Origin of the sequence: Streptomyces sp. NBC_00289, from assembly GCF_041435115.1 — a bacterium.
Taxonomy (GTDB): Bacteria; Actinomycetota; Actinomycetes; order Streptomycetales; family Streptomycetaceae; genus Streptomyces.
The window spans coordinates 57,196-114,068 of sequence record NZ_CP108047.1; the positions used below are offsets into that span (position 1 = coordinate 57,196).

Annotated in this window: 50 protein-coding genes and 8 pseudogenes (2 of these 58 only partly in view); 25 read left to right on the forward strand and 33 right to left on the reverse strand. The window is 67.4% G+C overall.

What is annotated here, in order from left to right; translation table 11 throughout:
• On the reverse strand, positions 1-332 hold the 5' portion of the coding sequence (locus OG985_RS49065) for a hypothetical protein (RefSeq protein WP_371674749.1). Its footprint begins 310 nt before the window's first position; the window shows 332 of its 642 coding nt (coding positions 1-332); the start codon lies at positions 330-332; its stop codon lies off the left edge, out of view.
• Positions 333-573: 241 nt separating this feature from the next.
• On the opposite strand from OG985_RS49065, the gene OG985_RS49070 reads away from it, so the two are divergent.
• Together OG985_RS49070 and OG985_RS49075 are read left to right on the forward strand one after the other, a co-directional pair.
• On the forward strand, positions 574-1,725 hold the full coding sequence (locus tag OG985_RS49070; RefSeq protein ID WP_331719073.1) for a ParA family protein: 1,152 nt from the start codon (positions 574-576) through the stop codon (positions 1,723-1,725).
• Positions 1,725-2,888: a plasmid partitioning protein gene (locus tag OG985_RS49075; protein ID WP_331719074.1), complete on the forward strand. Its 1,164-nt coding sequence runs from the start codon at positions 1,725-1,727 to the stop codon at positions 2,886-2,888. Before OG985_RS49070 ends, OG985_RS49075 begins: the two co-directional genes overlap by 1 nt.
• A 407-nt stretch (positions 2,889-3,295) precedes the next feature.
• Here the strand turns inward: OG985_RS49075 and OG985_RS49080 are convergent, their stop codons facing one another.
• Together OG985_RS49080 and OG985_RS49085 are read right to left on the reverse strand one after the other, a co-directional pair.
• Positions 3,296-3,511: a hypothetical protein gene (locus tag OG985_RS49080; protein ID WP_371674750.1), complete on the reverse strand. Its 216-nt coding sequence runs from the start codon at positions 3,509-3,511 to the stop codon at positions 3,296-3,298.
• Between the two features lie 361 nt (positions 3,512-3,872).
• Positions 3,873-4,196, reverse strand: a pseudogene (locus tag OG985_RS49085) (YebC/PmpR family DNA-binding transcriptional regulator); the annotation flags it as partial.
• A 296-nt stretch (positions 4,197-4,492) separates the two neighbouring features.
• Here OG985_RS49085 and OG985_RS49090 point away from each other — a divergent pair.
• Together OG985_RS49090 and OG985_RS49095 are read left to right on the forward strand one after the other, a co-directional pair.
• Positions 4,493-4,708 carry a hypothetical protein gene (locus OG985_RS49090; protein WP_371674751.1) on the forward strand — a complete coding sequence of 72 codons (216 nt, stop codon included), beginning with the start codon at positions 4,493-4,495 and terminating at the stop codon, positions 4,706-4,708.
• Positions 4,709-4,725: 17 nt separating this feature from the next.
• Entirely contained in the window at positions 4,726-5,844 is a 1,119-nt protein-coding gene (locus tag OG985_RS49095) for a PIN domain-containing protein (RefSeq protein WP_371674752.1), read from the forward strand.
• Between the two features lie 201 nt (positions 5,845-6,045).
• On the opposite strand, the pseudogene OG985_RS49100 reads toward OG985_RS49095, so the two are convergent.
• From OG985_RS49100 to OG985_RS49110, 3 genes and pseudogenes are all read right to left on the reverse strand, one after another.
• Positions 6,046-6,414: pseudogene (locus tag OG985_RS49100) on the reverse strand (IS30 family transposase); the annotation flags it as partial.
• A gap of 126 nt (positions 6,415-6,540) precedes the next feature.
• Positions 6,541-8,283 (reverse strand): IS1634 family transposase, encoded by a 1,743-nt coding sequence (locus OG985_RS49105; protein WP_331719078.1) that lies wholly within the window; start codon positions 8,281-8,283, stop codon positions 6,541-6,543.
• Between the two features lie 149 nt (positions 8,284-8,432).
• Positions 8,433-8,558: pseudogene (locus OG985_RS49110) on the reverse strand (IS30 family transposase); the annotation flags it as partial.
• 66 nt (positions 8,559-8,624) lie between these two features.
• Here OG985_RS49110 and OG985_RS49115 point away from each other — a divergent pair.
• Positions 8,625-9,805, forward strand: a protein-coding gene (locus OG985_RS49115; RefSeq protein WP_331719079.1) for an IS3 family transposase whose coding sequence is annotated in 2 segments (ribosomal slippage) — positions 8,625-8,889 and positions 8,889-9,805 — 1,182 coding nt in all. Because the reading frame shifts where the segments join, the coding sequence is not laid out codon by codon here.
• Positions 9,806-9,814: 9 nt separating this feature from the next.
• Here OG985_RS49115 and OG985_RS49120 read toward each other — a convergent pair.
• The 3 genes from OG985_RS49120 to OG985_RS49130 all read right to left on the reverse strand — a co-directional run bounded on the left by OG985_RS49120 (position 9,815) and on the right by OG985_RS49130 (position 10,922).
• Positions 9,815-10,210, reverse strand: a complete 396-nt coding sequence (locus tag OG985_RS49120) for a hypothetical protein (RefSeq protein WP_331719080.1) — start codon at positions 10,208-10,210, stop codon at positions 9,815-9,817.
• A 68-nt stretch (positions 10,211-10,278) separates the two neighbouring features.
• The gene (locus OG985_RS49125) at positions 10,279-10,485 is read right to left on the reverse strand and encodes a hypothetical protein (RefSeq protein WP_371674753.1); all 207 of its coding nucleotides are present in this window, start codon (positions 10,483-10,485) and stop codon (positions 10,279-10,281) included.
• Between the two features lie 62 nt (positions 10,486-10,547).
• Positions 10,548-10,922 (reverse strand): DUF6233 domain-containing protein, encoded by a 375-nt coding sequence (locus tag OG985_RS49130; RefSeq protein WP_371674754.1) that lies wholly within the window; start codon positions 10,920-10,922, stop codon positions 10,548-10,550.
• 382 nt (positions 10,923-11,304) lie between these two features.
• On the opposite strand from OG985_RS49130, the gene OG985_RS49135 reads away from it, so the two are divergent.
• A complete protein-coding gene (locus OG985_RS49135) occupies positions 11,305-12,603 on the forward strand; it encodes a replication-relaxation family protein (RefSeq protein WP_331719082.1) in 1,299 nt (432 codons plus the stop codon).
• Positions 12,604-12,647: 44 nt separating this feature from the next.
• On the opposite strand, the gene OG985_RS49140 is transcribed toward OG985_RS49135, so the two are convergent.
• The gene (locus OG985_RS49140; RefSeq protein ID WP_371674755.1) at positions 12,648-13,220 is read right to left on the reverse strand and encodes a DUF6233 domain-containing protein; all 573 of its coding nucleotides are present in this window, start codon (positions 13,218-13,220) and stop codon (positions 12,648-12,650) included.
• Positions 13,221-13,493: 273 nt separating this feature from the next.
• Positions 13,494-13,679 carry a hypothetical protein gene (locus OG985_RS49145; RefSeq protein ID WP_371674756.1) on the reverse strand — a complete coding sequence of 62 codons (186 nt, stop codon included), beginning with the start codon at positions 13,677-13,679 and terminating at the stop codon, positions 13,494-13,496.
• 279 nt (positions 13,680-13,958) lie between these two features.
• On the opposite strand from OG985_RS49145, the gene OG985_RS49150 reads away from it, so the two are divergent.
• Entirely contained in the window at positions 13,959-14,648 is a 690-nt protein-coding gene (locus OG985_RS49150; RefSeq protein ID WP_331719084.1) for a GAF and ANTAR domain-containing protein, read from the forward strand.
• An 808-nt stretch (positions 14,649-15,456) separates the two neighbouring features.
• Here the strand turns inward: OG985_RS49150 and OG985_RS49155 are convergent.
• Positions 15,457-16,362 (reverse strand): replication-relaxation family protein, encoded by a 906-nt coding sequence (locus OG985_RS49155; protein ID WP_331719085.1) that lies wholly within the window; start codon positions 16,360-16,362, stop codon positions 15,457-15,459.
• Positions 16,363-17,155: 793 nt separating this feature from the next.
• Here OG985_RS49155 and OG985_RS49160 point away from each other — a divergent pair.
• The 3 genes from OG985_RS49160 (at position 17,156) to OG985_RS49170 (ending at position 20,503) form a co-directional block, all read left to right on the forward strand.
• A complete protein-coding gene (locus tag OG985_RS49160; protein ID WP_371674776.1) occupies positions 17,156-17,491 on the forward strand; it encodes a three-helix bundle dimerization domain-containing protein in 336 nt (111 codons plus the stop codon).
• A complete protein-coding gene (locus OG985_RS49165) occupies positions 17,488-20,208 on the forward strand; it encodes an HAD-IC family P-type ATPase (protein ID WP_331719086.1) in 2,721 nt (906 codons plus the stop codon). Before OG985_RS49160 ends, OG985_RS49165 begins: the two co-directional genes overlap by 4 nt.
• A gap of 82 nt (positions 20,209-20,290) precedes the next feature.
• Complete coding sequence (locus OG985_RS49170) at positions 20,291-20,503, forward strand: histone-like nucleoid-structuring protein Lsr2 (protein ID WP_371674757.1); 213 nt, start codon at positions 20,291-20,293, stop codon at positions 20,501-20,503.
• 461 nt (positions 20,504-20,964) lie between these two features.
• Here OG985_RS49170 and istB read toward each other — a convergent pair whose 3' ends face one another.
• Together istB and istA are read right to left on the reverse strand one after the other, a co-directional pair.
• Positions 20,965-21,756 carry an IS21-like element helper ATPase IstB gene (gene istB, locus OG985_RS49175; protein ID WP_331719089.1) on the reverse strand — a complete coding sequence of 264 codons (792 nt, stop codon included), beginning with the start codon at positions 21,754-21,756 and terminating at the stop codon, positions 20,965-20,967.
• Positions 21,756-23,273 (reverse strand): IS21 family transposase, encoded by a 1,518-nt coding sequence (gene istA, locus OG985_RS49180; protein WP_331719090.1) that lies wholly within the window; start codon positions 23,271-23,273, stop codon positions 21,756-21,758. Before istA ends, istB begins: the two co-directional genes overlap by 1 nt.
• Positions 23,274-23,863: 590 nt before the next feature.
• Between istA and ltrA the strand changes: the two genes are divergently transcribed.
• The gene (gene ltrA, locus OG985_RS49185; RefSeq protein WP_331719091.1) at positions 23,864-25,141 is read left to right on the forward strand and encodes a group II intron reverse transcriptase/maturase; all 1,278 of its coding nucleotides are present in this window, start codon (positions 23,864-23,866) and stop codon (positions 25,139-25,141) included.
• Between the two features lie 479 nt (positions 25,142-25,620).
• On the opposite strand, the gene OG985_RS49190 is transcribed toward ltrA, so the two are convergent.
• From OG985_RS49190 to OG985_RS49200, 3 genes are read right to left on the reverse strand one after another with little or no spacing between them, the layout of a single operon-like run.
• On the reverse strand, positions 25,621-26,871 hold the full coding sequence (locus OG985_RS49190; protein WP_371674758.1) for a tetratricopeptide repeat protein: 1,251 nt from the start codon (positions 26,869-26,871) through the stop codon (positions 25,621-25,623).
• A gap of 9 nt (positions 26,872-26,880) precedes the next feature.
• Positions 26,881-27,423 (reverse strand): hypothetical protein, encoded by a 543-nt coding sequence (locus tag OG985_RS49195; protein ID WP_331719093.1) that lies wholly within the window; start codon positions 27,421-27,423, stop codon positions 26,881-26,883.
• A 9-nt stretch (positions 27,424-27,432) separates the two neighbouring features.
• Positions 27,433-28,365 (reverse strand): hypothetical protein, encoded by a 933-nt coding sequence (locus OG985_RS49200; protein WP_371674759.1) that lies wholly within the window; start codon positions 28,363-28,365, stop codon positions 27,433-27,435.
• 214 nt (positions 28,366-28,579) lie between these two features.
• Here OG985_RS49200 and OG985_RS49205 point away from each other — a divergent pair, with 214 nt between their 5' ends.
• Positions 28,580-29,164: a hypothetical protein gene (locus OG985_RS49205; RefSeq protein WP_331719095.1), complete on the forward strand. Its 585-nt coding sequence runs from the start codon at positions 28,580-28,582 to the stop codon at positions 29,162-29,164.
• Positions 29,165-29,399: 235 nt separating this feature from the next.
• Here the strand turns inward: OG985_RS49205 and OG985_RS49210 are convergent.
• The 3 genes and pseudogenes from OG985_RS49210 to OG985_RS49220 form a co-directional block, all read right to left on the reverse strand.
• Positions 29,400-30,226, reverse strand: a pseudogene (locus OG985_RS49210) (Tn3 family transposase); the annotation flags it as partial.
• 540 nt (positions 30,227-30,766) lie between these two features.
• Entirely contained in the window at positions 30,767-31,033 is a 267-nt protein-coding gene (locus OG985_RS49215) for a hypothetical protein (protein ID WP_371674760.1), read from the reverse strand.
• Between the two features lie 194 nt (positions 31,034-31,227).
• Positions 31,228-31,677, reverse strand: coding sequence for an ATP-binding protein (locus tag OG985_RS49220; RefSeq protein WP_371674761.1), 450 nt, complete (start codon positions 31,675-31,677; stop codon positions 31,228-31,230).
• Between the two features lie 226 nt (positions 31,678-31,903).
• On the opposite strand from OG985_RS49220, the gene OG985_RS49225 reads away from it, so the two are divergent.
• The 4 genes from OG985_RS49225 (at position 31,904) to OG985_RS49240 (ending at position 34,020) form a co-directional block, all read left to right on the forward strand.
• A complete protein-coding gene (locus tag OG985_RS49225; protein WP_331719134.1) occupies positions 31,904-32,140 on the forward strand; it encodes a DUF4235 domain-containing protein in 237 nt (78 codons plus the stop codon).
• Positions 32,141-32,228: 88 nt separating this feature from the next.
• Positions 32,229-32,489, forward strand: coding sequence for a hypothetical protein (locus OG985_RS49230; protein ID WP_331719099.1), 261 nt, complete (start codon positions 32,229-32,231; stop codon positions 32,487-32,489).
• A 379-nt stretch (positions 32,490-32,868) separates the two neighbouring features.
• Positions 32,869-33,132: a hypothetical protein gene (locus OG985_RS49235; RefSeq protein ID WP_371674762.1), complete on the forward strand. Its 264-nt coding sequence runs from the start codon at positions 32,869-32,871 to the stop codon at positions 33,130-33,132.
• A gap of 648 nt (positions 33,133-33,780) precedes the next feature.
• Positions 33,781-34,020, forward strand: coding sequence for a hypothetical protein (locus OG985_RS49240; protein ID WP_331719100.1), 240 nt, complete (start codon positions 33,781-33,783; stop codon positions 34,018-34,020).
• Between the two features lie 228 nt (positions 34,021-34,248).
• Here OG985_RS49240 and OG985_RS49245 read toward each other — a convergent pair.
• A pseudogene (locus OG985_RS49245) lies at positions 34,249-35,442 on the reverse strand (ISAzo13 family transposase); the annotation flags it as partial.
• Between the two features lie 152 nt (positions 35,443-35,594).
• The gene (locus tag OG985_RS49250; RefSeq protein WP_371674763.1) at positions 35,595-37,199 is read right to left on the reverse strand and encodes an IS1182 family transposase; all 1,605 of its coding nucleotides are present in this window, start codon (positions 37,197-37,199) and stop codon (positions 35,595-35,597) included.
• On the opposite strand from OG985_RS49250, the gene OG985_RS49255 reads away from it, so the two are divergent.
• The 4 genes from OG985_RS49255 (at position 37,159) to OG985_RS49270 (ending at position 41,133) form a co-directional block, all read left to right on the forward strand.
• Positions 37,159-37,422, forward strand: coding sequence for a hypothetical protein (locus OG985_RS49255; RefSeq protein ID WP_371674764.1), 264 nt, complete (start codon positions 37,159-37,161; stop codon positions 37,420-37,422). The two genes, OG985_RS49250 and OG985_RS49255, sit on opposite strands and share 41 nt — an antisense overlap.
• 667 nt (positions 37,423-38,089) lie before the next feature.
• On the forward strand, positions 38,090-39,466 hold the full coding sequence (locus OG985_RS49260; RefSeq protein ID WP_331719102.1) for an IS4 family transposase: 1,377 nt from the start codon (positions 38,090-38,092) through the stop codon (positions 39,464-39,466).
• Between the two features lie 81 nt (positions 39,467-39,547).
• Positions 39,548-40,837 carry an IS1380 family transposase gene (locus OG985_RS49265; protein ID WP_331719103.1) on the forward strand — a complete coding sequence of 430 codons (1,290 nt, stop codon included), beginning with the start codon at positions 39,548-39,550 and terminating at the stop codon, positions 40,835-40,837.
• A gap of 164 nt (positions 40,838-41,001) precedes the next feature.
• Positions 41,002-41,133, forward strand: a complete 132-nt coding sequence (locus OG985_RS49270) for a hypothetical protein (protein ID WP_371674765.1) — start codon at positions 41,002-41,004, stop codon at positions 41,131-41,133.
• Between the two features lie 597 nt (positions 41,134-41,730).
• Here OG985_RS49270 and OG985_RS49275 read toward each other — a convergent pair.
• The 4 genes from OG985_RS49275 to OG985_RS49290 all read right to left on the reverse strand — a co-directional run bounded on the left by OG985_RS49275 (position 41,731) and on the right by OG985_RS49290 (position 45,067).
• Entirely contained in the window at positions 41,731-42,666 is a 936-nt protein-coding gene (locus tag OG985_RS49275) for a ParB/RepB/Spo0J family partition protein (RefSeq protein ID WP_331719104.1), read from the reverse strand.
• Positions 42,663-43,850 carry a ParA family protein gene (locus OG985_RS49280; RefSeq protein WP_331719105.1) on the reverse strand — a complete coding sequence of 396 codons (1,188 nt, stop codon included), beginning with the start codon at positions 43,848-43,850 and terminating at the stop codon, positions 42,663-42,665. The genes OG985_RS49275 and OG985_RS49280 overlap by 4 nt, the downstream gene beginning before the upstream one ends.
• Before the next feature lie 298 nt (positions 43,851-44,148).
• Complete coding sequence (locus tag OG985_RS49285) at positions 44,149-44,358, reverse strand: Pycsar system effector family protein (protein WP_331719135.1); 210 nt, start codon at positions 44,356-44,358, stop codon at positions 44,149-44,151.
• Positions 44,359-44,650: 292 nt separating this feature from the next.
• Positions 44,651-45,067, reverse strand: coding sequence for an RRQRL motif-containing zinc-binding protein (locus OG985_RS49290; RefSeq protein WP_331719106.1), 417 nt, complete (start codon positions 45,065-45,067; stop codon positions 44,651-44,653).
• 207 nt (positions 45,068-45,274) lie between these two features.
• Here OG985_RS49290 and OG985_RS49295 point away from each other — a divergent pair, with 207 nt between their 5' ends.
• Positions 45,275-46,489 (forward strand): hypothetical protein, encoded by a 1,215-nt coding sequence (locus OG985_RS49295; RefSeq protein WP_371674767.1) that lies wholly within the window; start codon positions 45,275-45,277, stop codon positions 46,487-46,489.
• A 187-nt stretch (positions 46,490-46,676) separates the two neighbouring features.
• Here OG985_RS49295 and OG985_RS49300 read toward each other — a convergent pair.
• Positions 46,677-47,884: pseudogene (locus tag OG985_RS49300) on the reverse strand (IS110 family transposase).
• A gap of 389 nt (positions 47,885-48,273) precedes the next feature.
• Between OG985_RS49300 and OG985_RS49305 the strand changes: the two are divergent.
• A complete protein-coding gene (locus OG985_RS49305; RefSeq protein ID WP_331719108.1) occupies positions 48,274-49,446 on the forward strand; it encodes an acyltransferase in 1,173 nt (390 codons plus the stop codon).
• A 77-nt stretch (positions 49,447-49,523) separates the two neighbouring features.
• On the opposite strand, the gene OG985_RS49310 is transcribed toward OG985_RS49305, so the two are convergent.
• Positions 49,524-49,868: a DUF6444 domain-containing protein gene (locus tag OG985_RS49310; protein ID WP_331719109.1), complete on the reverse strand. Its 345-nt coding sequence runs from the start codon at positions 49,866-49,868 to the stop codon at positions 49,524-49,526.
• Positions 49,869-50,962: 1,094 nt separating this feature from the next.
• On the reverse strand, positions 50,963-51,712 hold the full coding sequence (locus OG985_RS49315) for a transposase family protein (protein ID WP_331718606.1): 750 nt from the start codon (positions 51,710-51,712) through the stop codon (positions 50,963-50,965).
• A 303-nt stretch (positions 51,713-52,015) separates the two neighbouring features.
• On the opposite strand from OG985_RS49315, the gene OG985_RS49320 reads away from it, so the two are divergent.
• The 3 genes from OG985_RS49320 (at position 52,016) to OG985_RS49330 (ending at position 54,886) form a co-directional block, all read left to right on the forward strand.
• Positions 52,016-52,579, forward strand: coding sequence for a sigma-70 family RNA polymerase sigma factor (locus tag OG985_RS49320; RefSeq protein WP_371674768.1), 564 nt, complete (start codon positions 52,016-52,018; stop codon positions 52,577-52,579).
• Positions 52,576-53,328 carry a zf-HC2 domain-containing protein gene (locus OG985_RS49325; protein WP_331719111.1) on the forward strand — a complete coding sequence of 251 codons (753 nt, stop codon included), beginning with the start codon at positions 52,576-52,578 and terminating at the stop codon, positions 53,326-53,328. The genes OG985_RS49320 and OG985_RS49325 overlap by 4 nt, the downstream gene beginning before the upstream one ends.
• Before the next feature lie 289 nt (positions 53,329-53,617).
• Positions 53,618-54,886, forward strand: coding sequence for an IS256 family transposase (locus OG985_RS49330; protein WP_331718661.1), 1,269 nt, complete (start codon positions 53,618-53,620; stop codon positions 54,884-54,886).
• A gap of 154 nt (positions 54,887-55,040) precedes the next feature.
• On the opposite strand, the pseudogene OG985_RS49335 reads toward OG985_RS49330, so the two are convergent.
• From OG985_RS49335 to OG985_RS49350, 4 genes and pseudogenes are all read right to left on the reverse strand, one after another.
• Positions 55,041-55,760: pseudogene (locus OG985_RS49335) on the reverse strand (IS6 family transposase).
• Positions 55,761-55,826: 66 nt separating this feature from the next.
• Positions 55,827-56,066 (reverse strand): annotated as a pseudogene (locus tag OG985_RS49340) (transposase); the annotation flags it as partial.
• A 21-nt stretch (positions 56,067-56,087) separates the two neighbouring features.
• The gene (locus OG985_RS49345; RefSeq protein WP_331719112.1) at positions 56,088-56,333 is read right to left on the reverse strand and encodes a hypothetical protein; all 246 of its coding nucleotides are present in this window, start codon (positions 56,331-56,333) and stop codon (positions 56,088-56,090) included.
• A 284-nt stretch (positions 56,334-56,617) separates the two neighbouring features.
• Positions 56,618-56,873 carry the 3' end of a recombinase family protein gene (locus OG985_RS49350; RefSeq protein WP_331719113.1) on the reverse strand. The gene runs 350 nt beyond the window's last position, so only the last 256 of its 606 coding nucleotides appear in the window; its start codon lies off the right edge, out of view; the stop codon is at positions 56,618-56,620.

The window sequence follows — 56,873 nt, forward strand, 5'->3', positions numbered from 1 at the left end:
AGCCTGACGTAGTCGGCCGTGGACCAGGAGGCTGGCTCCCACCGGCTCGGCACCCTGCGCAGAGCGTGCACCGAGAAGACTTCCACGAGGCGGAAGAGATGCCCGCGAGGATCGTTCTCGTACCGCATCCAGCCGGCCCGGATGCGAGAGAAGGACCGCTCGGCGATGTCGAAGATGTCTGCCCGCGGGTCCGAGCAGAGAGTGAAGGCGCACCGTAACGCCTCGCCGTAGTGCGCGGTCTCCAGCTCTTCCTGAGCTGCTTCAATCTCGGGCGTCAGATCGTATTCAGGAAGCCTTGGCTTCCATTCCCTCAGGTTCCGCCCCAGCCGCACCCTGTCCTCCTTGTCCGGTCTCCCACCCTCACGGTCGCAGAGTGACGTACATCCGTTGTGCGCCAAGTCCGGTGCGGGCAGGGGGAGGCGGGGTTCGAGGCCTGCATGAAGTTCGTTGTCCGCGGACAACGAACTTCACTATCGGCTCTGGGCGCCCAGCTGTTATCGCGGAAGAGCACATCCACATGAAGCATGGCAAGGGGTGCACAAGGCAATACGTGATGGTGAGTAAGGTAGCCCCATGACTGCTCCGTACGACCCGAACGAACGGGAAAAGGTAGTTGCGAAGCTGCCCGTGCAGCTACGCCGCGAACTCAAGATCCGCGCCGCCGAGGTCGGCGTGGACATCCAGAACGCCGTCACCGCTGGCGTCAAGGCATGGCAGAAAACGGACAAACACCCCACCGTTGACACCGTCGGCGGCTCCAGCTTCTCCACCTACCTGCCCACGGGCCTGTACGGGGAGCTCAAGGTCACCTGCAAAGCCCGAAACCTCACCTACAACCAGGGCATGGCCCAAGCCATCCGCGGATGGCTCGACGCCACCCCGTCGCCGCGGCGCGAGGCCCCCAGCATCAGCGGCACCCGTCGGCTGATCATCGGCAACCAGAAGGGCGGCGTCGGCAAGACCAGCGTGGCGGCCGGCATCGCCACGGCTCTCGCCGAGACCGGCAACAAGGTCGTCCTCATCGACTTCGACCCGCAATGCCACCTGACCCGTCAACTCGGCCACGAACTGCTCGACATTGAGGAGCCGAGCCTGGCCAAGCTGATGCTGGGCGAGACGAAGGAAGACATCCGCACCCTCCTTGTCCCCATAAAGGGCGGAGACTTCGAGGACCGTCTCTGGCTCCTCCCTGGATGCAAGGACGCCTTCCTCCTCGACGCCCGGCTCGCGACCAGCCGCCATGTCCGCATCCGCGAGACCGCCTTGGAGAAAGCCCTCGAACCGCTTGAGGAAGACGTCGACTACGTAGTCGTCGACTGCCCTCCCAGCCTGGGCTACGCGATGGACACCGCTCTGTACTACGGGCGGCTCCGTGCGGGTGAAGAACCTGACTCCTCCGGCATCGTCATCGTCGTCCTGGCGGAAGACTCCTCCGCGGACGCCTACGACATGCTTGACGAGCAGATCCAAGACCTCGCCGACGACCTCGACATCGACATCCCCAGCCTCGGCTTCGTGGTCAACATGTACGACAGCCGCAAGGGATACGTCGCCACGTCGTCCCTCGACAGCTGGCGAGAGATCGGCGAACCGCGTGTCCTCGCCATCATCCCCGAGCTGAAGGACCAGCGCGAAGCCGTGCGCGTCAAGAAACCCCTTCTCGTACACGCCCCCTACGGAGAGCAGGCCGAGGCGATGCGCAACCTGGCCCGGGAGATCAGCTGATGAACAAGGAAGCAGAACTCGGCAAGGGCGCATCCTTCAGCCGCACCAGTCGAGACCGCCGCAGCGACCGCGGGCGGGCCAAGGCACTAGCACAGGGCGACATCCCGCCCTACACACTCGTGCGCCTCCCCCTGGACGAGGTCGCCACGACCCCGCTCAACCCCCGGCGACGGTTCGGCACCGACGAAGACATCGCCCGATTCGGCGAAGAGCTCCGCGTAGCCCAACTCCACGCGTGCGTAGCCGTCACCCGCTCGGCTTACCTGGCCCTGTGGCCCGACCACGCCGAGCACCTCGATGAGGCGGCGCAGCACGTCCTCATCAATGGCGAACGCCGCGTCCGTAGCGCCCGCCACGTCTCCCTCACCCATCTCGACTTCGTCATCCGCGACGACCTCGCCGCCACACGCGAGACGTTCATCAACCATCTCCTGCGGGAGAACCTCTCGCGTGATGATTTCGACGTCATAGAGCGCGCCCACGGCGTCAAGTCACTGGTCGATGCGTGCGCAGAGGAAGCCGGACCGCGCGGAGCTCAGACCCGAGCTGCCGAGCAGCTCGGGCGTGACAAGTCCTGGATCACCAATCAGCTGATCCTCCTTGCCCTCCCCGAGGAACTGCAGGCCCGTCTCAGCGAAGGCACGCTGCCTGAGCGCGATGGCCGTGTGATGGCCCGGCACGCCAAAGAGAACGAAGAACTCGACGTTGAGGGTCTCCTCAACCACCTGGAGCAGACCAAGCAGGCTGAGAAGGACAAGAAGGCGAAAGCTGCTGCCGCTCTCGCCGCCGTAAACGAACCTTCTGAGCAGGCGGCGATCGAAGCCCCCGCGATCCCTTCACCCAGCGCACCGGTGGATATCGTGAATCCGGCGGGAGGTCTTGGAGAGCCTGAGACGAGTGACTGGTTGTCCGCGGACAACAAACCAGCATCCGCAGAAGAGTCGGCCATCCCTGACGACGACCCTCTCGAACAGCTGGAAGACTTCCGACGCAAGGCAGTCAAGTTCGCCAACGACATGACCGGCCTCGAAGAGACCTACCGGCGAGCCTCCAAAGCAAACCCTGAACTCGCCGAGTCGCACCTGAAGCAGATCTTGGAACGACTGGACCGAGTCGGGCGCCATCTCCAGCGCCGTCCTAAGCAAGCGCAAGAAGCCGTATAACCACACCACCCGTGGGTTGGTTCGTTGTCCGCGGACAACGAACCAACCCCATAGCCGGTTCCGACACCGCCGGGCGCCGGGGAAAACCCACTGCGTGCGGCATAGCGCAACTACGGGACTCCATGGATGACCATGCAGCGGCTGAGCCGTTCCCGATCCCGAACGACCGCGCCCACCTCCTTCGTGCCCGCAACGGCTACCTGTCACGTGACGACTGGCGTCAGCGCCTCACTCGGGCGGGGGAGGCGACTGCCCGGCTGCTTGAACTGGTCAATGGAGCGGTAACCGAACATCGGAAGATCAGCGACTCCCTCGTGGTGGTGAATCCCCCGGTCTACCCGACGACTGAGCAGCTGGCCGCCCGATACCTCGCGGATCATGATCCGGTGGCACGGCGTGCAACGCGACTATTGCCGGTTGCGTGCACTGATCTGTGCGCCGCCGAGCGCGGTGACCGTGGTGGTCCCGAGCGCGCCCACGGTAGCCGCGGCATCGGCCCTGTGGATCAGTGACAGCACCACCACCGCGACGATGGAGATCAACCCGGTCAGGACGATCGCCCATGTCAGGGAGGTAGAGCTGGGGTGTGGGAGCGCGCTTGAGGTACCTTCGATGGGCGTCACGCGGTCAGTTCTCCTTACAGCAGGACGGACCACCTCGACGTAACGAGAGGGAGACCTCCGAGCGGCCAGCCGCCAAGCAAGGACCGCGAAGGGGTCTCCCTTCGTCATGCCGAAGGGCTTTCGGTAGTCGACAACCCTACTAAGCGGTGTTGACAACACTGCTGATGTCACCCCCTGTCCAACGCTGCCGACGGCCCGCGGACCATGAGCGGAGGGAACAGATTTCCGACGTTCAGCTAGCGTGGTTGTTGAGCTCTGCCCCCCGTTCCACCCGGCGCCGTCCGTGCAGGTCAAAGCCGCGTCACCTTCGGGCGTTGCCGGTAGCCCCGCCGAAGTAGGCGCGCCATTGCCGTGATCCTTATCACCAACTTGTCGTCGGTTCCATACGCGTCGGCATGAGGCCGAACTTCTCCCCCGTCTCCACCAGGTCGATACCGCGAACCGCCTTCTTTGCAGGTAGGAGCCCTCGATGACCTCCGCGGGTGCTGCCCCCGTCGAGTTCGACCTGCATGCTCGGGACGAAGATGGCGTCGGCGGAGTCGTAGTCGATGCCGGCGGCCCAGAGGGCGGTGCGGACCGCCACCAGGTCGGTGGCCTCAGAGATGACCTCGAAGGTCTCGCCGAGGACCTTCTCGGCGCCCGCGTCGAGGACGGCGCCCTCGGCCAGCTCGCACTTAGGGACGAGCGGCGCGGTTCGGTTCTCGGTGAGGCACTCGATGAACACAGCGATGCAGTTCGGGCCGGATCAGCTTCATGAAGAGGTCACCGGGCTTGGTATCGATCCTGGCTCGTGGCACTTGAAAGGACCATCCGGAGGAAGCGCCCGGCGAGGCGCGGTGCGCGGCTGTGGGGGCTGGTCAAGACGGGGGATTCGGTCGGGCAGAAACGCTTCGCCGCCAACGCGTGGTGATTGGCCCACGGCATGGGGTGGTTCCGGCTACTGGTGGGCTGAGGTGCTCATGTGACGGGGAGGGTTGGCCGGTGGTTCTGGAGATGAATGTTGCGGTGCTGCTGGCGGTCATCATCGTCATGCGGCTGCGGCGGCGTACTGAGGCCCGAAGCCGCAGCGACGAGAAGATGACCGTCGTGATCGTGTTGGCTTTCGGCGTGCTGATCGCCCCAACCGCGTTCGGTCAGACCGTGTTCGACGTCGTTGGTCAACTCGCGCAGGGCGTCACCCAATCGGGCAGCCCTTGAACTCTGCACCCTTCCCGATGCCCGCCTCCATGAAATCGTGCGCAGACAGCTGGGTGAGTGACGACACTTGCTCCATGACGCTGGATCGCGCCGCTGCGGCGCCGCCCTTGTTGGTCCCCTCCGGCGAGGCGATCAACCCGATGCTGCTGCACCGGCCGATGCTGCTGCCCATCCTCGACACCAATGCAGTGATGGTCGAGGCCTGCTCCCTGGCCAAGCACGCCGGCAAGCCCGGCAGGTTCGCCGGTCTCGCAGCGACCGGCCGCGCCACCCCGTACATCGCCGCGCACGTCCTTGGTGAGATCGACAGACACCTGCCGAGGCTGGCCGAAAAGCATGAAGTGTCGGAACGGCTGGCGCGTCGCGCACTCGACCGGCGGGTTCTGCCCGTCCTGCGGGTGGTCGACCTGGAGATCCGTGACCACCTGGCCCCGCAGACACGACACATCCTGAGAGTCGACCCGGAAATGCCGCGCCGGCACCGGGGCGACCCGGACGATGCGCCCACGATGGCCCTCGCGGAGTTCCTCGCCCCCTGCATCATCATCAGCAAGGACAGCGTCTTCTTCCGCTTCGGGCTCGGGGTCGTGGAATGGATCCCTCTCGCGCAGAACCTGCTGCGCCTGGCCGGCCTGGAGGCCACCGCCTCGAACGCGGTGGTATTCATCGAGCTGGCCCTGCGGCTGTTCGGCGCCGGCGCTCACCGCATGGGCGTCCTCGCCGCGCGCAATCCGGTGCTGGCCGCGGCCGCCGCGAGCGGCCTGTTGTGGTGGTGCCACCGCAACGGCTACCTGTCACGTGACGACTGGCGGCAGCGCCTCACCCGGGCAGGGAAGGCGACTGCCCCTCTGCTGGAACTGGTCACTGGAGCGGTGACCGAACACCGGATGATCAGCGAATCCCTCGTGGTGGTGAATCCCCCGGTCTACCCGACGACTGAGCAGCTGGCCGCCCGATACCTCGCGCGCTGCGGCCGGTCCCTGACCCCCGGCGAGCTGCGCGATGCGCTCGCCCGGAATGACCACACGGCTTCCGCCGCACTGCTGAGGCGGACCATGCTCACGCACCGTGCGTTCGTCCGCGCCCCCGGAGACCTGTGGACCATCGGCCGCCGAGCAGGCGATGCGCTTTCTTGATCACCCCGAGTAGCAGTAGGCCGCGCTCGGCACGCGTGGTGTTTGTGTGCTCGTGGGGTCCTCTGAACAGGCAACGTTGATCAATTTGAGATGAGCGAACTGCCTCGTATCATGTGAAGTTGTGTAAGCCCGGGTCGAGTTGACCTGCTCTGGGACCGACGGCCTCAAAAAAAACTCCGTCGAGAGTAAGGCTTGGCGGATTCAACCGGTGGCCGCAAGGAGTTCTGTGAACTTCTCTGATGGTGTCAGATAGCCGAGTGTTTTGCGGGGGCGGCTGTTGAGGCTGTCCTGGATGGCAGTGAGGTCGTCTCGGCTGACGACGCTCAGGTCACGTCCCTTGGGCAGGTACTGCCTGAGCAGTCCGTTGGTGTTCTCGTTGCTGCCGCGTTGCCAGGGTGAGTGGGGATCGCAGAAGTAGACCGGGATCCCGGTGGCCATGGTGAACTCAGCGTGTCTGGACATCTCGGCGCCTTGGTCCCAGGTGATCGTCCGGGCCAGTGACGTCGGCAGTGCGGTGATGGCCTTCCGCATGGCTGCTTCCACCTGTTCGGCGCTCTTGCCGTCCGGAAGCCCGGGTTCATCAGTCGGTGGGCATGTGGGAGTGCTGAATCCGGGGGCTGACCTGGGGTTATGGGCATGACGAGGCCCCGGTGCCGTGTGCCCACGGTGCCGGAGCCTGTTTTCGCTGGTGAGGGGCTATTCGGGGGTGGTGAGGCCGCTCATCTTTGGCGGTCGCGAGACGGCGCAGTCCTTGAAGAGTTTGGTCTGGGTGTCGGTCAGGCGGGTGGTCTGCCGGAGGGTGCCGGCAGGGCCGGTGAGGGTGACCTGGTGGATCCGGCCGAGTTCGGTGTTGATGCGGGGCCAGGTGTGGCCGGTGGCGCGTTCGGCGACGCGGATCAGCAGCAGGGCGAGCCAGCACAGCAGCACATGGGTGTGTATCCGCTCGTCGAGGCGGTGGTAGACCGGCCGCAGGTCGAGCGTGGTCTTCATGGTGCGGAAGGCGCGTTCGGCTTCCAGGAGGTTCTTGTAGCCGAGCGCGACGTCCTCGGCGGACAGGTCGGGATCGGAGGTGGCGAGCAGGTACTTGCCGTCCAGGCGGGCTTCGGCGGCGACCTTGGCGGCGTCGACGGACAGCCGCCCGGTGGCCGGGTGCTGCTTGGCCCAGCGCCCGAGCGTGGGGTGGTCGCGCAGCGCGCACTCGGCCTTGCGATGCACCGCGTCGGAGGGGGCCGTGGGGCGCTTTCCGGTCTTGGCCGTCTTGGCCTTCGCCTTCTTGGCGTCGGCCTCCCGCGCGGTCTTGATGCGGGCCAGCTCCTGGCGAACGGCGGTGAGCTGGTCATCGCGTCGTGCGGCGTCGCGCATCGCCTCCACCGGGTTGTGGCAGATGATCCAGCGGCGGCCGTCGTCGCCGTCGAGGCGGACTTCCTTCACGCGCAGGTTGTCGCGGACCTGCTGGTAGCGGCCCTGCCGGGCGAGGGCCTGGTCCGCGAGGCGGGAGCCGGCGCGCATCTTGGCGCCGGTGATGTAGTGGCCGCCGGCGCGCTTGAGGTAGGTCTGGTTGGCTTCGGAGGAGAACCCGGTGTCGCACACGGTGACCACACGGCCGAGCCGCCAGTCCCGCAGGCCGTCCTTGACCTCGGTGATGACGGTCTGGTCGTTGGTGCCGCCGGGCCAGGTCCAGCAGCGCACCGGGATGCCCTCGCGGGTGACCGCGAGGCCGATGACGATCTGCGGCAGGTCCTTGCGGTGGTCCTTGGAATGCCCGTACTGCCGCAGTCTGGAGCCCTCGCCGTCCGGGTCGTCCGCTTCGTCGCGCTCGAAGTACGTGCTGGTGGTGTCGAAGAAGACCAGGTCGACCTCCAGGTTGAGCAGGTTCGCGGCCGCGAAGAACACCGCCTCCTGGACCTGGGCCCGCATGTCCGCGCCGGCGAGCAAGTCCATCGCGCGCAGGGCCTGGTTGTTGCCGTCCAGCGCCGCGAGCCCGGGAATCACCACGTCGCAGGTGACCCACTCGCCGGCGGCGAGCTTCGAGCCGGGGGCGATGGCCCGGTTCGCGACCAGGGCGAACAGCGCGCGCTCCATGTCGGTACGGAACTCCCGCTCGCCGGCGATCGCGCGGATCGCCGCGGCGATGTCCAGGCGCTTCCACAGCCCGTCCAGCAGCCACGTCGCCCCGATCGGCCGGGAGGACTCCACACTCAGCGGACCCGCGGCCGCATCGGCGGCCAACGGCACGACCACGTCGTCCTCGTCGCCCAGATAGCGGTTGATCGACGCGACCAGGCGGCGCAGTCCCTCGACGTCGAGACGGTCCTCACGACCGAGGTTGGCCACCACCTCCGCCACGGTCGTGCCGCCCTTGCGCCGGTTGTGCGCGAGCTGCAGGTAGCGCACCACCGACCCGTCCTTGTTCCGTCGCTGGATCTTCCGTAAATACATGCCCGCATTCTGCCGTAACAGCCCAGCGGATAGCCAGCCTCAAGCCCCGAAACGTTTGCCCACACAAAATCAGCCCACAGGAACACCTACACCTCACTGACCAGCACTTACGCCCGCCAGACCCCTCCCGTATGCCCGCTGACTGATGAACCCGGGGGAAGGTGCAGCAGCAGGGTCATGCGGGTGGAGCGTTCGACGAGCGTGCCGACGGCACTGCGACTGCCCTCACCGAGGATCAGGTCGCCTTCCCAGTGCCCCGCCACCGCCCGGTCCTCTGAGGGGCCCCGAAGTTTCCGGACAGGGACCCAATAGGGTTGTCCTGAACAGGAAACGAGGAAGAAGTGGCGCCACCCAGTAAGTACTCGCCGGAGTTCCGTGAGGAAGCAGTCCAGATCGCGTTGAGGTCAAGCAAGACGATCTCCGAAGTTGCCCGGGAGCTTGAGCTGAACTCGGAGACGCTACGCGGCTGGGTGAAGAAGCACCAGAAGCAGCAGGAACCGGCTCCCGATGCAGAATTGACGGTGAACGAGCGGGTACGCCTGAAGGAACTCGAACGGCGGAACCGTGAGCTGGAGATGGAAAACTCCTTCCTGAAAAAATGCGCGGCGTACTTCGCGAAGGATCCCCGGTAGCAAGCAAGTACGAGTTCATCGATGAGATGCGGCTCGACACTGCGGAGTGCGCATACAGCGTCGAGTTCATGTGCGGCAGACTCGGCGTCTCCAGATCCGGCTACTACGACTGGCGATCCCGCCCGGAATCCGCGACGGCACAGCGGCGCGAGGAACTGAAACTGCTCATCAAGAAAGCCTTCGACATTTCCGACAGCACCTACGGCCACCGTCGCATCCAAGCCCAGCTGCACCGCTGGGGCATCAGCGTCGGCCTGGAACTGGTCCGCCGCCTGATGCGCGAGCTGGGACTTGAGTCCTGCCAGCCACAGCCGAAGAGGTTCAACCTCACCAAGGCCGCGGCCGGCCAGGTGCCGGACCTCGTCGGCCGCAACTTCACCGCGGACGCACCCGGCGAAAAGCTCGTCGGTGACATTACTTATATCGGGACCGGGGAAGGCTGGCTGTACCTCGCGACGGTAATCGACTGCTGCACGAAGGAAGTCATCGGTTACGCGATGGACGACCACTACCAAACCCCACTGATATCCAGGGCGATCCGTAACGCGGCACGGAACAGGAACCTCTCGGCCGACGCGATATTTCACTCGGATCGCGGAAGTAACTACATGTCAGCCGAGTTCGGGAGGACGCTGGACCGGTTCGGGCTCCGCAGATCTGCCGGCCGCACCGGGATCTGTTTCGACAACGCCATGGCCGAATCATTCTTCGGCGCCCTGAAGAACGAGCGCGTATCAAGGGTGACTTACCTGACCCGCGAGGTCGCCCGGCAGGACATCACTCGCTACATCGAATTCTGGTACAATCGCAAACGCCTCCACTCGGCGGTGGGGTACCGCCCTCCACGCGAAGTCCATGCCGAGTACGAGAAGTTGCGAATCGCCGCGTGAAATAAACGGTCAGAAGCCTGTCCGGAAAACGCGAGGCCCCTCAGGCCAGCCGGTCGTGTCGGTGCCGGACACTCGCAGCAGATCGAAGGCGACGAAGTGGGCCGGCCACTCGCCCGCGGCTCGGTCCGCCTGGGTGCCGCGGCGTTGGAGCCGGTGCTGCAGCTGCTCGAAGGCGAGGCGGCCCGCCGCGTCCCATACGATCAGCTCGCCGTCCAGCGCGGTGGCGTCCGGCAGCTGCAGGACTGCGGCTTCGATCTCCGGGAAGGCCGGCAGCATCTCGGTGCCGCGCCGGGAGCGCAGCGTGATCTGGTCGGCGTCGAAGACCAGGGCCCGGAAGCCGTCCCACTTGGGCTCTGCCGCCCATCCGGGCCGCAGGGTGGGGTTGGGCACGGGGGTGGCGAGCATCGGCTCTGGCGGCGTCCATGGCACAGGCCCATGTCTCACCATGATCGTCCATCCGTAACCCGGGGTGTCTACGGTCGGTTGCTGGTGAAGCGGACGCTGGTGCCCCAGTTCTGTTGGACGGGGGTCAGGCACCACTGGCACAGGGGCAGGCCGCCGGTGCCGTATTTGTGGGTGTGGCGCTGGCAGCCGGAGCACGGGCCGACCAGGCTGGATGAGCAGGTGAAGGTGGAGGGGTCGGGTTCGCTGATCGGCGGTGGCGGGGGAGTGCTGCTCATCGGGTGTCCTGTCGCGGGGGTTGGGCTGGTGGGCCACCGCGAAGGAAGAGGCGGGGTGCCGGTCAGTGCATCGCGGTGGGGGAGGCCGGACCGGCGGGTAAGTCGGGGATCCCCAGCGCGTTGTCGGGCTGGCAGTGGCCGCATGCGCGCACGCCGGAGGTGAGGAGCCGTCGGGCTTCGTCGCGGGGCACGGGGCGTCGGCGTTTGCCGGCCGCGTAGCAACCGCCGACATGGACCTCGATGGGCGGGCGGCCGGCGCCGATGCCGAGCTCCACGATCCAGTCCGGTTCGGCGGGCCGGTTGGTGCGGCCGTATTCCTGTTCGGCCTCCCGCTGCTGGAGGGCGGCGATCTTGGCGTCGATGCGCTGCAGCCACAGGGTGTGCCACACCCGCAGGGTGAGCAGCCTGGGGAGGTCCGGCGGCAGGTCATCGAACATGTTTCCGATTCTAGGTTCATGGGTCACCGCGTGCGCCATCGCCCGGCGCGTGTTGGCGGGTGTGTCTTCGGCTGTGTGACGCCGTGGCGGCGCCCCGCCCGGGCTGGGGTAAGCCGTGGTGGGGGTTATGGTCGGCCCCCTGCGTTCCCCCTACGGTCACCCCTGCGTTCCCCCTGCGGTGGGCAGAGACTGCGCACCACATGTTTGCGCAGCTCACCACGCCCTTTCGGGACCCTCCTCTACCTCGACTGCTCCCTGTCCTGCATGATCAGGCGAAACAGGAGGTCGTCGGTGCGCAGAGGTGCTGCGTTCAGGGGGAGGGGCGGGGCTGGTGGGTGGATCGAAGGTGCGCCGGTATGGGTCGACGGGGCGGACACGCACGATGTGCCTGGCGGCGCTCGGGGTGGTGAAGGTGGCCACACCTGATCAGATACGCCGGCTGATGTGCCCGGGCACCAAGGACGCCGCGACCGTACGCGGCGGGCTGAAGGATCTGGAGAGCGAGCGGCTGGTGATCTCGCCGGGCAGCGCGGTGCACGTCCGCGAGGACGGGGTGCGGGTCACGGAGAAGCTGTGGACGCTGACTCCGGCCGGGCTGGGGGTTGCCGCGGTCGTGCTGGACCGGCCGGCGCGGGAGATGGGCGGCACCGCCAGGGCGGCGGCCGCCTCCGGAGCGAAGCACGCCCGGGCCGTCACCGACGTCCTGGCCGCGTTCCTGCAAACCGCTCCCGAGCCCACCCAGCCCGTCGTCCGCAAGCACCGGCCCGGCGCGTCGGCCCCGGCCACCACCGAGCAGCCGGACCAATCGGAACTCCCGGAGGTGCCAGAGGGCCTGGGGCCGCTCGCGGCCTGGTCGACGGAGGCGGTGCTGCCGACCGGCGGCACGTTCCTCGCCCCGGCCCGCGGCTCCCTCCGCGCCGACATGGTCTTCGCTGCGCCCGGCCACGACCTGGTACCGCTGCTGTTCGTGGAGGTCGACAACGGCACCGAAGGGCCACCGATCGTCGCGGACAAGATCGAGCGCTATGTGCGGTTCTTCGCCCGCCGGGTCACACTCTCCGGCCGGGAGCTCCCGTTGTGGCGCACCGTGTGGCCGGCCTCGCCCGGCGAGGGCTACCCGCCGGTGGCGCTGGTGTTCACCAAAAACGTCGGCGCGGCCGCCCTGCAGGCCAGAATGCGCGAGATCGGCGACCTCGCCCGCGACCACTGGCGCGGCACCTGGGACGCCGACAGCCCCGCCCACGAAGGAGGGAAGCCGGACGGCTACCGCGACTACGACCGCAAGATCCCGCTGCTCGCCACCACCCTGCGCCAGCTGGCCGAGCACGGCCCGCACGGGCCCGTCTGGTGGCGCTACGGACACCAGTCCTGGCAGACCCTCACCGACGCGCTCGACAACCCCGACGACTACCGCGCCTACAGCGTGCGTACTGAGGCCCGCCGGCAGGCGGAGGAAGCCGAACGTGAGCGCGCCCGGCGGGAGCAGGAAGAGCACCGCCGCGGCATGGAGGCCACCAGGTGGTGGTGCCCGACGTGCGGGCACGCTGTCTACCCCGAGGCCGGTGTCGCCTCGGGCAGCGAGTGCCGCCCCTGCCGCAGCGACCGCGAACGCACCGCCGCTCAGGGGCAGAACGGTCAGCCGGCCGGCGGCCGGCTCTTCAGTCGGCGCCCCCGCACCTGACCGCCCAGCGGCGCGGCCGCGCCGCCGACACCGGACAGTCGGGGTCACGGGCTGTCGGTGGCGGGATCGGTGATGTGCTCGAAGCCGCGCAGCACGGGGGTCAGTTCCTGCGCGCATCCGCACCGGGTACACAGTTGGGTCGCAGGATTTTCCGCGGCGTCCAGCGCCTGTTCCAGGTCGAGCAGCGGTGCCCCGGCCGGCGCATCGTCGCAGTCCGGGGCGTGCAGCACACTGCGGGTCGGGCCCCGCCCGTCGCCCAGTTTCTGCAGCACCCATCCCGACGGCCGGCGCTCCCCGAGCACCTCGCGGATCGGGGAGGGCGCGGGCGCCGGCAGGTGTTCGGTGGTGACCTGGTCGTAGTCGACGCCGTCGACCGGCCGCACATGCTCAGGCGCGCGCACCCACACCCGGTACTCCGCCGCCTCCACACCGCCGTCCTCGCGGTCCCGGTAGGAGGGCAGCCCTACAAGGTAGAGCCAGCCCGTGTTGGTCTGGCGTCGCTTCCACAGGCGTGCGACGACTTCCTGCTGCTCGGTGCCGAGCAGGAGATCGGCGGGCAGGACGACCCGGACCGGCACAGGCACGCGTTGGGGTTCGGCGTCGGAAGGGGGTGCCACCGCACCACCGTAGGCAGCGAGAGCGGGTCACGGTCCTGCCTGTCTCTGCGGCCCACGTCTCGCCTCACCGGCCTGGACACTGGGCTGGTCGTGCTGGGCGGTCGGAGACTGTCTGCAGGTACCGCGCCGATCCTTCGTCGCCCCCGCACTTCCCTGCAGGCCGACCGGACTACCCGTCTGATTCCCGAAGCTTCATGTGGGCGGGAGCAGTGCCGTGAGTGTGCGCTGTCCCGATGTGCGGTTCACGGGTGGGCGGAGAGGCGGTCGACTGTTTCATCGTGCCGGGACAGGTCGACATGTCCCGGCAGTGGGGCGCTGGCACACCAGGCACAGCGTGTGGTGGCCGGCGGCGGTGACGACGGTGCCCCACTGATAGCAGTTGCTGCAGTCCTGGGCCAGCGAGAGATCGGCGCGAGGGGCCGCGACGGGCAGGGGGAGGGGTGTGAGTTCGTGCGTCATGCGCTTGCCCCTCAGCCTGGTGAGCGACGGACACGCAGACTGTCACTGTTCGGGTGGTATGTCTGTAGGCGTCTCATGCCAGGGCAGGAGGGCTTCTCACCTGGCGGGATTCGGTGAAATCGGCAGGCGGTCCCGTGGTGGACCGGCGGCGTCCAAGGGCCCGCCCACCGAGTGTCCCGCCCCGGACCACCGCACAGGCAGCCCACGGGGATCTCCGTGTGTGCGGGAGCGGGTGTGGGTTACCCGAACTGCGCGTCGGCTGGGAAACGGATGAGTGGGATGAAGGATCGCTCGCACCTGGTGCATGAACTACAGCGCGCTGTCGCCGACTGCCCGCCCCAGGAGGTGACCCGCAGGTTGTGTGGCGAGCTGGCGCGGGGGCTGCCGGTGGACGCGGTGACGGTGTCCCTGTTCACCGACACCCCCTGGCGACTGTTGTTGTGCGCGTCGAGCCAGATGGCCACGGTCCTTGAGGAAGTGCAGTTCACCGTCGCGGAAGGCCCGAGCATCACGGCGGCGACCACCGGTGAGCCGGTCCACTTCACCGACTGGCAGGCAGGCGCGCGGCGGTGGCCGCTGTTCACCGCTGTCGTGTCCGAGCGCTGCCCGGACATCCAGGCCGTGCACGCGTTTCCCCTCCTGGCCGGCGGAGGCGTTCTCGGATCGGTGGACCTGGCCTCCCTCACACCCGGCGGCATGCCGGCCGACGCCATCGACCAGGCCGCCGAAGCCATCGACGCCGCGGCCCAGGTCCTCCTGCAGCGGCTGCTCGGCGAAGGGGACGATTCCCCGGCATGGGAGCTGACCGACGTCGTGGGCACCCGCGAGGCCAACACACACCTTGCGATCGGGGTGTTCATGGTGCGCAAAGGAGTGACCGCGGACACCGCCTTGGCGCTGATGCGCGCCCACGCCTTCACTACCGGCCGGACCCTCGCCGAGGTCACCGCCGAGATTCTCAGCCCCTGACGGACGGCGACACACCCGCGCACGCCGCCCGAGGCCCCGTACCGGCCGATGGGTCGAGCACGTCGTAGGCCAGAGCAGGGCCGAACAGGACTGGCATGCGCCGGACACCGGCCCGCAGCAGGACCCGGCAGTTGAGCCCGTGTTCAGCGTCAGCGGATGCGCAATCGGTGCGCAACCACGACGCGGTGCTATGACCTGCTGGTTCGAATGGGCCTGCTGACCATGACGCCGTACCGTCACCACCGGTCCGGCGTATCGGGCACCGTTACGGTACGGCCTCGTGGTCACGGGATTGCAGGCGTGTCCGGTATGCGGCCTGCCGGCATCTCGCACTGCAGTACCGGGCGGATCGCCGGCGTCGGATACCGGCCCACAGCACGACCCGGCAGTCCGGTCCGCCGCACCTCTGCCTCGCCGGCAATGGTTCCTCCTGGCCGGTGGTCGTGCGCAGGAACTGGGCTGCCTTGGCATCCACCAGGACGGTCATCATCTGGTGCGCGCGTTCCTGCCATCGGCGCATCCGGTAGGCGCCGGCCCTGCATGTCGGGCCGCAGTAACGGCGCCTGGGCGTTACGTCTTTCGGCAGTTGTCGGCGGCAGCGCTTGTATGCGCACTGTCGGCGCTTCGGTTTGTCGAGCGACATCGCAGGCACCTCCGTGCTCAGCGTCAATGGTTGCGCAATCGGTGCGCAACTCCTGCGCAGCGCTGTGACCTGCTGTGGTGGGGGTAGTGGTGGCCATGGTCGGGCCTGCGCAATGCCCATGGCCGGGCCTGCGCAACGCCCGATTGCGCAGCCCGGGTTGAGTACCTACGGATGTCGTGGGCTGTTCCAGCTGACGCTCTGGTCGGGGTCGTGGACGGGGCGCCACACGGGGGCTGCGGGTCCGTCGCGGAGGAGGTCGACCAGCGGCGCCGCGAGGACGGGGACGGTGTGCCGGAAGCCTGACGGCGGCAGATCCCGGGCGGCGGCGTGCAGGGCCCTGATGCGGGTTGCGATCCCGGTGGGGCCGGTGCCGTCGAGGACGAACAGTACGCGGGGGAAGAGCGGGTAGCGGCGCCGCCATTCCTCCTGCGACTCCTGGTGGAAGGCCGGCCTGCGCCGTCCTGGAGGCGGAGCGGGGGTGTAGTCGTGGAGGCGTGCGTACCCGCCGATCTTGGCGGCCAGCCGTTCCGGGCCCATGGTGGCGCGGTCGACTTCTACGAACGCCCGCAGCATTGACCAGCTGTCGTCGTTCTGGCTGCCGCTGCGGTAGTACAGCAGCGCGTCGGGGATGACGGCCTCGCCGCCACCGATGGGGTGGTAGACCTCGGGTATCCAGTCCAGTGGCCGGCACAACTCGCCGCGGCGGCGCGCGTCCTGGAGGAAGGCGAGTGCGGTCTCGGTCACCGTCAGCTGGTGCCCGGCTCGCAGCCGTACCGCGGTCCGGTCGGAGGCCCCCTTCGGTGGGCGTCGCTCCCGAAGCTCGGGCCACTCGCAGGCGACCTGCACGCCGTACTGGGTGGGGAACCACACCCGGGTCCGCCCGGCCTGCGGCAGGGTGATCCGATCCACCAGCCCCTCACTACGAAGCTTGGCCAGCCGTCGCCGGGTCTGTTCGATCCGCACCCCCGGCGCGATCACCAGGTGCATCTGCTCGGTCGTGGCCATCCGGTACTGGACCAGCACCGCCAGTGCGAGGCGGTCCCCGCCCCCTGCGTCCACATCACTCGTCACGGCCGCTCCCGTCGTACGGTGCGGCGCCGTCCTGCCGGCGCCGCGTGTACGACGAAGCGCAGCAGCCGGCCCCCACCGAAAGTCCCACCAGGAAGGCCCCACCAGGGTCACGAAGCGACAACACCGCCCCCGACCCGTCCCGCAACCCCGCCGACATCCCCTCCGACAGCCGCCCGCCCCCTCCCTGGATTGGTCTGGAAAACGGCAGGTCACCGCGCCTTTCCGCCCGTGGTTGGCAGCCCGACATCCCCTCTACGGCCCCCCGGACCACGCCTCACCCGCAAGGAAGAGAAGCGGGTGGGTCGGGTCCGGGCGGCGGGCGAGGGGATCAGGCAGCCCCGCGTGTCCTTGCGCGCGTCGGCGGGGCCGCGCGCGGGGCCGGGCTGCCTGGCCCAGGTGAGGCGTTCTTCCCGCCGCTCCGGTCGTGGGAGTTACAGGGTCTGGTGGTCGGCGTTGTCGCCGTCGGGGTCGTCGGCGAGGGGGACGGCTACGGTGATGCCGGCGCATACTCCGCGCCTCCGGCTCCGGGGGCGATCTTGCCCGGGCGAGCAGACAATGAGTGCGAGCGATCGTCCCGCGACTGTGGCGGGAGGCGTGGTGGTGCGGTCTGGAGGTCGTGGGGCATGAGAGCAGCGCGGCCATGACGCTCGGGAGGAACACTCCTCAAGCAGGCGCAACCGTAGCCGTGGAGGGTGTGAGCCGCCGGCCCGGGACGGGGGAACGCGCCGGTCCCGAAGAGCGGCCCGTGTCCGGGTCATCTGCCTCGCGTGACGAACTCGGGGCCGTCCGTGCGATGGTGGCACGGCTGGGTGCGGCCTATCCTTCGGTCGCGTCGGTCGTCGTCGAGGCGACGGTCTGGGACGCGTACGACTCCTTCAGCCGGGCCGCTGTCAGGGCGTACGTGCCGATTCTGGTCGAGCGCCGGTGCCGGAGGGTGCTCGGGGCCGTCCGACCCACGGCGCCCGCCCAGACCGGCGACGGCCGTGCGGCCGCCGGCGGCCCGGAGCCGGACACGGCCGCCCGCACGGAGGAGTCCGCTCCCTGCCGACCGCGGCCGGCAGGAGTCCGCCGTCACCGAGCGGCTCGACCGGCGGCGGGCGCGGCCGGGGGACGGAGACGACGACGATGAGCGTGCGGCCGTATTCCGTGGGAGGACAGCCCCAAGTGTCCGATGACAGCTGGTACGCGCGCTCCCCAGAGGAGGTCGTGGCCGCGTTCGACGTCGATCCGAAGGCGGGCCTGTCCGCGGACCGGGCGGCGGAACTTCTCGCCGCGCAGGGCCCCAACGCGCTGCCCGAGGAGCGGCGCGCTCCGGCCTGGCGCCGCTTCTCCAAGCAGTACCGCAGCTATATGCAGATCGTCCTGGTGGCGGCCGCGGTCGTCTCGCTGCTCATCGAGGAGTGGACCACCGCGATCCTGCTGATCGTCCTGACCCTGCTCAACGCGGTCGTGGGCCTGCGCCAGGAGGGAAAGGCCGAGAGCGCGATGAACGCGCTGCAGTCGATGATGAAGTCGACGGCGCGGGTACGCAGGGACGGCACGGAAGCCGAGATTCCCGCCGAACTGCTGGTCGTCGGCGACATCGTGCTCATCGCCGCCGGCGACCAGGTGGCGGCGGACGGACGCATCATCGAGGCCAACGCTCTGCAGATCGACGAGTCGGCGCTCACCGGCGAGAGCGTTCCCGCCTCCAAGGACGCCGGAACGCCGACGGACCCCAGGCCGGCACCCGGCGATCAGACGAACATGGCGTTCATGAACACCCCGGTCACCCACGGGAGCGGGGTACTCGTCGTCACCGCGACCGGCGCCGCAACCGAGGTCGGCAAGATCTCCGGAATGCTGTCGGCCACCGAACGGGAGGTGCCGCCGCTGACCAGGGAGCTCGACACCCTCACGCTGTGGATCACCGGGGCGGCGGCCCTGACCATGATCGTGATGTTCGCCCTGGGGCGCCAGCGGGACCAGGCCTGGGACGTCCTGTTCGTCAGCGCTGTCTCGCTGGCCATCGCCGCCATCCCCGAGGCCCTGCCTACGGTGACCCAGGCGATCCTGTCCGTCGGCAGCCTCAACCTCGCGCAGCGCAACGCCATCGTCAAGGAACTGCCGTCGGTCGAGACCCTGGCCTTCACCTCGGCGATCAACTCGGACAAGACCGGCACCCTGACGATGAACCAGATGACCGCCGTCGAAGTGGTGAGCCCCACCGACCGGTACAGCGTCTCCGGGTCGGGCTACGGACTCGACGGAAAGATCCACCACGCCGCGGGATCCTCCGCGGGCATCGAGGACGCGATCTTGCCGTACCTGGTGGCCAGCGACGCGAAACTGGTGGACGGCGCGGTGGTCGGCGATCCCACCGAGGGCGCGCTGCTGGTGCTGGCGCACAAGGCCGGACTGGACATCGACGCCACCCGGGAGAGCCTCCCCCGGCTCGCCACACTGCCGTTCGACCCCGAGTACAAGCTGATGGCCACCTTCAACTCGGCGGTCGACCCCTCCGGGCGGCGGGTCGTGCGGTGCTTCGTCAAGGGCGCCGTGCCGGCGGTGGTGGCCCGGGCCACCACCGCTCTCGCGGCGGGCCGGACCATCCCCTGGGACGCCGAACTGATCGCGCGGGCCGAGGCCCAGACCCTGCGGATGGGCGGTGAGGGGCGCCGGGTGATGGCCGCGGCCACCCGCGATCTGGACCCGGCCGTCTTCGACCCGCACGGCGACCTGCTGGCGTACGTCACCGGGCTGCGGATGACCAGTCTTGTGGGCATGGTGGACCCACCCCGCGACGACGCCAGGGCCGCCGTGGCCGGTGCCCAGGCGGGCCACATCCGCGTCCGCATGGTGACCGGGGACGACGTCACCACCGGTGCGGCGATCGCCCGACAGCTCGGTATCCCCGGTGAGGCGATCCTCGGCGCCGACTTCGCCGCCATGAGCGAGGACGAGCAGCTGACCCGTATCGACGACATCGGTGTGGTGGGGCGCGTCGCGCCGGAACACAAGGTGCTGCTCGCCGACATCCTCAAGAAGAAGGGCGATGTCGTGGCGATGACCGGGGACGGCGTCAACGACGCGCCCGCCATCAAGGCCGCCGACATCGGTATCGCCATGGGCAGCGGCACGGACGTGGCGAAGAACGCCGGCCGCATGATCCTCTCCGACGACAGGTTCGCCACCATCGTCTACGCCGTGGAACAAGGCAGGAGAATCTACGACAACCTCACCAAGTACATCCGGTTCGTGCTCCTGCTGCTGGTCACCTTCGTGCTGACCTTCCTCGGGGCCACCGTCTTCAACATCGCCGCCGGTGAGCCCTTCACCCCGCCGCAGGTGCTGTGGATCCACTTCGTGGTCAACGCCTCGTTCGGCTTCGCGCTCGGCTTCGACCGGGAGAGCCCGGGGCTGATGCGGCGCAGGCCGCGCCCGCGCGGGGAGTCGGTGCTCACCCGGCCCGTACTGGTCACCGTCGCGACAGCCGGGCTGGCGATCACCGTCGCCCTGCTCGGCCTGATCAGAATCGGCCAGGCCCTCTTCGACAGCGTCGAGACCGGTCAGTCGATCGCGTTCACCGCCTTCGCGCTGTGTCTGATCGTGGCCGCGTTCGAGTGCCGCAGCGAGACGCAGTCCGTGCTGACGCCGTCCACCTTCGACAGCAGGCAGATGAACTGGGTGGCACTGGCCCAGTTCGTGCTCGCGGTCATGACGACCCAGTTGGACGGCTTCCGCCGCCTCCTCGGCACGACCCGCCTCGACGCCCGGCAGTTCGGCTGGGCGCTGCTGGCCGCCTGTGCGCTCCTGCTCCTGTGGGAGCTGGGCAAGCTCCTGGCCCGACGGGCGAGAAACACCTGATGCACCGACACCCCACCGGCCGGGTACGCGCCTCGGCGATCGCGGGCCGCCCGGTGCCGCGCACCACCTCCCGGCTCTCCGGGTGCGCACAGTGAAGGCGGGCGGCCGACCCGCAGCGCTCGTCACGGCCTCCGCGCCGACCGGAACCAAGCGCAGCCAGGACCAGCTGGCCGCCATCCGGACGTGGGCACGCGCCCACGGCCACCAGGTCGCCGACGCGGGCAACCCGGCCAAGACGGTCATGGACGCATACGACGCCACCCACCGCACCACCGCCCTGGCCGAGGCGAGCTAATGGACACCCTCACCGTCGGCGGCTTCCTCTACACCGTCCCCACCCCCGGCACCCGCCCAGGCACCACCCACTGAGCTGATCTCCTCACCCACCGACGACCCCGCGGACGACACGGCGTTCTCCTGCACGACCGACAAGCCCCGCATCGCGACGGCGACGCTCACCGAGACACAGCCAGGCGACCTGCTGCACGTCTCCGGGAACCCTGGCCCGGCCCGGCGCCACCGGCGAGGCCGCGCAGCTCACCGTCGACGCCCTGGACGTCCTGGCCGCCGCACCGGCGCGGGCGCTGCGGCTGGATCGCGCGAGACCGCCCCGGGCGGCGGGGGCGGCGGCGGCGCGCGGTGGTCTGTCAATGGCCTTGAAGTTCTCCCCGTCGGCGGCCAGGAGTTCTTCCCACTGGCGGCCTTGCGGATCTCCCCGACGGTGGCCAGATAATTCCCCACCATCGTTGAGTCGGGTCAGCTGAAGGGCTTGACCCCTTGTCCGGAGGTGGCCTGGGTGAGTCGAAAGCTGTCACCCTGGGTGACAACGATGTGGGCGTGATGCATGAGGCGGTCGACGGTTGCTGTGGCCAGAGTCTTCGGCATGATCTCGTCGAATCCCGAGGGGTGGAGGTTGCTGCTGACCGCGAGGGCCCGGCGTTCGTAGGCGGCGTCGACCAGGCGGTAGAAGCCTTCGGCTGCGTCGGGGCTGACGGGCAGCAGGCCGATGTCGTCGACGATGATCAGGTCTGAGCGGATCAGTCTGGTCAGGGCCTTGGCGATGGAGTCGTCGGCCCGGTGGCGGCGGACGAGGGCGCCGAGGTCTTCTATGGAGAACCAGGCGACGGTCATCCCGGCCTCGACGGCGGTCTGGCCCAGGGCCTCGCACCAGTGGCTTTTCCCGGTTCCGGAGGGTCCAACTACGCAGAGATTCTCCCGGCGTTGGACCCATTCGAGGGTTTTGATGGCGTCCTGGGTGGCGCGGGGGATGGAGGATGCCTGCTCGTCCCAGTCGCCGAAGGTCTTGCCTGCGGGGAACCCGGCCCGTTTGCGCCGGGTGTGCAGATTCGCGCGGTCCCGGCCGGCGGCCTCTTCGGAGAGAAGGACGCGTACGACTTCCGCCGGGTCCCACCGCTGGGCCTTCGCGGTGGGGATCACGTCGGTCAACGCCTTGCGGATGTGCGGGAGTTTGAGCCGTCGGGTCAGCTCGACGGCCTCGGCGAGCTGGTCGCCGTGGGAGCCGGAAACGGTGCGGAGCGGGGTGGCCATCAGCGGATGTCGCTTTCGTTGTCGTCGTCGGTCTCGAGGTCGATCGGGGTGGCGCCGAAGCGGGACCAGGCGGAGGTGCCGGGCTGCAGGCTGTGGGTCTCGCTGGCCCGGTTCAATTCCACGCTCTTCAGGCCGACTTGGTAGTCGAGGATGGAGATCAGGTCCTTCTCGGCGAACCGGCCGGTGACCGCGGCGGTGCCGAGCGCCCGGTCGACCTCGGCAATGGAGTAGAGCTTGGAGAAAGCGACGGCCTCGGCCATCTTCGCCTTGACCTTGCGGGTGCCGGCGGTGGCGGCCTCCACCAGCCAGGAGGCGGCGCCGGGGCCGAGCATCAAGAAAGCAGCCTCCTCGGCGGTGGTCGCCTTCGGGGTGCGGTCGCCTTCCTTGTTCTCCCGGTGCGGGTAGTGCGCGTCGTCGAGCACGGGGGTTCCGGCCGTACCGCGCGGGTGGCGGGCGACCTCGTGGGCATGACCGTCGGCCGGGTCGACGGCGGTGACGATCAGCTCGTCGCCGTGGAAACGGGCCCAGACCCGGGTGTCGATCAGCTGGTGCGGCACCGAGTAGCGCACCGCCTCGACCGAGATCGTGGAATCCCAGCAGACCCGGCGGGTCGTGCCGAACGCGACGGTGAAGGGCTGCTTGGGCAGCGGGTGCAGCCGGGTGCGTTCCTCGGCGAGCATCTCGACCGGTCGCCGCTTCGTCTCGCGGTGGACCCGATTATTGACCTCCTCGCAGAAGGTGCGGCAGGCCGACTCCAGGGCGGCGAAGTTGCGGTATTCCTCAAGGAGGTTGACGTCCTTGGGTACCAGGTCGGCCTTGGCGATGCGGACGGTCGCCTCGCTGCCGCCCTTCGTCTCGGGATCCGCCGGCAGGCAAGTACGGATGGTCATGCCGTAGTGCTTGGCGACCTCGATGATCTCGGGGTTGCGGACTGCGATCCCGGCGATGTGGTCGGTGGTGACCGTCTTCTCGTTGTCGGTCAGCGCGTAGGCCGGGACCCCACCGATCCGTCGCAGGGTGGCGTCCAGGCACGCGGTGACCGTCGGCAGCGTTTTGTCCCAGACTGGGATCACGACGCGGAATCGAGACCAGGCCACCCACGCGCACCACAGCGAGGTGCGGCGTCCGCCGAGCTGCGGGCCCTCGCCCCAGTCCCACTGCAGCCACAGTCCCGGCTCGGTGATCCAAGGCCGGTATATTCGCCGCTGACCGGCTCTGAACTGGGCTTTCGCCTCGGCGACCGTGCGGCGGGTGGTGCGTTCCCCGCCCGTGAAACCCATCGCGGAGATCCGCTTGTGCACCACGTCCGCCCGGATCTTCCCGTTCGAGCGGACCACCAGCTCTTCGATCTTCGGCAGGTACGCGTCGATGACGCGGTCGCGGTGCTGGCGGGCGTCGGGATGCTGTCCGGCAGCCCGCATCTTCACATATCGGGCCACCGTGTGGTGGTCGACACCGGCGAGCTCGGCCGCAGAACGGTAACTGCCCGTGAGGTCGTACGCCTCAAGGATTTCCATGATCTCGTGTGCCACGAACGCCGAAGGAGCCGAAATGTAGGAAGGACTCTGAAAGCGATGCTGTGCAAGAAATGAAGGTCTGGCCCTTCGAAGTCGCCCTGCGGGGGGAGGCTTCAAACCGCCACATGCTGCGGAAGCGGTGACGCGACCGTGGTGAGCGATGTGGAAAAGGCACCAGATGAGGTGTCAGGTGGGGATCAGGAAGACGAACGCAAGTGAACCACTGACGAAGTGTCGTTATTGAAATCTAAGCGACATCGAAACCGGGGATTTGGGATCGACTCCGGGATAAGCCTGGCGGGTGCCCGTCTATTGGCCAGGCGGTGTCCGGCACGGAAGTGGCGTGAGCCTGATCTGCCGATCTTGCATGGAACGTGGGAAGGCACGTCTCGATACTGCCGCTCTTCATGAACGGCGAGAGGGAGAACCTCAAGCGGCTGACACCGCAAGGGGCTGAGTACCGAGGCGAGACGTGTTGGCGGACCGGCCCGTAGTAGTGACGAAGCCCCTGTAACGGGGGCGGAGCGAAGGGGCCGGGTCATCTGTAGCTGTGTGTGTCTGGTCAACCGGACGTTCTCCGGGAGGAGCCGATGGACAAGCCGAAGTCAGCGAACAAGCCGTTTGATATTTCGAAGTGGGAAGTGCTGGAGGCGTATCGAGAGGTCAAGAGGAATCGGGGTGCGGCAGGGGTGGATGGTCAGTCCATCGACGACTTCGAGGCCGATCTGAAGAACAACTTGTTCAAGATCTGGAACCGGATGTCGTCAGGGACGTACTTTCCTCCTCCTGTCCGTGCGGTGGAGATTCCGAAGCAGCACGGCGGCGGCACGAGAATGCTAGGCATTCCCACTGTTGCCGACCGAGTGGCGCAAACCGTAGTGGCTCGACATTTGGGTATCCGAGTGGAGCCTGTATTCCACGAGGATTCCTATGGATACCGGCCGAAACGGTCCGCGCTGGACGCGGTGGGAACGTGCCGGCAACGCTGCTGGAAGAAGGACTGGGTCATCGATCTCGATGTCCAGAAGTTCTTCGACAGTGTCCGCTGGGACCTCATCGTCAAGGCTGTGGAGGTCCACACCGACGCCGTTTGGGTGAAGTTGTATGTTGATCGGTGGCTTCGTGCGCCGCTTCAACTGCCCGACGGCACCTTGCAGAAGCGGGACCGAGGAACCCCACAAGGATCAGCGGTATCGCCCGTGCTGGCGAACCTGTTCATGCACTACGCGTTCGACACCTGGCTCGCCCGGAAGTACCCGGGCACAGAGTTCGAACGCTATGCCGACGACGCAGTCGTTCACTGCGCCAGCGAGCGTCAGGCCCGCGAGGTCCTGGCCGCACTCGCGAACAGGATGGAAGAGGTCGGGCTGCGACTGCACCCCGACAAGACCCGGATCGTGTACTGCAAGGACGGGAAACGGCGAGGCTCCTACGAGCACACGTCGTTCACCTTCCTCGGGTTCACGTTCCGCGCCCGAGGCGCGAGGAGCAGGAACGGCCAGAACTTCACGGCCTTCCTCCCCGCAGCCAGCAAGGAAGCCCTGAAGAAGATCAGTTCGGAGGTCCGCTCCTGGCGGTTGCACCGACAGATCAACCTCACCTTCTTCGAGCTCGCGCGACGGATCAACCCGTTCGTGCGCGGCTGGATGCAGTACTACGGAGCGTTCTATCGCTCGGTACTGCATCCCCTCCTCTATCGCATCAACGCCTACCTGATGCGGTGGATCCGCAAGAAGTACAGACGGCTCCGGCCGTTCAAGAAGGCCCACGCGTGCTGGAAACGCATCACCAGCCAGCACCCGCGGCTCTTCGCCCAGTGGGCATGGACGCCGAAGTTCCTGCTGATCAAGATGACAAGAGCCGTGTAAATTGAGAGGTTTACGCACGGTTCTGTGGGAGCCCGGGGGTGAGATCCCCCGGGCGACCCGACCCTGCTGTTCTTCACCCGCTCGAGCTTCGCCGACCGGGTACGTCTGGGGCGAGCGGGGAGATATCTGGCCGTCCGCGGGGAAACCGATGGCCATCAGTGGGGCCGTAAATGGCCGCCTATGGGGAGTATGTCGTGGCCACGGTCACCGGACGACGGTGACAGGCCACGCGGGGGAGCGGCGCGGCCGCGCGGCAGATAGTGCTCGTTTGCGCTTTTCCGCACGGCCTGGTTGCGGGCCGCCCAGCCGGGCCAAATCTGGGGGTGCAGTACGGGCCCTGGCCCTTCTGGAGCCAGAGCTAGGAGTCCGGGGTCGCATGGTGCTGCTTTGGCGTTGGCTGGGTGTCACGGTGACGGCGAAAGCGAACGGGTGCGAGCGTTGTTCGCATGCCGTTCGGCCGTTCTGTGGTCGAACTGTTGTTACTCCTCGTTCAGCCCGTGGGCCTCAAGCACGTCACGCACCGCCGAGTGAAGGGCCACCCGGTCCTCGTAGAATTTCATGAATGTGTCGTAGCGGGTGTCGATCAGACCCAATGCGGCTGCCTTGGTCAGCTCCACGAGGTCTCTTTCTGGAGTGAGTGGGGCGCGGAGTATGTCGAGCATGATGGGCTTGAGAGCCGGGTGGTTCTGGTCCTGCACCAGTTGGACCAGGGCAACTCGTGGTGGCCAGTTGTCCAGCGTCCAGTAGAGCTGCACGAGAGCCTCGACATGAGACAGCCGAACGTCGGGACGTGCGAACTCGATCTCGTCCCAGGACAGAGACTGGACCAGGTGCCAGAACCGCTGCAACTCATGCAGGGTGTTGGCCTCGGCTTCGCTGCCGGTGATCCGCAGGAGCACCGCGTAGTTGCTCATGCCGCTGGTGTCCCAGGCTTCGGCGGCCTGCTTCAGCCAGGGTTCGGCGTTGATGAGATCGCCTTGCTCGGCGAGGAGGACGCCGAGGTTGGTGGCGGCTCCGGTGTGTCCGGCTTCTGCGGCCTGGCGGTACCAGCGCTGGGCTTCCGAGACGTTGGATCCTGCAAGGCAGACCGCCAGGTTGTACGCGGCCTTGATGTCGTCGGCTTCTGCGGCGCGCCGCCACCAGTAGATCTCGGCGTCGGCGTCGCCATGATGGGCGTGGTGTACGGCGAGGTTGCACATGGCCCGCGGGTCGCCGCCGTCCGCGGCGCGTTCGTACCAGGCGAGCGCAGCTTTGGTGTCGCCCCGGTCGGCGTGCAGGACCGCGAGCCCGAAGGCCGCCTCCGCATCGTCTTCGTCGGCGGCCCGCTGGTACCAGGGCTCGGCGCCTTCGGCGTCGCCCCGGCTGAGCATCGTGTCGGCCAGGGCGACCATGGACCGGACATGGCCGGCGTCTGCGGCACGGTGCCACCACGCTTCCGCCTCCGCGTGGTCGCCACGCTGGCGGCACAGCCACAGACCCAGGTTGTACATACCGCTCGGATGGCCGCCCTGTGCGGCGCGAACGTACCAAGCCTCGGCTTCGCCGACCCGGCCCTGCTCCATGAGTTGGGTCCCGAGCCGGTTCATGGCGCCGAGATCCCCGGCCTCCGCCTGCACCTTGGCGTCATCTTCTGGTGTCATTTCTTCCACTTCAACCTTTATGGGCATTTCGAGAGGTGCGGAAAATGCGGATCGGGCGCTCCGGCAGGCGTGACCGTTCCGGCAGGTCACCGCCCTGCCTCAGAAGTTTGATCGGGTGCGGCGCTTCTTGCTGCCTGGCTCACGTTGTCGGCCCTGGCGGGCGGCGCCGACCGGCCAGACGACGTGTACAGGCACTCCTGAGGTACGAGCTGTGGCCACCGCATCTGCTGTCCCGCCCTGTCCGGCTCCCGGGCGACCGTCCCAAACTGCCACCAGCAGCTCCGCGCGGCGCAGTAGTTCACGGTTGGCGGCAGCGTAAGCGGGTCTCGCGGCCCTCTCGTACGGCATCGTCTGCACCTCCGCTGCGGCCTGATGCAGGCGATCAAATTCCTTGGCGTAGCGTGGGCTGATCATGCGCTGCCGATAGTCCCTGGACGGGAGCACTGCGACAAGCTTCCCACCCACGTGGAGGACCGCATCTGCGAACAACGCGTCGGATCCCTCGGCCAGGCAGGACACCCCGATTGGCTCCGACGCGGGGTAACGGTCGAGCAGGGTCAGCAGGGCTTTTCTGATCACTGGTGCGCTTGACTCGGCCGACTCGGCGAGGTTGCTGTGGCCGGTCACTGCGAGTGTCGCCATCTCCTGCGCTCACACAGCCGTTCTGGCTCTGACTCTCAGGCGGCTGTGCCGATTGCGGATGGCCTCGACCTGTTTGCGGTGGCCGGCGTTGGTGGTTAGTCCCTCGGCGACGGTGACGGCCTCGGTGAAGGGGAAGTCGGCACTTGGCACATGTCGCGCATGCTCCAAGTTCCATGCGATCCCGCAGACGGCGTCGTGGATCCCACCGATGACCGCAGCCCTGGTGTGCGCCCGTCCGACAAGGCCGATCACCCGGTCGAACTGTTCGGTAACTGTATATAGGGCGGCCAGCGTGCGCAGCGCGTTCTGAGTTGGTGCGGACGGATCGATCGCCGCCGTGACCTGCTCGCACAGGCCGTCGAAATCGGTGGTGTCAAGACTGTAGTAGACCAGCGCCCAGCGGGCACCGTCGGCGGGAGCGGCCCTGCGCAAGCCGCGGCCGTGTTCTGGGGATGCCAGCTCGCCGATGATGATGTCGAGGATCGGTGCGATGTCGGTCTGCCGGTGGATGTTGCGGGCCATGCGCATGGCGGCGTCACGGATGGCCGGCTCTTCCTGACCGAGGCTGGCGAAGAGTGAGAGCAGACAGGGCGCCGATAGCGGGAGGCGAAGGTCGATGCGGTGGAGCTCGGACGGCGCCACTTGCCGGAGCCGCCGTACAAGGTCCGGATCGTCCGTGCGGCACGCGTGGATCAGCAGCGCAGCCGTGATGTAGCGGCGGTTCTCCTCACGGAGATGGGCGGGCTCGGTCGGCTCGTTGACGAATGCCTGCAGGTCTCCGAGCATGTTGACCAGGTTTGCGGCGTCATCGGGGGTGATTGTCGCCCCAGTGTGCACCGCTTTGAAGACGCCGCGAGCTTGGTCCCGCACATAGAGCGCGCTCGGGCCACCACAGCCTTCGGCCAACAACTCTTCGGCGAACGCGCATTCGACAGCGGGCAAGGAACCGGTCATCATCCGACCCTATGGCGCAAGCCTCAAGCGATCTTCCATAATCGCTACTCAGTCGATCACCAGCCCCAGATTTTCGGCCTGCCAGCTGAAGGGCGCCGTGCGATGGGAAGCGGTGATGATGCTCTGGTGCCGCTGTCGGTGGACTCTTCCCGCGAGAGCGGTGCGGTTTGGGTGCTTGAGCCGCTCGACTACGATCACCGGGATGACCGATCTTTGGGAGCAGGATCTGACGGCGGCGTTCTCTGTGCTGCTCGGCAGGCCGGTGGACAGCTTCGATCCCGAGGCCGAGTATGCCCTGTACTACATCAACAGTGCAGTCGACGACCAATGGGTGTGGGGAACGCTCGATGATGTCGAGTCGCTGAGGCGAACGTGGGGGCCGGGCGACGACGGCTACCGGCCCGAGCTGCTGCAGATCTGTCTCGCCCTTGACTGGAGTCTGGACCTCGCCCGGTCCGTGTTCGAGTTCGACTTCACTGGGGAATCGGTTCTCTCCCGGGCGTTCAGCGCACGGCCCGATTCCAGTCTGGTCGCCGAGGCATGCCGCGCGGTCACTGGCGATGAGCTGGCCGCCGTGCTCACCGGGCACGGCCTGGGGCTGGCCGACATCGTGTCCGGTGTCGAGGACGGCACGTTCACCGTCGGTATGTCCTTCCGCGTCGTCACCGACGGCACCCTCCGGGACGCGCTGCTGACCGCGATCCGTGGGAAAAAAACAGGGCCCCGATCGGCTGCGGCCCGACCCGGACGAAACGGCGATCCTGGGGCTACCATCGGTTCTGTTTGACCGCGAGCGGGAACTGCCGCCCGAGGCGGCGACTGAGTGGGACCGTCTCCTTGCGCCGGTCCGTGATCCCCGGCTTCGTGCGCACATCTGGTCGCCGTACCTGGACCGGCCGTGGGATCGCCCCGGCATCTCCTCCGGAGGACCCGACCGGCCCGGCACCACCCGCGTCGCGGCCTGGGACCTGGCCTACTTCGGCGAAGTCCGACTCGCCGTCACACAGACGGCGGGAGCACTCTCAGGACAGTAGCTCGCTGCTGTTCTCCGGGCCGAGCCTGGTGAAGTCGACGTCGAGGTGCGGCTCGTATGCCTCCTGGAGGGCAGGTCGAGCTCATGGGTGGAGTACTCGCCGAACCGCATGATCTTCTCGGTCAGGTAGGGCGAGACCTCGGCCAGGTCCTCGGGCTCGGCCTTCCAGCCCTCGGACTGCAGCTGGCGCACCACCTCGGCGATGTCCAGGGTGTTGTGGAAGATCAGGCAGTCGGTGAGCAGGGCGTTGAACTTCACCGCCTTCTCCTGCTCGACGGGGTCGTTGTCGGTGATGACGCCCCGGTTGCCGAAGCGCACCCACTCGGAGAAGCCGTTGTACGCCTCAACCTTGTTGGTCGCGGCCGTCACCCGTCGGCGCATCTGCGGGTCCGACAGGTAGCGCAGCAGCTGGATGGTGCGGATCACCCGGCCGACCTCGCGGAACGCCGCGTAGTGGGCATTTTTGCGCGAGCCGGAGCGCAGGCGCCGTAGCAGCAGCACGGAAGACACTTTGCCCTCGCGTACCGACAGGGCGACGCGCATGACGTCCTTGAAGTGCTGCTCGATGAGGTCCCAGTCGATGACCCGCCTCGCCGAACAATGTGTCGATGTGCACGTAGGAGGTGCGCCGGGTGGGCCGGAAGAACACCAGGTCCTTCCAGTTGCGGATCCTTGGCATCAGCTCGAAGCCCAGCAGGTGGGCCAGGCTGAACACCGGGTAACTAAATGGCTCTGGGTGTCCGCGTGGATCATGGTCGGCTGTAGCTCGGACTCATTCTTCAGCAGTCCCTCGATGATGTTGCCCGACCACGGCCCGGTTGTTGTCGTCGACGAACGCGAACAGGTAGGCCTTGTGGCCTGCGATCTTCGGCCCAGGAAGCGCATCGCCCACCCAGAGCTCGTTGGGACACGTGGCCTCGAACCGGCCGAAGGCCTCCGGCGACTGCCCGTCCGGGCGGGGACCGTGCGGTAGGACGGGCCCCAGCCCAGGTGCTGCTGCAGGATCCGCACCACCTGCGCGGTCGGCCGGGTCGGGTTCTCCCGCTTCAAGGCCGCGGCCAGGTCTAGCAAATCGGACTACAGGCTCGCAAGCCGCCACCATTGTCACGGTGCCGCCCAGCACCCCGAAGATCAATCCGCAGAAGCCGACGAAGCCCGCAGCATCATCCGGAGTGGCAGATCCGGTGCTCTATGTCCTCATTTCGAGTGGCAATCAACAACACAGCACGGCTGCATCCCGAGTGCGGGCCGTGACCACCACCGCGCCGCCGTCTTCCGCCGCGTCCTCAACGACCAGCGCCGAAAGTCCGGAAAGCACCGCCTGTAAGGGAGTTGATATCCATCACAAGGTCATGATCACGGAGGGCTACTCGGCGTCACCACCGATGACGGGCCAGAGCCTGATTCATGACACTCCCGGCTCACGCGGGCGACGTAGAGGACGGCTCCGGCGGTGCGGCGGGCGCGGCAGACGCGTGTGACCTGGCACCGGCAGGGCGGGGTCACTTCCCGGCTGGAAGGTTTCAGGAGATGCTCGCGCTGGCGGGGCCCGATTCCCTGCACCCGGCGGCTCTCGGCGATGCCGAGTTCGCTCAGAATCCGGCCGGCCCCGACACCCCACACCGGGCTGTGGGGGTGGGGCGGGATCCTGCAGGGGTGGGATCCCGCCCCGGGTGGTCCGGTGGGCAGCGTCCGATCTGCCCGGGCCGGGCCGTTCGGCCTCCGCTGTCAGGTGCGGGAGGCCGAAGTGGTTGGTCTCGGTGCTGGTGGTCTCGGTGGTTTCGGTGTTCGCTGGTGTGGTCGGGCGGTGTATGGGATCAGGCGGCGTCGAGGTCGGCCCAGCGGTCGATCAGGCCGTCGCCGTCCGGGGCGGCGCCGGTGCCGTCGGTCAAGGCGGAGATGATTGCAGCGCCGCGGCCGTGTTCGTCGGACGGCCGGGCGGCGGCCCAGGACGCGGGGTCAGTCTGGGGCCCGCCGTCGCTGACGTGGATCTGGATGCGCCCGCAGTTGTCGGCGCCGGCGTGCAGGTGCAGGACGACCGGCGGCAGGGCGTGGGTGACGGCGTTGGTGACCAGCTCGGAGATCACCAGCAGTGTGTCGTAAATCTGCTCTTCGTCCAGCCCCCAGCTGGTCAGCACCGGGCGGGCCTGATGGCGGGCGGTGGCCGGCGCGAACGGCCCGTGGTCCAGCAGCAGGCCGAAGTCCCGCCGGCCGTCCCCGGCCGCATGCAGCATCGGCCGGCTGCTGGGGAGAGTCGGAGACGTCATCGGGATCACTACCTGTCCGAAAGCCGGGGTACCTGTTCCTGTCCTGCTTCCAGCACACTCCCGCCCAGCATGAAAGCCCTGAGCAGTCAATACCCAATCCATCGAAAATAGGACATTAAGCACGGGGTGAGGCTGCCACTCCACCCCCACCCCGAACAGGACCGTCCCGTCCACCGCGCGATGAACCGAGCCGAGCGTTACTCAGTGTGACGATTGCGGGATCCGCCTGGCGCTCGGCGGCGTCAGCGGCATGGCCGCCGGAACCATGCTCAAGCAGGCGTTGAAGATGCTCGGCCACGCCAGGACGCCCCGGACGCCACCGACGAAGAGCGTTCCTGGCGCGAAGTACCTGCTCGCCGCCGCACTGCACGGCGCGATCTTCGCCTTCGCCGCGGTCAAAGCGTGCGTCGACCGCGCCAGCGCCACCGCCACCCGCCGCCTGACCGTAACCCGGCCCGGCTGAGGCTCATTAGAAGGTGGGAGGGGCCAGCACGACACGGATACCGGCCCCCCGCCCCAGCCAGTACCACCTACCAAGGGCGCTCACCGTCATGTCCGATCAGCACGCGGCCACCACGCTGACAGCCGCAGCAGTCATCGCCACAACCCTCGTCGCCCGAGCGGTGCTCCATCAGGGCAGCCGACGACCCGCCGCCCGCCCGCCGCGCCGCCGCAGCACACCGCGCGCCGACCAAACCGCACCCTATCCAGCCGCGCTTTCTGACGACGCCTCCTACGCCGTGCGAGAAGCGGAACAGCACGTCCACCACTACTGGCAGCAGCTCCGAACACGCGCCGACCCGCCCGAGTGACTGCCTCGGGGACGGCAGTCCGCGACGCCGGCGAAGCACACGGGGGCCCGAACACCGACAACGGACAGCAGCCAGTGTCGAGCTGGAGGCACTGGAGGACTGGCGCCTGCGCCACCCGCTCTTACTCCTGTTCGTCCTCGACGCCACCGGGCCGGCATCCACAACCGCATCAACGCCCTACGCGCCGCCACCCACGAACCGGGAGTGTTCGCCTTCCAGCGGGAAGTCCCGATCCTCGCAGCACCCCTGCCCGACCTGCTCCACCACGGGCCCTCCGCACCCGTCTGGCGACCCGTCCACAACCCGGACCGCAGGATCACATGGATAGACTCTCCTCGATCCTCATGAGCCTGTTGCCGTCACAGACAGGCATCACGGCGTGACGCCTGCTGAACGCGAACGGCGCCGCCACGCCCGGCAGCGGCAGCGGGGCGAGCAATACCGCGCGTCCGAACGCTTCCGCTTCCCGAACGGGGTGTTACTGCCGTACCAGGTACTCGCGCACTCCGGACAGCGAAACCGCGGCCAAGGATGCCGGCGCCCCTCCAGCAGCGCCTTCAGCGCCTCGCCCCCGGCCTGGATCGCGGCCCGGCGGGCACGCTCCTGCCGCCAAGCAGCTGTCCGGCACGCCGCCGAGCAGTAACGGCGACTCTTCCCCGCGCCCTCCAGCAGAGGCGTCCCACACTGCCCACACCGAGGCTCATTCCTGGTCACCACGCATCCAGACTGCCCCCTCCACGACACCCCTGACCAACCAGTCAGAAGATCCGTTCGGGCGCTACAGGCTTGCCCGGAAGGCGAAAGAGAGCCTGTAACCCTTGGGCGGGGCGGCTCGTTACTGGTGTGCGTTGCGTGCACGCGCGGGCCGGGGAGGTCATGGCTTGTCGCCCCCGGCCCGCGCCCCCTACCGCCATCCCGCCAGGCGTCGCATCCTGGACTCTGATCTGGACCGGACCCGGCGCCGCCCCGTCCGCGCATCGGTGGCGGCTGAATGGTGTGAGGGGCAGGCAGCGCTGTTGCGCGGTGGTGTGCAGGGCTCATAGGTCCGCGGACGAGGCGCTCACGCGGGCCGCTGAACAAGCTGCTGCTGAACCGTCACGGGCCGGACGCCGGACGAGACCCGGACACCGGCATCCCTCCGTCCACTGAGCCGGGCCGGCCTGGTGCCGACGGCTGCGCGTCGCACGACCCCCGAGCCGGCGCCCGGAGGGACCGTCTTTCACCGGCCTGCCGGTCCCTGACCGCCGCCGCCAGCTCGCCGGACCCGCCGACCAGGAGCACGCTGGAATGCGTGAACAGCCCGACGATCGTCGTCCACCCGCCCTCCCCCACAGGCGGCCGCAAGGTCACGGTGCGCTCCCACGGCAGGGACAAGATCCTTGGCACCGCCTACAGCGATCACGACCTGGTGGTGTTCCTTGAGAGCGCAGGCATCCACGATCCCGACAGCGCCCTGGACGATGACCGGTGGATCGAGTGGCGCGGCGGTCGCGCACACCAGTGGACCCGGCCCAACCCCGCGCCCCCCTGAGCAACTGGACGAGCGGAGCCGCCCGCGGGATTGCGGGCCGCCGTCACTGACACGCACCTGAACCCTGCCCCAGGTGTGCGTGGCCTGCAGACGCAGGACGATCGGCGGCAGGACGTGGGGGACAGCGTTGGTGACCATTCCCGAGATCACCACCAGCGCGTCGTACACCTGCTCCTCGGTAAGGGCTCAGTGTGATTTAACGTCTGCGGGTTCGGGAGTGTCGGCGGGTGGGCTGATGGTGTAGTTCCACTGGCCGTGGGTTTCGTGACGGGTCAGCGGGAGGGCCTTCATGGCCTTGTCGCTGATCTTGATGCCTGTGGGGTAGACACCGGTGTCCAGGGCCGCGGACACGGTCAGGCCGGTCTCGGTCGTCGTCGCACCGATCAGGGAAACGGCGGCCTCGTGGCTGGTCAGTGGTGTCCCGCGCCAGTTCATGGTGATTGCGGAGAACAGCCGGTGCTCTATGCGATTCCACTTCGAAGTACCCGGCGGCAGGTGCAGCACGGTGATCGACAGGCCGGTCTCGGCGGCGAGGGCAGCCAGCCCGGTCTTCCAGGCCCGTAGTCGGCTGCCGTTGGATCCGCCGCTGTCCGCGGTGATCGTCAGTGTCGTGGCCTGCGGATATGCGGCCCGGCCGACGTTGTTCCACCAGGTCCGCAGGGTGTTCACGGCGAACGCGGCGGTGTCGTGATCCATGCCGACGCTGACCCAGCCGGCGTTGGCGCCGATGTCGTAGACGCCGTAGGGGATGGCTTTGCCGGCCGGTCCGGGGAAGTCGTGGACGTTGACCTTCACCGGGTCCCCAGGCGGTCGCCATTCCTTGCCGACGTTCTTGAAGTTCCCGATCAGTTCCTTTTTCTTGCAGTCCACGGACACGACGGGCTGTCCGGCAGCGAGGGCCGCCCTGACCTGATCGTTGAGGTAGCGGAACTGGGCGTCGCGGTCGGGGTGCTGCTTGCCCTCGACGGTTTTGGCGTTGCCCTGCAAGGAGTAGCCGGCCTCGTGCAGCAGTCGGGCCACGACGTTCTCGGTGCACCGGTGTCCCCGATTGACCAGCTCGGCAACCAGGTGCGACAGCGATTTCGTGGTCCAGCGCAGCGGGTTCATCGGATCACCACGAGTCTCCGGCTCGACCAGGGCATCCAGGTCCACGGCCAGTTGCGGGTCCAGGACCTCGGCCCGTCTGCGGCCGCCTCCCGGCCCCCGGGACCGCCCGACCGCCAGCGGCTGCGGATCGTCCAGTTCCCCGCGGCCCCGTCGGATCGTGTCCTGGGACACCCCGGTCGCCTCACAGACGATCCGTGCACCGCCGCCACCCAGCTCACGAGCCTCGTTGCCGAGCCACAACCGTCGCTGCCGCTCGGTCAGGTGATCCCGGATCGCCTCGTAGCGCCGGGCCAGGGACTCCATATCGATCGGCATAGCAGGAAACGTACGCGCCGCGCGACTGATTCATAACTTGTTTCGCTACGAGCCCTAAGGCCCCACGAGGTCAGGACCGGGCGGGCGGCGTGCCGCGCGGCGGCGGAGCCGTCAGCCCGTGCTCCAGCGGGACCCTGATGGTTAATTCGGGGTCAAGCCGCGAGGGCGAGTTCGAGGCGGGCGAGGTGGCTGGTCCTGGTCCGGTCCATGGGGTGGCCGTTCCACCAGGCGTGGAGTCGGATGAGGTTGAGAGCGACGGCCGAGTAGACGTGCTCGAGGTGCGTCCGGGCCAGGCCGCGGTAGCGGGCACGGCGGGTGCCGGTGACCGCGACGGCCTGGCGGATGGTGCCCTCGACGCCTGCTCGTCGTCGGTATTCGTGCTGCCAGTCACGGGTGGCCTGGGCGAGGCGGGCGGTGTGCTGGAGCTCGTGGAGTTGGCGGGGCAGGACGGTGAGCTGCCGGTATCCGGCCTTCGAGGTGGTGCACCGGCCCCGGGCCGGGCACGGCTGGCAGGTGGTCTTGGCGAACTTGATGACCACGGCGTCGGTGCCGCGCTGGGTGCAGGGGCTCCAGGACGAGCTGGTGCGGCCCTGCGGGCAGACGGCGTTCTGCTGTTCGAAGTCGATGGCGAACGCGGCCCGGTCGTAGCCGGCACCGGCTCTGGCCTGGGGCGAGCAGTCGCCCAACAGCGGGCTGATCAGCACGGTGCCGAAGTCCTTGAGCGAGGAGGCGACAAGCGCCGCGGAGGGATAGCCGGAGTCGACGTAGTGCTCGCCCGGAGCCAGTTTCCGGCCGGCCAGGGTCTGGTGGATCGGCTCGGTCATCGACGCGTCCGGCACGGTGGCATCGGTCGTGGCCACGTTCGTGACCAGGTTCGGGGCGCGGTTGTCGCCATCATCGTCGTCACAGGTCTCGGACAGGTGGATCTTGTATCCCAGCCAGAACAAGTCCTCGCCCTTGGCCGCCCAGCGGGCGTCGGTGTCGTACGGAGAGCCGAGACGGACTCTGGCCGGCGGGAGACCGTCCTCGTCCGCCGCCCGCCGCCGCACCTCCCGTCCTCTGGGGGTGTCGGTGACCTGGTAGTTCTGCACCAGTACGGTCCGCAAGACCTGCACCGCGGGCAGCTCGCGCAGCCATCCCGGCACGTCGGCGCGGTAGACCGCTTCCAGCAGTGTGACCGCATCCGTTCCGAACGCGACGGCCAGGTCGGCGCGCTTGGACGCGGTGACGGGCAGCCGCCAGGAATCGACCCGGGCCGCATAACGCCTGGACCATGGTTCGACGTCCACGACCGTGGCGAGCCAGCCCGGTGCCGCGGCCGCAAGCGCCTCCAGCACGGCCCGCACACTCTCACCGGCCAACTCCAGGCGGTTCATGTCCCGCACCGCGCTGATCACGTGAGTGGAGTCTGTCCGCTGCTTCCCGCCCGGCTTGACCAGGCCCTTCTCCTTCAACGCGGCCAGCAGCAGGTCCAAGGCCCGCTCCTCCAGGCCGTGCTCGACCACCCGGGTGCGGAACTCCGACAACACCGACGCGTCGAACCCCTCGTCCGCCAGGCCGAGCCCGAGCGCGTATTTCCAGGTGAGGTCCTTGCGGGCGGCATCGGCGGCCTGCCGGTCGGTGAGGTTCTCCGCCATCTGCAGCACCGTGACCAGCGCCAGCAGGCCCGGCGAGAGTGCCGGTCGGCCCCGTGCACCGAACGCACCGGAGAACTCCGTGTCCGGGAACACCTCGGGCAACTGGTCCCGGATCGCCACCGCGAGCGGCGGCTCCTTACGCGCGTACATCTTCCGTACCGCCGCAGCGATCTCCGGCGACGGTTCCGGCCACGACCGCGGCGACATCGACAAAACGAGCCCCTCCCCGGCCGGACCCTCCCGGCACAGGAGGAACCTGCCCACCCACTCCCACCAGCACCCTCAGCCGCACGAATTAACCATCAGGGTCCAGCGGCAGACCAAACACCCGCAGACGGCGTGAGGCGTCCTGCGAAGACCGCAAGGAGCGGTCAGGGGAACACCGCTTATCACTGCCGTCCCGAAGACCGGAGATCTTGGTGGACCTGCTGCTGTATGCCTTACTTCCGCGGACACTCCTTCAGGCTCTGAACAGGGTGAGCAACCACCTCCACTGCAGTGTCGGCAAACGAACGTTATCTTGAGCTCCGAAATGATGCGCCTCGCTGACCTGAGGCGATGCGGTGAGGACAGCGTCCGTGAAGCAGCTCATGAGGCAGCTCGGGGCCATGTCAGCATGGCCCGATCGTTGCCGAACCTCGACCTGGGCGGCGGGCCTCCGGAATGGGCGGGCTCTGGAGCCTGGCGGCGCGGAGGTCGCCGAGTGCGTGGGCGAGTTGTTCTCGGAGCTGACGGTTTTCCTCGGTGAGGCGGCGGTTGCGTTCATTGGCGGCCTCCAGGCGCCGGATGAGCGAAGCGTCGGAGGCTCGTTGCCGGGCCGGAACCGGGTCGGCGGGGGCTCGCTGCCGTTCGGTCCGTAGGCGTTCGATCTCGGCTCGCAGCTCGGGCTGGGTGTCAACACCGTTGCGTTTGGCTTCTGAGCTGTACGTCAAGCCCTGGTGAACGGCGCAACGGGACCACCTGATAGATCAACGATCGGCGAAGAAAGTCGATCAAGGTCAGGGGTCCCGTTGCGGGAGAAGTCTGTCATCACGTCCACGATCGAGACGGCCCGGGGTGTGTTCGCGCCGGGTCATCTGGGGGAGTTGACCCAGATCGTGGACTTCGCGCTGGTGGACGCAGTGTTGGAGGAGACCGGTCGGCGCGAGAAGCGCGTGCGGCTGCTGCCTTCGCGGGTGGTGGTGTACTTCGTGCTCGCTCTCGCGCTGTTCGAACACCGCTCGTACCGTGCGGTGTGGTCCAAGCTGACCGCCGCCCTGACCCCGCTGGCCCTGGTGCGTCCTGCGGTCTCCTCGCTGACGCGGGCCAGGCGCAGGGTGGGGGCTGCACCTCTGCGGCGTCTGTTCGAGACGCTTGCCGGGCCCGTCGCCCGCCCTGGGCAGGCCGGGTCCTTCTACCGGGGCCTGCGCACCGTGGCCGTCGACGGGACCCTGCTGCACACCCCCGACGACGAGACGCTCACCTGGCGCTACCCCAAGCGGGCCGGGGAGAGTCTTGAGTTCGGCTACCCGCTCCTGCGGCTGCTGGCCCTGGTCGAGTGCGGAACGCGCGCGCTCGTAGCCGCCGCCTTCGGACCGGAGTCCGAGGGTGAACTTTCCTATGCCGTGCGGCTTCTGACCGCTCTGGACAAGACGATGCTCCTGCTGGCTGACGCGGCGTTCGACGGCAACGAGTTCCTTGATGCCGTCCACCAGAGCGGGGCTCGGTTCCTGGTGCGCTCCGGGGCCCGCCGCGTCCCCACACCCGCCGAGCACCTGGGCGACGGCTCCTACATCTCCCGCATCGGCTACGGCGTCTTGCGGGTACTGCTGCCGGTGCGCGTGATCGAGGCGACCCTCGCCGTCACCCTGGCCGATGGCACCGTCCGCACCGAGCAGTGGCGGCTGATCACCAATCTGCTGGACCCCGTCCGTTTCCCGGCCGCCGAGCTCGTTGAGCTCTATCACCGCAGGTGGCAGGCGGAAACTACGTATTTTTCGATCAAGGCCACGATGCTCGACGGCCGCGTCCTGCGCTCCCGCAGCATCGATGGTCTCGACCAGGAAGTCTACGCCCTGCTCACCGCCTACCAGGCTCTGATCCGCGCCGGCGACGATGCGCTGACCGGGCGGCCGGAAGTACCCATGGAACGGATCAGTCTCACCGTCCTGCTGACCGCCGCAACCGACACCGTCACCGCCGGCCAGGGAATCTTCCCCAGCACCCTCATCGACCTGGTCGGCGCGATCGGCCACGCAGCCCTGAGCGACCTCCTGCCCGCCCACCGACGGCAACGAGTGAAGGCCCGCACCCGCAAGAACCCCACCAGCAAGTACGGCCCGAACGCCGGACAGCGCCCCCAGCCTCACCAATTCACCGTGGTGGCTTGCTCTGGTGACGGAGCGTGAGATCGACATGGAGGGTGCCTCGACCTGCGATGATTCAGCTTCTCAAGGACTGGATCATGGCGGGGAGGAGGCACCCTCCGGGTGTCGAAGCTTACCGAGTGGGCGGACGGCCTGTCGTTGTCGGAGGGCGGGCGGAAGCTGGTGGGCAAGGCAGGGATCGTGCCGGTGCGGCGCCTGGCGGACAAGGTCGGCCTGACCGACACGCTGTCCTCGGCGTTGGTGCGACGGGACTTCCATCCGGTCCATGACCGGGGCGGGGTGCTGGTATCGGCGGCGTGTGCGGTGCTGCTGGGGGCGCGTTCGATCGCCGGGATCGCGGTGATGCGGCAGGCAGCACTGGTACTCGGGCAGCCGGCCTTGGCCTCCACGCTGTACCGCACCCTGGACCAGATCGGCCCGGTCCAGCTCACCAAGATCGCCTCGGCGCGGGCGAAGGTCCGCTCCCGGGTGCACGACCTGCGGGACCTGCGGCCGGGCGGCTTTCCGTGGATACGCGTGGATGGCAGGGAGCTGACCGGCTGGACGGTGCTGGACATCGATGCCTCCTTCGTGCCCGCCCACTCCGAGAAGGAGGGCGCCGAACCGCATCGCAAGGGTTTCGGCCTGCACCCGCTGCTGGTGTTCCTGGACAACACCGACGAGCACCTGGTGTGCCGCCTGCGCCCGGGCTCGGCCGGCGCGAACACCGCGAGCGACCACATTGAGGTCGCCACCGAGGCCGTGCGGCAGCTGCCGACCCGCCGCCGCAGGAAAGTCCTCTTCCGTGCCGACGGCGCGGGCGCGACGAAGCAATGGCTGGCCTGGATCGCCTCCGGCGGCGGCAACAAGGCCCACACCTGGGAATACTCGGTCGGCTGGAGCCGGGACGAGGACTTTTGGAGTGGCCTGGCCAAGGTCCCCGAGAAGGCCTGGACACCCGCGCTCGACGCGAAGGGCGTCCCCCGCGAGGACGCCGCCCTGGTGGAGATCACCGACCTGCTCGACCTCAGCGAATGGCCGCCCGGTCTGCGGATCATCGTCCGGCGCGAGCCCGTCCACCCCAAGTACACCAAGGACTTGAAGCCCTACGAGCAGGCAACCGGCTTCCGCTACACGGTGATCGCCACGAACACGGTCGGCCGGCAGCTGCAGTGGCTCGACGCCCGCCACCGCACCCACGCCCACGTCGAGTCCGGCATCCGACGCTCCAAGGCACTGACCCTGCTGCGACTGCCCTCGTTCAAATTCGCCCTCAACCAGGCCTGGTGCACCCTTCTCGCCACCGCCATGGACCTGCTGTCCTGGCTGCAGCTCCTCGCCCTCGACGGCCGTCTCGCCCGCGCCGAGCCCACGCCGTCCGCACCGACCTACTCGACGTCCCCGCCAAGCTGACCGACCACGCCCGCCGACGCGAGCTCAAGCTCGACCCCGCCTGGCCCGCCTCCCACCACGTCGTCACCGCATGGGACCGCATCCAGGCCCTGCCCGACCCCGGCTGACCACCACGCCGCCACCCCAACACACCGGAAGGAGGAGACCCGCAGCACCCTCGGTGAGTGGACACCGACGACCACCGCGACGACACGCGGCCCACCGACCTGACCCACGACTATCACCCCCTCAGAACGAACCATCAGGAACCGGACACCCCAGCCGAACCACTCACGCCGGCGCGCGCACATGAATGATCGAGGCCAGAAGGCCCAGAACTACACCGTCCATACCACCGTCACATTCTTTGCCCACGGCCTCAATAGCCGCTCACGGCGCTAACGCAACGGTGTTGCCGCCAGGGATCACCCGAGGGAGTGGCGCGCGACCCCGTTGTCCGGACAGCCTCCCCCGGCTGTCGAGGCCCCGGGCATCTTCCCGGGCCCCGAGCCGTCACCGCCTGGCCACGACTCGCAGCAGGAGGCAGCATAGCCACACGCCACCCCGCGGTGACGTCCCGTCTCGTGGTGTAGCCGATCAAACTGGCGGAATCCCCAGGTCGCGGCCCGAATCGCCTTCGCTGGACGCCCTGTTGAGACATATGGAGCCGGGACCAGCGGTGATCGCCCCACCGCCCGCAGCGGCACGTACCGGACGGATCCGAAGCGGAGGCGACAGACCGTGATCGCCTACACCACGAAGGGGGACACGACCCACCCCGCTCCTGGGCGGTGCGCGGCACCACGCGAACCGTGCGTGCTTACGGCGTAAGCACCTCCTTTCTCGGCTGGCCAACACCTCGCGCTGCGGACAGCCATGGCGCAAGTGCTTACGACGTAAGCACTCAAGGGAACTCACGCCTTGAGCAGCTCGATCAGTCTCTTTACCTGTTCCTGTGTCAGACGGCTGCGAAGCTCCAGTGCCAAGGCCTGCAGTTCGTCGTCTGAATCGACCGTGGCCTGCGCGGACTGCTTCTCTGTCGCCTCGGCTGCCTGATTGACAGCACCGTTTGTACGGGGCGAAGCGGGTTGCTCTGCCTTCTTCGTTCGTTCGCGCTTCTTGGCGGCGCGCTGCTGCAGTGCGTGTTCGGCGGCACTGTGCTGCTGCCGTTCAGGCAGCTGTCCGACTGTGCGGGCGACGTCCAAGGGAATCGTCTTCTCGGAGACGGCCTGCTTGAGCTCCGGGGTGAGATTGAGAAGGGCAAGTCTCTGGGTGACCCATCCGCTGGACTTGCCGAGTGCTCGGGCGACCGCCCGCTGAGAGCCGTGCACTTCGACTAGGCGCTGCAGGGCTCGCGCTTCGTCGAGGGGTTCGAGGTCCTCGTGTTGTACGGCTGCGGTGAGTGCGGTCTCCAGAAGGGTGTCCGCGTCTTCGGCGAGGGAGTCGTCGACGTGGACAGGGACGTCATCGAGGCCTGCGAGCCTCGCGCCGGCGAGGCGGCGGTTGCCGTCGACGACGACGTAGTGGGCCGACGTGAGGTCTGAGGCGCGCTCGGGATGGGCTGCCAGAAAGGCATCCCGGGTGACGATGGTGAGGGGCTGAATGACGCCTTTGCCGGTGAGGCTGTCCGCCATCTCCTCTATGGCTGCGAGGGTGGCCCTTGGGTTGTAGGGGTTGGATGCCAGCTGGTCGAGGGGGACGCGGGGGGTTTCGTTGTGAGATGCGCTGTGGCTTGCGGGCGGTGCACTGGCCTGGCCGGCGAAGGCGGCGAAGCTGGCGGCGCGGCTGCTCATGGGCTGAGCTACTGCGTCGAAGGTGGCTGATCCACCGAGAGCGTCGGCTTTGCTCATGTCAGTCTCCGGGCGATCTCGCGCATGTGGTGAGCCTGGTCAGATTCGGGGGCGTAGGCAAGGAGTCCTCGTTGGAGCCGTACGGCTTCGCGTTGCTCCTTCAGGTCGCCGATGACGGCGAGCACAGGGGGTGTGCCGAGGCTCTTCCACTTCTCCAGCGAGGACGTGGCGATGTAACCGCGGCGCGAGTCGTACTTGTTGACCACGAGCCCGAGTTGATCGACCTCGATGTCGTAGTCGCCAGCGAGGGATACGACTTGGTTGATGAGCATGCCGTAGGCCTGTGCGGAGGTGTCCTCGGCTTCGACGGGGATGACCAGTCCGGAGGAGCTGGGCTTTTCGCCTTCGCGGCGGCGGCCGTAGTAGATGGCGGCGTCCATCGCTAGTCCGAGGCTGGGCGGCGAGTCGATGACGATGGCGTCGAAGTGCTCTTCCAGTGGCGCCAAGGCTCGCTCTAGCGCGGCGTGGCGAGGCCCGCGGAACATGGTGAGGCCGGAGTCGAGCAGGAAGGCGTCGAATGCTGCGGGCAGGATGCGTAGCCGGCCGCCGAAGCGTGCTTCCTCTATGCCGACGGTGAGGTCGATCAGAGGCGTACTCGCTTGCTCCCTGTTGAGCATGTGGGTGATGAGGCTTTCCGCGCCGGCGGGAATGGCCTTGAGGCCCAGTTGGTGGGAGAGGTGGCCTTGGGGGTCGTAGTCGACCATGAGGACGCGAAGGCCGAGCCGTGCGGCGGCCTGGGCGTGTCCAGCGGCATCCTGCTGGGGGTCTTCCGCGAGCGCCTGGGCGAGGCCGGCGGTGACGGCGGTCTTCCCGACTCCGCCTTTCTGGTTGCAGACGATGATGCGGCGCGTTGGCGGGGTGTCGTCATCTGCGGGGTTCTGCTCCAGCCAGAGCGCGACGGCCTGGGCGAGGCCTTGAATGTAGGAGACGCCTCTGGTAACGCAATCTTGCTTGAAAGCGTCGTAGAGGCCTTCCGGCAGCCAGGTTCCGAACGACTCGGCTCCTGCTGTGTCAACCGTAGGGAAAAGCTCCAGGGAAGCACGCCATGCCTGAATGCCGTTAGTAACGGCGTCCTGGACGTCAACACTTAGCTGCGCTGCCCGGACTTTGAGGGCTTGTCGGAGGGATGCGGGCAGCTTGGACACGAGCTTCTCCCGCTCACCTCCCGATGTTGGAGATGCCATGCGCGGCAGCATACTGCCGTCTTTGATCGAATCCCGTCAGGAGGATCGCATTTTTCACCTGTCTTGGCGTTAGCTCCTACCTGTTGGGGTGCTTACGCCGTAAGCACCCCCAACGCCATCGCAGGCTGGGGACCGTTCTAGGGATACGGACGCAGAACGAGGCCGGCAGGCCTCGCCAACTGCCGCACCCCCGAACGCAAAAAAGGCCCCCGTGGTATCCGCTTCGGGCGGATACCACGGGGCCAGTCTCAGAGGGCGAGGGCGGCGGCCAGGCCGAGCAGGGGGAGAGCAGCGAGGGTCAGGTTGACCGCTGGTTGACCGCGCGTCGTAGCTGCGTGAACTTGGCGACGGCGATCGTGGACAGGACTCGGATGCGGGCGGCTCGGGTGTCGCCGTCCATGCTCGCCAGGATCTCGGCATCGTCCAGTCGTGCCCAGTAGGGGAAGCTGGCGCGGTCGTCGCCGCCGAGGCGGGGCCGAGCGACTAGGAGCAGCAGGACCGCAGCCACGCCCAAGGTGAGGACTGCGAGCGCGCCGACAGCCTTGACTGCGGTGGGTAAGGAGTTGTCGGCGACGGAGGTGAGACCGGCGAGGACTGCGCCGTTGAAGGCGAGCAGGAGGGACGCCTTCCCGTCCGTGCGCGTACTCCAATAATCTCGCCGGCCAGCTGGTGCAGGCGTTGTCCAGGTTTCGGTCCGCGTCGACGGTGGCGGTGTCGGGGCCCGCCGTTGCGGTGGGTACGGGATGGGTGCGGGAGGACCAGGCAAGGGCCATGGGTGAGTGCTCCTTCGGCCAGCTTGTTCAGGCGGCAAGGTGATGGGTGGTGGTGGCGGCGGGCAGGGTGTAGGTGCCGGGTGCGGCGGGGGTCCCGTCGAAACACTCCAGGCAGGACCCCAAGGTCTTCAGCGGGAGGCAGTGGAGGTACCGCCGGCCACAGGGGCCGGGACATGTCTGGCGCTTGGCCATCGCCTTGTCGAGCGCGGCTTCCTTCGCGAGCGTCATCGCGAACTTCGGCTGCGCCAGGTCGATCCGGTACAGCCACGCGAAGCGCTTGCCGCCGCGGCACTCGATCCGTGCGACGAGCTCCTGGCCGCCGGGGCGCAGTCCCATCTCCCGCAGCTGGCGGCGGGTCGCGAGGGTGGCGCGCCCGGCCTGCTTCCACCGGAAGACCGGTAAGGAGCCGTCGCCGGGGCCGTGCGGGTCGACGTCGACCGCCACGGCCGGACACGTCCCGAACCGGATCACATCCCCAAGACTCACTCAACCTAACGCCCGTCAAAGATCAGTCCCTCCCCTCCGCAAATGAATCAAAGGGTCGAATTAAGTACTGATCACTCCACTCGTGCTTGCCAGGCGGACGTATACCCTTGAGGTCTTACTCTCTTCAGAAGGGGAATTATCTCAATGCGTGGGTTTATCTCGAAGGTGGCGCAGACAGCGCTGTCGGTGGTGGTGTTGGGAGGTACGGCCTTTTCTCTCGGCGGGCCCGCTCAAGCGGCTGACGTACTGGAGCAGATTCAGCAGGTCGCTGGTGGATCGGCGTGGGGTTATGTCAGTACCTCCGACATGTTTCACATCGATAGCGGATCGGGGTACGTCGCAGCGCCCAGCACTCAGGCGGGGAGCAGCAACTACGGCTCCGTTGATGTCCGTCGGCAAGCGGGATCAGCCCACAAGTACACTGTTCGTTTCGCTGGACTAGGCGCACAGCAGGACCAGGTCATGCCTGGGGTGGTGCATGTCACCAAGAGTTTGTATCAGGTCCCTTCGCCCGGGACCTCGCTGAATAGCAACGGGGACTGCATTCCCTCTTCGCCCTACTCATCCGACGGTGACCTTTTGGTCGATGTCCGGTGCTATGACCGCGACAATCGTCCCGATATGAACGCCAACTTCGCCCTCACCTATGCGCAAGGAGCTGGCATAGAAGGGGCGGGGGACAGAACGATAGTGCGGGTCGACAATCCCCCTGCACCCCTCGAGACTGCACCTGTACAGCCGCCCGTGCAGGCGAGCACAACGGGCCAGCCGGCGAAGGTCCTCACCGCAGGAGAGTGGGGCAGCTATATCGTCAAACTGCCTGTCCTCGCGGGGCCTTCGTCCTTCACCGTGACGGCCATTGGCGATTCTGGATCCGATAAGTCGTGCAACCTCGGCAGTACCGCTGTGGTGTTCGGTTCGCCTGCCGTGCAAGAGGTGCGGATCAAGTGCTTTAACCCCCGGACGGGGGCACCGGTGACGTCAGGGTTTTCTCTGACGCATGTAGCGCAGACGAACCTCGTGGGTGCCCGCAGCCGTCTCTCCGCTGCCCATGTGTGGGTGCCGCTGGTCCCTGTGAGTGACGACGTGACTTCGCCGTCGATCCGCTACAACCGAATTTACGGGGCGGAATCCGGGCAGGTCTTGGTGCTGCATGCAGCAAAGGGTAAGTACAGTGTTTTGCTCGGCAACCAGCAGTGGAGCATCTCTCATAGTCCGATCGTTATGGTGACCGCGCAGCAGAGCACGGCGTCTTGCCTAGTAGAACCTACCAACCACATTCAGAACGGCCCCTTCCAGACCGCATTCATCGTCTGCCGGGACGGCCAAAGGAATTATGTGGACACTGGCTTCCACCTTGCTTTCATGGCTACGCAATAGCTGGTGATGCCCTGAAGGCTAGTCATAAGCCCTGTTTGGTGCGCCGCCCTTGGTCAGCAGCGACGGCCCCGCTCGATAGCCTGACGAGTTCTCACACACGACAGGCACTACTGGGCGGGGCCGGCAAGCACCGCAACACCCAGGGGCATTTCAAAGGGCGTTGTCAGACATCCCATGGCGTTGGGTGTCAACTCGTGGCGAGGTTGGCGTGGTGGGCCCAGGCGGTGGCCTCGTCGTAGCGGGTGCGGGTCTTGAGGCATCCGTGGAGGATGCCGACGAGGCGGTTGCCGACCTGACGCAGGGCGGGGTTGTAGTCGAGTTCGCGGGCTCGCTGCTTGTTGTAGTAGCGGCGGACTCCGGGTGAGTTCTGCAGCGCGCAGAACGCCTGGCGCTGCAGTGCGTCGGCGAGGCGGTTGTTGCGGACGAAGCGGGCCTGGACGGTGTGGCTCCTGCCGGAAGCGTGGGTGACCGGGCTGGTGCCGGCGTAGTTCTTGCGTGCCTTCGCGGACGCGTAGCGGGCGGGGTCGTCCCCGAAACTCGGCGAGCACCCGGGCCCGGACGATCTCGCCGATGCCGGGCATCGACAGGTAGATCTCAGCGTCCGGGTGTGCCCGAAAATGTGCCTTCACTTCACCCTCCAACGTGTCTATCTGCTCGTTGAGGGCAATCAGCAGCCGGGCGTGCGCGGTCGCCGCGGCTGCGTAGGCGGCGGTCACCGGGGCCGCGACGTCGAGCTGGGGCTCGCGCAGCGCGGCCGTGATCGCCGCGGCCCTCTGGTCGCGGTTGCGGCGGCGGTGCCGGGCCAGCACCGCGGTGATCTGCTGTTTCGTCAGCTTCGACGCCCGCTCGGGTGGGGGGGGGCCTTGACCAGCAGTTCCAGGGCGTTGGTGCTGGTCAGCTCCAAGCTGGCGTAGGCAGTGAGCGCGCCGGGGAAGTACTCGCGCAGCGTGTTCCGCAGGCGCTGGAAGGTGCGGGTGCGTTCCCAGATCAGGGTGTGATGGGCGCGGGCGACGACCTTGACGGCCTGGGCCTGCTCGCTGTCCCGGCGATCGGCCGTAACTGATCGCGGTCGATGCGGACCATGTCCGCGAGCGCGTGCGCGTCGCCCTTGTCGCTCTTCGCGCCGGAGGTGCCGTAGCGTTCCTTGAACCGGGCCGCCTGCCGTGGGTTGACCGCATAGACCTGGTAGCCAACCGCGAGCAGGGCCTGCACCCACGGCCCGTGGTCGGTCTCGATCCCGACCACTACCTGCCCCGGCTCCAGGTCCTGGCCACCGTACCGGGCGACCAGGGCGTGCAGCTTGGCGATCCCTTCGACACCCTCCATCAGCCGGGCGGTCCCGAGCCTGCGGCTCGAACCGTCCTGGACCTCGACATCATGGTGGTCTACACGTATGTCACGTGTTCCTCTCGCCTGCTGGAATAACAGCTGAGCGCCGTCGCCGCGGACCGGCTCGACGAGAGTCCGCTACACGAGGACTCCTCGGTCTGGCCGTCGCGGTGCGCGCTGACCTCGCAGACAGAGGATCCTGTCGGCTGGTCTGTTGAACTGCTCAGCCGTACGCCACGTACCAGTCGCTGTGGGTGGCAGTCTGCCGCCCGGCGTAATACCAGGGAACGGGTCGGCGGGCATACGCCTGTCGCAGGTACATCGCGCAACGACCGCAAGGCGTCGACGGCGGGCGTCAAACCGGTGCCCAAAGGAAGGGTTGAACGATTCCAGTGAATTCGAGCCGTTCGGTCAGCGACTCTCTCGACTTAGCCGCCCCAGCGGACCAGGAGGAGATGGCGAGCGGAGCACAAGTCCGTCGGCAAGTGCTGGGTCTGGATGGTCTGCGCGGCCTGGCGGCACTCTATGTGGTCCTGTTCCACTGCTGGTTGTACACCTTCCCGGGCTATCCAGACAGTTCAGCGCCTCCGTGGCTGGACATGCTGATGTTCGGGCGCCTCGCTGTCGTCTTCTTTCTGGTGCTGTCTGGATTCTCCCTGGCAATCTCCCCGGCGCGTCACGGGTGGCGGTCGGACGGCGTCGCCCAGTTCCTGCGCCGACGCGCTTGGCGCATTCTGCCTCCGTATTGGGCAGCGCTGGCCATGAGCCTGATCATTTCCTGGTTCGTGGTGCCAGCTTCACACTTCGGAGAACCCACCGGCGCGTCAATTGCGGTGTACGGCCTCGTTGCTCAGGACATGTTCGCCGCCCCGACACCGAACGGCGCATTCTGGTCGATCGGGGTGGAGGCCGAACTCTATCTCCTTTTCCCTCTCCTCCTTTTTGTTCGGCGACGGTGGAACGCTACTATTTTGGCCGCATGCGTGACACTTCCGGTGATCGCCGGTGTCCTGATGGCGGCTGACGCGTCCCCTGTGGAGGGCGACAACTGGCTCGCTCCCCATCTCGCTCCCGTGTTCGTTGCAGGCATGGTAGGAGCAGGAGTCGTCGTTGCGTCGGACAGAGTCCAACGCCTGCCCTGGGGATGGTTCGCCGTCCTGGCCGCCATCCCTGTCCTGGTTCTCGGTGTCGTCCAGGGGTCTGTGTGGACGGTGGACCACTATTTCGGGATAGATCTCGCCATCGCTCCCGCCATGACGATGCTGCTTGCCGCGGTTGCCACCGGCAGACCCGCCATCCTCGTACGGTTCCTGACGGCGCGACCCATTCACAGCCTCGGTAGCTTTTCCTACAGCCTCTACTTGATCCATCTGCCGCTCGTCATGGCGGTGATTCGCCGAGTCGCCCCGCATTTTGTGTCGTCCGGCCTGCCCACCTTCTGGTTCACGCTTACGCTGGCCCTCCCGGTTTCGGTGCTTGCGGCATGGCTGTTCTCTCAAATCTTCGAAATGCCCTTCAAGCGAAACAGATCTTGGAAATCCATGATCGCGACGAGCCGTTCCCAATGGTCCGGCAGGAGCGCGACAGACCTCCGACGGCCTTATGAAGGAAATTCTGGCCAGAACTGACGATGTCGCAGTGCTGCTCTACCGCGCAACGCCGGCGCTTGCCTTTTTTAACTTACCCTCCACCTGGGCGTCGGCGGTCAGCACGGCGCCAGTGATGTCCAGCGTCTCCAGCAGGTCACGCAGGCACGGGATCTCTCATCCGGGGTCTCGGTCTGCCGCAGCGTGGTGCCCGGCTGCCCCTTCGGACGGCCCGGGCCACGCCCGGACTTCCCGCGCAGCGACCTCGGGGCGGGCTTGGCCAGGCCGTCCGAGGACGGCGGCTTCGAGGAGTTCGAGGAGTTCTGGCCCAGCCGGGCCTCCAGATCCGCGATCCGCGCCCGCGCTGCCGCCAACTCGGCGCGTGCCGTGGTCAGCTCGCTCCGCAACTCAACTACCAGCGCCACGACTTCCTCATAGCTGGGGAGCAGTGCGACTGAGGACATGAGACCCAATGATCACGAAACCGGGCGTCGAGAGCAACTCGCCTACCAGTGACCAGCTATCCAGTCACACTTCGAAGACCCCTATATCGGCACCGACGTCCTCACCGGCCGGCGCAAGCCACCCGGCCGGGAACGACCCCAAGCCGACAAGATCCTCAACCAGTCCATCAGCACCCTGCGCGCCGCCGTCGAACCAGCGATCGCACACCTGAAGGACTGGAAGATCCTCCTCGCTACCGCGGCCCACTCGACACCCTCCCGAGCATCGTCCGCACCATCACCGCACTCGCGTCCTTCCCAAATCCTGGTGAGACTTATGAATAACCCCCCGGATACTCAAAGACCCCGGGACAACTCGATACTAGGTACGCGTACTCATGACTCGCCAAACCGACGGATGGACCATGCGTGCATGAGAATGAACAAGTTGCACGCCGCGACCTCCGGGGTTTTGGGCGTGGCCGGGCCGTGCCGGTTTCGGCGTGGGGACTGAGGGGGCAGCAGGACGTCCAGGGTCAGGCGCCGTCTGAACTCGACTATGCCTCCGGTCGCTGGACTCGGAAAGGACCTTGAGACCGCTCGGTGTGGCCTCAGCTGTTGGCGCTGGTCAGCGGCACCCTGCTTGCATGCCTCACGCAAAGGTTCTTCAGCGGTGTGGGGTGGCGGGTGCCGACCGCCGGGGTCATCGGCGCGAATAGGGAAATAATTAACCCGCCGAGGGTACCTCGTACAGAAGAGCCATATCGAAATGCACTATCCTGCAACTAGTGTCACTATATTCGTTATTTTGGAGGCCCTAATATGACTAATATGTCCCGACGTTTGAAGGTCGGCCTAGCAATCTTTGCTGTGAGTGCAATTGGCGCAGCAGTGAACCACATTGCGTGGGGAATGCTGGGAAACCCTTTGAGCGGCCCAAATTTCGGCGGCGGAGCGCTGCAGCTGCTGTTTTACGCCTGCGCGCTGGCGGGAGTAGCCATCCTCGTGGCTGAGCTCGTTCGCCGACACAACTCCTAGCGGGGTCGCAAGACAACGGCCACCGCGCCGACCACCGCGAAGTCGATTTCACAGATATCGACTACATTGAGCCTTTTTCACGTGTAGATCATGAGGGTGAGGATCGCGGCAGCTACTGACGTGAGTCTGTTCGGACTGACGCGGGCATGCCGGAAGATCCGCCACTGCTTGATCCGGGAGATGGTTCGCTCGACGGGAGCACGCAGTGCGGCGTGGACCTTGTTCGACGTCTTGTGCTTGTCGGGCAGTTCGGTTCCGGGCCGTCGTTTGATCGGGGTGATCACAGTGCCGCCGGCCCCGACGTACCCTTTGTCCGCGAGGATCTCGAGGTCCAGTCGCGCGCAGGTGTCGACGATGGCGTGCTCGCGGGCGGCCGTCACATCGTGGGTGCCGCCCGGAAGGGCGGGTGACATCCACAGCAGTTTGCCCTCTTCTGCCGCAATGACCTGCAGATTCACGCCCTCGCGGCGGACCTTGCCGGAGAAGTGCCCCGGCGCCTGGACCCGGTCGGTCTCCGCGACGGTGCCGTCCAGCAGCACGTAGCCGTCCGTGTGATGACTGGTGAGCGCCTCGGTCAACGACGGCGCGTGCTCCGCAAGTTGCCCGATCGTGTGGTTCACGTAGCGCCAGGCGGTGGCCGTGCTGATGCCGAAGCCTGCGGCGATCTGTTCGAGGGTGTCGTGCTTGCGCAGGTAGACCAGGGTGCACCGGGCCCGGTCGTACGGACGCAGTCTGCAGCGCCGGCCGGCTTCACAGGACGCGATCACCATCGTGACCAGCTCCAGGAGCTCCGGATCGACATCGCATCCGGCAGGATAGGAGAACACGGGGCATCTCCGCAGGTGAAGGTTATGTCTGGCGACTCTCCAAACCAACGGGATGCCCCGTTCGGCACGCCACCGTCAACACTTCACCGACGCTCACCCGCAGGCCGTACAAGTGAAAAAGGCTCAGGGACTCCACGAGAGTAAGAACAGCTCAGACCCTCAGGTACTGCCCCGTCGGGTACGGAGGCGTGAAATCCCGCGGTGTGGTGAACGCGTGTGAACCTTCTGCGGCTGGTGTCCGTTTCCTGAAGTAGCACCGGCTTGCCGGGCGGCCCCGATCAGGATGTAGGTGAAGATGGCAGGGTGAGTAATGACGATAAAAGGGATATCTCTTCCGCCTCTCCGGAAGGTGAGGAGCTGGTGGAGGTGTTGTACCGGGAGCACGGGAATGCACTGCTGCGTTTCACGGTCGGTTTGTGCGGCGGGGACCGGCAGCGGGCCGAGGACGTGGTGCAGGAGACCTTGCTGCGGGCATGGAAACACTCCCAGCGGCTCGAGGCCATGGACCCGGCCGGGATCCGACCGTGGCTGGTAACGGTTGCCCGCCGCCTGGTTATCGACACCCACCGGGCCCGCTCGGCCCGCCCCCGCGAAACCGACCCAGCGCCGCTGGAGTTGCTGCCTGGGCCAGACGAGATGGCACAGGCGTTGGAGACCATGGTGGTCTCCGACGCCTTGGACACTCTCACCTCGCAGCACCGGCAGGCCCTGGTGGAGACATACCTCAAGGGCCGCACGCTGGCGCAGGCCGCCACCGTTCTGGGAATCCCGCCCGGAACCATGAAGTCCCGGGTCTATTACGCGCTGCACTCCATGCGCCTAGCCCTTCAGGAACGAGACGAACGACAGGAGAGACCCGGGCGATGAGCACCAGCCCTGACCATCACGAAGTGGCCGCCTACGTCCTGGGCATCCTGGATGCGGCCGCCACCGACGCCTTCGAAGAACACCTCACCACCTGCCCCGACTGCGCCCTGGAAGCCACGCAGCTCAGCGAGACCGCCGAACGGCTCGCAGCCCTGGCCACCCCTGTCAACGTTTCAGCGGCCCAGGGCGGCGCCTTGCACGGCCAGGGCAGTCTGGCGCTGGCCGAACGGCAGGTGCCGGTCGGCGCCGTCATCAGCGGACCGGAACTCCTGCAGCGCACCCTGGCCGCGACCGCGGCCGAGCGTCGCACCACCAAACGGCGACGTCTGGTCCTGATGGCTGCCGCAGCAGCCGCGATCATCGCCGGCCCCATCCTGGCCCTCAACGCCACTCCCGGCCATCAGGCAGCCCCCTCCGCGGCCGCCACCACCCTCCCCTCCCTGACAGGCCAGGCACACACCACACACAACCTGGCCACCGGCGTCACCGCCACCGCCGCCCTCCAGCCCAAGACCTGGGGCACCGCCATCACCCTGCAAGTATCCGGCGTCAAAGGACCCCAGACCTGCCGCCTCCTCGCTGTCAGCACCGACGGCCACGCCCGCCCAATCGGCGACTGGCGCGTATCTGCCCCCAGCACACCCAAGCCCCTGACCGTCACCGCGGCCACCGATCTGTCCCTCGACCAGCTCGACCACCTCGAAGTCCGCACCGCCGCAGGCCAAACCCTCGCCACCATCTCCACCTGAGTGGGCGTTTAGAGACAATCCGCTCTTCCCCCACCCCGTGGTCGCCGAGTCGCTCCTGGACCGGCTGATCAACACCAGCCACCAAGTGATCATGAACGGCCCCAGCTACCGGCCCAACAAGCGACCCAGAGGAGGCAGCACCGACAAGAGGGAGTGTCATGAATCAGGTGTGGATCTCCCCGAAGGAGTGAGCCTGATGAGTACGACGACTGGTCACCTGATCGAGACCGTGGAGGGCGTGTCGCTTGCCGAGGTCGGCGGTGGCGTCGAGGGTGCCGACGTGAAGTCGATGCCGGTGTCGCAGAATGGTCTGTCCAGTGAGCTGCTGGAGGAGCTGGCCGCGCTCGCGGCCGAGAAGGTCCGCGGAGAGGGACTGCGGCTGATGGGCGAGGGCGGCCTGCTGCCCGAGCTCGCTCAGCACCTGATGCAGTCCGCGCTGGAAGCAGAGATGGACCAGCACCTGGCCGACGGGGTCGGCCGCGTCGGCGGGCGCGGGTCGCGCTCGGGCGGCAACACCCGCAACGGCTACCGGAGCAAGAAGGTGATGACGGAGGTCGGCGCCGTCACGGTGCAGATCCCGCGAGACCGTCTGGGCACCTTCCAGCCCCGGCTGCTGCCCAAGTACGCCCGCCGCACTGGTGCGTTGGACGACCTGGTGATCTCGCTGACCGCAAAGGGCCTGACCTCCGGCGAGATCGTCTCCCATCTCGCCCAGACGTACGGGATGACGACAACGAAGGAGACCATCTCCACGATCACCGACAAGGCCCTGGAATCGATGGCGGAATGGCGCACCCGCCCGCTCGACGCGGTCTACCCGGTCGTCTTCATCGATGCCGTGCACGTCAAGATCCGAGACGGTCATGTCGCCAACCGGCCCATCTACGTGGCCATCGCGGTCACCGCCGACGGCTACCGCGAGATCCTCGGCCTGTGGGCCGGCGACGGCGGCGAGGGCGCCAAGTACTGGCAGACGGTGCTCACCGAGATCAAGAACAGAGGCGTCCGTGATGTGCTGATGCTGGTCTGCGACGGGCTCAGCGCCCTGCCCGACGCGGTGAACGCCGTCTGGCCCCGGACTGTGGTGCAGACTTGCGTGGTTCATCTCCTGCGCGCGAGTCTGCGGTATGCCTCACGCCGCGACTGGGCCGACGTCGCACGCGACCTCAAGCCCGTCTACACCGCTGTCAACGAGGACGAGGCCCGGGCACGGCTGACCGACTTCGACGACAAGTGGGGCAAGCGCTATCCGTCGATCGCCGGGACCTGGGAGCGGGCCTGGAGCGAATTCGTGCCCTTCCTCGGTCTGCCCGACGCGATCCGGCAGGTCGTCTACACCACGAACGCGATCGAGTCCCTCAACGCCCGCTACCGGCGCGCGGCCCAGGCCTGCGGACACTTCCCCAACGAGACCGCCGCCTTGAAACGCCTCTACCTCGCCACCCTCGCACTCGACCCCACCGGCCGCGGCCGCCAGCGCTGGAACAACCGCTGGAAAAGCGCTTTGAACGAGTTCGACGTTCTCTTCGACGGCCGCCTTACCGCCGGACGAGTGTAGGCCGACCAGCCCACCGAAAAACCTGTAGGCCAAACAGACGAACCACACCTGAATCCTGATAGACCCCGACAAGACAAACAAGGGTGTCACGTTGGTGGGGTGTGATGGGTTGATGGCGTGTCAGGGTGTGGTGGGGGCGTGCGTCGGCCTCTGGTCAGGCCGCGGTGGCCAGGCCGGTGGTGCCGGTGATCTGGTCCCAGATGGTGAAGCGGATGGTCATCTCGAGGCGGTGTTCGGGAGCGGTCATCAGGTGGCGGCGGGGTCGGAAGTGGGGTGAGATGCCGCTGAACGCGGACAGGAACCGTTGCGCCCCGCCCGGGGAGCGGAAGCCCTTCATGGCGCGCTCGCGCTGCCGGGTTGGCTGGTGGGAGTTCTCGGCCCGGTTGTTCAGCCCCTTGTGACTGCGGTGCTCGACCGAGCGCATCAGCCGGCGGTGGGCGGCGCCGTAGGAGCGGAGCTTGTCGGTCACCAGCACCCTGGGCACGCGGCGATGCTTCTTCATCAGCTTGGCCATGAACCGCTTGGCGGCCTTGGTGTCCCGCTTGGATTGGACCAGGATGTCGAGGACGTTGCCGTCCTGGTCTACGGCCCGCCACAGGTACTGCCGCTCGCCGTTGACCTTGATGAAGACCTCGTCGAGATGCCATTTGTCGCCGGCCCGCGGCCGGCGGCGGCGCAGAGAGTCGGCGTAGGCCTGCCCGAACTTCACGCATCAGCGGCGCACGGTCTCGTAGGAGACGATCACGCCGCGGGCGAGCATCAGCTCCTCCACCTCGCGGAAACTCAGCGGGAACCGGAAGTACAGCCACACGCAGTGGGAGATGATCTCCGCCGGGTACCGATGCCCCTTGTACGACGGCGACGCGCTCCCCACGGCAAGACCCTCCCCAGCGTGACCAACCCCAAGATCATCTCATGCCGGTCAGCCAACGTGACACCAGAACGCCAGCCGGACCACGTCGTAGCCAGCGTCGAGGACGATGAGGACCGGCAGATCGCCGTCCTTCCAGTGTCCGACCGCGCGCAGCCGCTCGACCACCTCGCGCAGCTGCTCGGCGGTCACCGCGGTCTCGTCGTCGCATGGCCCGATCCGGACCGCATCCAGCAGCGCGGTCCGGGACGTGCGGCCCGGCTCCAGGGCGGCGACGACGGAGTACGGCCAGCCGGGGATCATCTGGGCCGAGCCTCCCGGTGAGGCGGGCTATCGGGTGCGGGGTCCGCCGTGCAGGAGCAGGATGGCTACCGCTGCGCCGGCGGTCGCCGCGCTGAGCAGTGACGCCCACATTCTGCCGGTGACGGCGACGGTCACCACGGCGACCGGTACGGCGGTGCCGAGCGAGGTCGCGACCGCCCAAGTGCGGTCCAGTGCGTCCCGGTCCGTGACCGTGATCAGGACCAGGGCCGCCAGCCACACCCCGGCGATCAGCACCGCACCGAACGTCAACATCGCCACTTCCCGCCGAAGCCACACCAGGCGTCGGAGGTCAGAGAGACCATCCGTCATTCGTGCGAAATCGTAACAAAATGCTACATCTTTGCATGTGTCGGCCACCGTCGGCGGGCCCGGTCAACATTCCGGGATTGCCGCAGCGCTCGCCCTCTCTGGCGGCCATCCGGATACGCCGATGTTTCCTCGAGGTGACCCGAGGGTCTTCCCAGAGACCTCGACCCGCGCAGTGAACCGGCCCGAGCCGGAGGCCGCCGCTGGGCGGAGCGCGGACGGGCCGCTGATCAGCTTCCTTTTTCGCACTGATTCGCGATGGTTCCTTCGCGATGTTTGCGTAGTTCTCGGTACAGTGTGGAGCGGCTGATGCCGAGGTCGGCGGCAACCTGTTCGGGGATCGCACCGTCCTTGATTCGCTGGGCCGCTCCGGCGCGTGTAGTGGCGTTCAGCTTCACCGGGCGGCCAGTCGGCAGACCGCGGGCCTGCTTGGCGGCGCGGGCTCCGGCGGCGCGCTCCAGCATGTAGATCCGTTCCATCTGGGCG

What these genes read in the sequence shown, in the direction of transcription:
- OG985_RS49070 (WP_331719073.1), top strand. Translation starts at nt 574, where the DNA reads ATGACTGCTCCGTACGACCCGAACGAACGGGAAAAGGTAGTTGCGAAG.
- OG985_RS49075 (WP_331719074.1), top strand. Translation starts at nt 1,725, where the DNA reads ATGAACAAGGAAGCAGAACTCGGCAAGGGCGCATCCTTCAGCCGCACC.
- OG985_RS49095 (WP_371674752.1), top strand. Translation starts at nt 4,726, where the DNA reads ATGCCCGCCTCCATGAAATCGTGCGCAGACAGCTGGGTGAGTGACGAC.
- OG985_RS49105 (WP_331719078.1), bottom strand. Translation starts at nt 8,283, where the DNA reads ATGTATTTACGGAAGATCCAGCGACGGAACAAGGACGGGTCGGTGGTG.
- OG985_RS49120 (WP_331719080.1), bottom strand. Translation starts at nt 10,210, where the DNA reads ATGCTCGCCACCCCCGTGCCCAACCCCACCCTGCGGCCCGGATGGGCG.
- OG985_RS49125 (WP_371674753.1), bottom strand. Translation starts at nt 10,485, where the DNA reads ATGAGCAGCACTCCCCCGCCACCGCCGATCAGCGAACCCGACCCCTCC.
- OG985_RS49130 (WP_371674754.1), bottom strand. Translation starts at nt 10,922, where the DNA reads ATGTTCGATGACCTGCCGCCGGACCTCCCCAGGCTGCTCACCCTGCGG.
- OG985_RS49135 (WP_331719082.1), top strand. Translation starts at nt 11,305, where the DNA reads ATGTGCCTGGCGGCGCTCGGGGTGGTGAAGGTGGCCACACCTGATCAG.
- OG985_RS49145 (WP_371674756.1), bottom strand. Translation starts at nt 13,679, where the DNA reads ATGACGCACGAACTCACACCCCTCCCCCTGCCCGTCGCGGCCCCTCGC.
- OG985_RS49150 (WP_331719084.1), top strand. Translation starts at nt 13,959, where the DNA reads ATGAAGGATCGCTCGCACCTGGTGCATGAACTACAGCGCGCTGTCGCC.
- OG985_RS49160 (WP_371674776.1), top strand. Translation starts at nt 17,156, where the DNA reads ATGGTGGCACGGCTGGGTGCGGCCTATCCTTCGGTCGCGTCGGTCGTC.
- OG985_RS49165 (WP_331719086.1), top strand. Translation starts at nt 17,488, where the DNA reads ATGAGCGTGCGGCCGTATTCCGTGGGAGGACAGCCCCAAGTGTCCGAT.
- istB (WP_331719089.1), bottom strand. Translation starts at nt 21,756, where the DNA reads ATGGCCACCCCGCTCCGCACCGTTTCCGGCTCCCACGGCGACCAGCTC.
- istA (WP_331719090.1), bottom strand. Translation starts at nt 23,273, where the DNA reads ATGGAAATCCTTGAGGCGTACGACCTCACGGGCAGTTACCGTTCTGCG.
- ltrA (WP_331719091.1), top strand. Translation starts at nt 23,864, where the DNA reads ATGGACAAGCCGAAGTCAGCGAACAAGCCGTTTGATATTTCGAAGTGG.
- OG985_RS49195 (WP_331719093.1), bottom strand. Translation starts at nt 27,423, where the DNA reads ATGGCGACACTCGCAGTGACCGGCCACAGCAACCTCGCCGAGTCGGCC.
- OG985_RS49205 (WP_331719095.1), top strand. Translation starts at nt 28,580, where the DNA reads ATGACCGATCTTTGGGAGCAGGATCTGACGGCGGCGTTCTCTGTGCTG.
- OG985_RS49220 (WP_371674761.1), bottom strand. Translation starts at nt 31,677, where the DNA reads ATGACGTCTCCGACTCTCCCCAGCAGCCGGCCGATGCTGCATGCGGCC.
- OG985_RS49230 (WP_331719099.1), top strand. Translation starts at nt 32,229, where the DNA reads ATGTCCGATCAGCACGCGGCCACCACGCTGACAGCCGCAGCAGTCATC.
- OG985_RS49275 (WP_331719104.1), bottom strand. Translation starts at nt 42,666, where the DNA reads ATGAGCAAAGCCGACGCTCTCGGTGGATCAGCCACCTTCGACGCAGTA.
- OG985_RS49280 (WP_331719105.1), bottom strand. Translation starts at nt 43,850, where the DNA reads ATGGCATCTCCAACATCGGGAGGTGAGCGGGAGAAGCTCGTGTCCAAG.
- OG985_RS49305 (WP_331719108.1), top strand. Translation starts at nt 48,274, where the DNA reads ATGGCGAGCGGAGCACAAGTCCGTCGGCAAGTGCTGGGTCTGGATGGT.
- OG985_RS49310 (WP_331719109.1), bottom strand. Translation starts at nt 49,868, where the DNA reads ATGTCCTCAGTCGCACTGCTCCCCAGCTATGAGGAAGTCGTGGCGCTG.
- OG985_RS49325 (WP_331719111.1), top strand. Translation starts at nt 52,576, where the DNA reads ATGAGCACCAGCCCTGACCATCACGAAGTGGCCGCCTACGTCCTGGGC.
- OG985_RS49330 (WP_331718661.1), top strand. Translation starts at nt 53,618, where the DNA reads ATGCCGGTGTCGCAGAATGGTCTGTCCAGTGAGCTGCTGGAGGAGCTG.
- OG985_RS49345 (WP_331719112.1), bottom strand. Translation starts at nt 56,333, where the DNA reads ATGTTGACGTTCGGTGCGGTGCTGATCGCCGGGGTGTGGCTGGCGGCC.